This is a genomic window from Streptomyces sp. NRRL F-525 (assembly GCF_000716605.1).
GTDB lineage: Bacteria > Actinomycetota > Actinomycetes > Streptomycetales > Streptomycetaceae > Streptomyces.
On record NZ_JNXE01000010.1, the window covers coordinates 115,009 to 172,304 of the forward strand.

The following is a 57,296-nucleotide window of genomic DNA, read 5'->3' on the forward strand; positions in this document are numbered from 1 at the left end:
CGCCCGGCCGTCTTTCGTGTCATCCACTCCCGCATCCGGTCCGCTGATCGGCCGACCGGAGTGTCCGTCTAGGTGGGCCGTTGCAGCACCGTCATGCTGCGGTCCACCAAGGTCAGCCGGTCACCGGCCTTCACCTTCGCCCCCGTGCCCGCCGGCACCCCCTCCGGGCGGCCCGTGTCCACGATCACCTCCCACTGGCGGCCGTGATTGACCGGCACGACGAATTCCAGCGTCTCCGGAGAGGCGTTGAACATCATCAGGAAGGAGTCGTCGGCGATCCGCTCCCCGCGCTGACCGGGCTCCGAGATGGCGTTGCCGTTCAGGAACACCGACAGCGCGGACGCCTGTGCCGAGTCCCAGTCCCGCTGGGTCATCTCCTTGCCCTCCGGGGTGAACCAGGCGATGTCCGACAGCTCGTCATGGGTGCCCTCCACGGGCCGCCCGTGGAAGAACCGCCGGCGCCGGAACACGGGATGCTCCTTGCGCAGCCACACCAACGCGCGCGTGAAGGCCAGCAGCTCCGGCGAATCGCCGTCGCCCTCGGGCCACTTCACCCAGGCCAGCTCGTTGTCCTGGCAGTACGCGTTGTTGTTGCCCTTCTGGGTGCGCGCGAACTCATCCCCGTGGCTGACCATCGGCACGCCCTGGGACAGCATCAGCGTGGCCACGAAGTTGCGCATCTGCCGCGCGCGCAGCTCCAGGACGGCCGGGTCGTCGGTGTCGCCCTCGGTCCCGCAGTTCCAGGACCGGTTGTGGCTCTCACCGTCCCGGTTGTCCTCGCCGTTGGCCTGGTTGTACTTGTCGTTGTACGACACCAGGTCGTTCAGGGTGAACCCGTCGTGGCAGGTCACGAAGTTGATGGACGCCAGGGGACGGCGGCCGTCGTCCTGGTAGAGGTCGGACGAGCCGGTCAGCCGGGACGCGAACTCCGCGAGCGCGCGCCCCTCGCCCCGCCACATGTCCCGCACGGTGTCGCGGTACTTGCCGTTCCACTCGGTCCACAGGGGCGGGAAGTTGCCCACCTGGTAGCCGCCCTCGCCGACGTCCCAGGGCTCCGCGATCAGCTTCACCTGGGAGACCACCGGGTCCTGCTGGACTAGGTCGAAGAACGACGACAGCCGGTCCACCTCGTGGAACTGCCGTGCCAGGGTGGCCGCGAGGTCGAAGCGGAAGCCGTCGACGTGCATCTCGGTGACCCAGTAGCGCAGCGAGTCCATGATCAGCTGGAGCACGTGCGGGGACCGCATGAGCAGTGAATTGCCCGTCCCCGTGGTGTCCATGTAGTAGCGGGGGTCCTCCGTCAGCCGGTAGTACGAGGGGTTGTCGAGGCCCCTGAAGGACAGCGTCGGCCCCAGGTGGTTGCCCTCGGCGGTGTGGTTGTAGACGACGTCCAGGATGACCTCGATACCGGCCTCGTGCAGCGCCCGGACCGCCGACTTGAACTCCAGGACCTGCTGGCCGCGGTCGCCCCAGGAGGCGTACGCGTTGTGCGGGGCGAAGAAACCGATCGTGTTGTAGCCCCAGTAGTTGTTCAGCCCCATGTCGACCAGCCGGTGGTCGTTCACGAACTGGTGCACCGGCATCAGCTCCAGGGCGGTCACCCCCAGCTCCACCAGGTGCTCGATGACCGCCGGATGCGCGAGCGCCGCGTACGTGCCGCGCAGCTCCTCCGGCAGTCCCGGGTGCCGCATCGTGAGGCCCTTGACGTGGGCCTCGTAGAGCACGGTCTCGTGGTAGCCGTGCCGGGGCAGCCGGTCGTCGCCCCAGTCGAAGTACGGGTTGACCACGACCGACGTCATGGTGTGCGGCGCCGAGTCCAGGTCGTTGCGCTTGTCGGGCGCGTCGAAGTGGTAGCCGTACACCTCCTCGCCCCAGGCGATCGATCCGCTGACCGCCTTCGCGTACGGGTCGAGCAGCAGCTTCGCGGAGTTGCACCGCTGGCCGCGCTCGGGGGCGTACGGGCCGTGCGCGCGGAAGCCGTACCGCTGCCCGGGCATGATGCCGGGCACGTACGCGTGCCGCACGAACGCGTCGCTCTCGCGCAGTTCCACCGCCGTCTCCGAGCCGTCGTCGTGCAGCAGACACAGCTCTACTCGGTCCGCGGCCTCCGTGAAGACCGCGAAGTTGGTGCCGGCGCCGTCGTACGTGGCACCGAGTGGATACGCCTCTCCAGGCCAGACCTGCATGGTCACGACTCTTTCAGCCGGGCCCCGCCACCGGGGCGCCTTGGCCATGAGTCTCCCCGAAAGTGAGGGAACCACCTATGACTTACGTCCCTCTTACCAAATGACCAGTGGATACGACGTATGCCGTATCCCGAACCGAGTGGGACAGACACCGCTCCCGATGGTCCGGGGAGGACCCAGGGGGAGTAGGGGGAAATGTGCGAAGGACAGTGCACCGCCACCTGGGCAAAGTGGTGGCGGGTACGGCCATAGCGGTGGCCGGGACCGCCGTGATGGTCGCCGTCACCCTGCCGGGCACGGCGGGGGCCGACGAGTCGGGCGGCACCGGCAAGGCCGCCGGATCCGCGCAGCAACAGGCGGCGGACGGACAGGGAGCGGCACCCGGAGTGGTGCAACAGGCCCCCGCCGAGGGCGAGAAGGGTACGGGCCGCGACCCGCTCACCGACGACGAGACCAAGCGCGTCGAGCAGATCGCGGTGAACCCGCAGTTCCTCAACTCCAGCGAGAACGTGGACGGCAAGCGCGGCCCGCAGCGCCTCGACGTGCAACTCGCCGACCCCGAGACCAGTGAGCTGGACAACCCGAACGCGCCGCGCCGCGCGGACGTGACGTTCTACGACTACAAGGACGACACGGTCGTCACCAAGACCGTCAACCTCGACACCGGCAAGGTCGAACAGACCGGCACGCAGCACGGGGTGCAGCCCCCGGCGAGCCACGCGGAGGACGTCGAGGCGGCCGAGCTGCTGCTCGCCAGCCCGCTCGGCGCGGGCCTGAAGGCCGACTACAAGGACGCCACCGGCAACGAACTCACCTCGCCCGACCAGCTGTTGCTGACGGCCATGGTCTACAAGGCCACTCCGGGACGGCAGTCCGGAGATCTCGACCAGTGCGGCGAGCACCGCTGCGTGCGGCTGTTCCCGAAGGTGAAGAACGGGCCGTGGATCGACGCCCGTGACTTCGTCATCGACCTGAGCGCCCGCAAGGTCGGCAAGCTCACCGGCTGAACCGGCCGCGCCCACCGCGCGGTTCCTCGTCCACTGTCCCAACTTGCTTCTCCTGTAAGGGAGTCACTTCTTCATGCGCGTCAACAGAATCAGCCGTGCCCGCAGGCGGGGGGCCGTCGGGCTCGCCCTCGCCACCCTGGCCGCCGGTGCCACGGCCGGCGCGGGACCGGCCGTGGCCCAGCCGAAGGCCGCCCCGAGCGCCGCCGCACCCGGCTGCAGCGCCGCCTACACCATCGAGCAGAAGCTCTCCACCGGCACCACCTGGCGGATGTGCTGGCACTACGAGCGCGAGGCCGGCCTCGTCCTGGAGAACATCTCCTACCAGCCGCCCGGCCAGGCCACCCCCATCAAGGTGCTCGCCGACGCCAAGCTCGCCCAGATCCACGTCCCGTACGACGACGGCAAGAACGAGTACAGCGACCTCACCCAGTACGGCTTCGGCACGGGCCTGATGAACATGGCGCCCGGTGAGTGCCCCGGCGGCACCATCAAGACCGTCAAGGTCCCCGACGCCATCGACCCGGCCCACCCGAACGTCAAGGGCCTCTGTACGACGACCCGTTCGCGCGGTCACGCCTTCCGGATGCAGGGCGACAGCGCCAACAAGGTCTTCCAGACCCAGGGCAAGGACTTCCTCGTCTACACGGTCAACCAGGTCGGCTGGTACGAGTACATCACCGAGTGGCGCTTCCAGGACGACGGCACCATCAACATGAACGTCGGTGCCACCGGCAGCCTTTCGCCCTACGACTACGACGCGGGCGACGGCCGCGGATGGCCGCTCGGCAAGGGCGCCACGGCGTACGCGACGAGCCACCAGCACGACGTCTTCTGGAAGTTGGACTTCGCGCTCGACGGCTCCTCCAAGGGCCGCGTCGAGCAGTACGACTCCGCCGTCACCACGCACGGCGCCAACACCCCCACCAACAAGACCACGTTGACCAAGGTCACCAAGGAACTCGCTGGCGACGCGAAGAACATGCGCTGGTGGCGCATCGTCAGCGCGACCGGCAAGAACAAGGACAAGCACGCCCGGTCCTACGAGATAGTCCCCGGCCCCACCACCAAGTACCCGGGCCGCAGCTTCACCCAGCACGACGTGTACTTCACCGAGTACAACAAGTGCGAGCAGTTCGCCAGCGACAACCTGCCCAACTGCGGTGCCGGGCACCCGAAGCAGGTCGACAAGTGGGTCAACGGCCAGACCCTCACCCACCCCGTGGTCTGGGTGAACGTCGGCTTCCACCACATCGCCCGCGACGAGGACCAGCAGCCGATGCCGGTCCACTGGCAGGGATTCTCCATCGCCCCGCGCGACGTGACGGCTATGAATCCGCTCACTCCGCCCGCCCTCGCCAACCAGAACGGCAATGTGAACGGCGGAAGTTGAGAAACGACCCTGTCCATCCGGCTGCACCGCCGACCGGTCCCGGAGTACCCTTCCTTGATCGTTGAGACTGGGGAGAGCTCGGGGGAGCGGAAGGCGGTGCACGGGTGGGCTCGGGAGGGCTGGAGTTGCCCCCTGGTGACGAGGGTCACGAGGGGAACTCCGCAGAAGTCCCGCCCGGCGCGGTGTCCCTGGCACGTCCGATGGACGCGGCTGGTTCCATCGGTCCGGAGCTGGACTGGGACGCCGACGCCTGGCGCGAGGTGCGTACGCGCGCCCAACGAGCCGGCCGCGCCTACATCTGGCTGAACCTCGTCGAACAGCGGCTGCGCGCGGTCGTGGCCGCTGTTCTGCGTCCCATCTACGAACCCGTCCACGGCGACGAGTGGGTGGTCGCCGCGGCCGGACCGGCCGGCCAGGAGTGGGTGCAGCGCGCGGTCGCCGTCCGCGAAGTCAGCCGCCGCAAGGGCTACTTGCTCGACCCGGCCGACGACAACGTCCTCAGCTTCCTGACCCTGCCGCAGCTGCGCGAGCTGATGGTGCAGCACTGGCCGTGCTTCGAGCCGTACTTCGACGAGCGCCGCGACGTCGAACTCGCCCTGGACGAGCTGGAGGTGACCCGCAACGTCGTCTCCCGCAACCGCGCCCTGTCCGAGGCCGTCCTCAACCAGGCCGAGCGGGCCTCCGCGAAACTCCTGGAGACCCTCGGCGCCGGCAGCGACGTACCCTCGGCGCGCAGGCTGCCCGTCGACGCCGTCGAGGAACTCATCGGCGACCGCTTCGCCGACGTGGTCGCCGTGCACGCCGACCGGGTGCGCCTGATGCGGCAGTTCCCGGCCGAGGACATCTTCGGCGGGGCCCGCCGCGTCGACGCCATCGGCATCGGCCTCAACCTTCTCGTGCAGAACTTCTCCGGCCGCCGCCTGGTCCGCCTCGCCGAGTCGGGCTGCCGGGCCCGGCTGCTGTTCCTCAACCCCGCCTCCAGCGCGGTGAAGCGCCGCGAGCGTGAACTCGGCATCAAACGGGGCGAGTTGAGCCGCGCCGTCGAGATGAACATCCTGCACATGCGGCGGGTGCGGTCCCGGCTGCGCGACCCGGCGGCCTTCGAGATCCAGGTCTTCGACGAGACACCCCGCTTCACGGCGTACCTCGTCGACGGCGACGGCTCGGACGGCATAGCCGTCGTGCAGTCCTATCTGCGCCGCAGCCGCGGCATGGAGGCGCCGGTGCTGGTGCTGCGGAACGGCAGCCGACTGGTCAAGTCGGACGAAATGGATGACAGCGCACTTTTCCCCACCTACCGCGACGAGTTCGAGCAGATGTGGGCGGATTCGCGACCGGTGTCCTGACCGTCCCACGACCCCCTCCGGCGGTAAGCGGAACGCGGTCATCGGATTGTCAGTGGCTCATGCGATCGTGGAGACCACTGGGGGAAAGCACCACCGAGAAGGGGGGCCGTCATGGCCTGGCACCAGGAGCTGCTCATCGGCTTCGACCTGGAGACGACGGGGACCGAGCCGCGCGAGGCACGCATCGTCACGGGCGCGGTCATCGAGGTCAGGGGCGGACGCCCGATAGGCCGCAAGGAGTGGCTGGCCGATCCGGGCGTCGAGATCCCGGCGGACGCCGTCGCGGTGCACGGCATTACGAACGAGCGGGCCACCACCGAGGGCCGCCCCGCCGACCAGGTGGCCGAGTCGATCGCCGACGTCCTCGTGACCTACTGGAAGACGGGCGTCCCCGTCGTCGCCTACAACGCGGCCTTCGATCTGACCCTGCTCTCCGCCGAGCTGCGCCGCCACGGACTCCCGTCCCTGCGCGACCGCCTGGGCGGCACCGACCCCGCCCCGGTCATCGACCCGTACACGATCGACCGCTCCGTGGACCGCTACCGCCGCGGCAAGCGCAACCTCGAAGCGGTCTGCCAGGAGTACGGCGTGGTCCTCGACTCCGCCCACGACGCCTCCGCCGACGCCCTCGCCGCCGCCCGCCTGGCCGGCGCGATAGCCGACCGCCACCCCAAGGTCGCCGCCCTCGGCCCCGCCGAACTCCACCGCCGCCAGATCGAGTGGTACGCGGAATGGGCAGCGGACTTCCAGAGCTTCCTACGCCGCAAGGGCGACCAGGACGCGGTCGTCGACGGCACATGGCCGCTCCGCGAGCTGGAGGACGAGACGGTCTGACCCGTCGCACTCCTGGGGCGCCCCGAAGGGAGGCGCCCCAAAGGGGCGCGGGGAACTGCGCGACCAGCCACAACGGACCGGCAGCCGCCCAGATAACCAGCAGCCCCCGTTCAACAGGCGCTCAGAACGGAAACCACCGCACCGTCTCATCCCCGTCCCGCAAAGACCCCACCCGCCGCCGAAACTCAACCAGCGCCTCAGGATTGCTCGGCGCATGCTGAGCAACCCAAGCGCAGCTGGCCGTCTCCCGGGCACCCCGCAGCACCCCACACCCGTCCCACTCCCGCACATCCCACCCGTACGCCTCGACGAACGAGTCATAGGCCCGAGCCGGAAACGCATACCGGTCACGCGAGAGAGCCATCACCACCAGATCATGCTCACGCAGATCAGAGGAGAAGGTCTCCAGATCGACCAGCACCGGCCCGTCCGGCCCGACATGCACATTGCGGGGCAACGCGTCACCGTGAATCGGCCCCGGCGCCAGCCGCGGCGTGAGCGCGGCCGCGGCAGCCGCGAACCCGTCCCGCCGCTCCCGCAGATACGCCGCGTCGGCCGGGTCGATCGCATCCCCCGCAAGCCGCAACCACCGCTCCACACCGCCCAGCAGCTCACGGGGCGGAAGACCGAACGAGGGGGAGGGCAGGGCATGGACGAGGCGTAGCAGTTCAGCCAAATCCCGCGGCTCGGCAGGGCGTACGGAATCGGCCAGCCGGTGCCACACCGTCACCGGATGCCCCTCGACCAGCCGCGCTTCCGACTCCGCGGCCCGCACCGCAGGCACCCCCGACTCGGCAAGCCACAGCGCGACTTCCAGCTCGCGCCGTGCCCGGTCGAGAAGTTCCGCGTCACGACCCACCTTGACGACCAGGTCACCCGCGGCGAACACCGCGTTCTCGCCGAGGGCGAGGAGCCGCGCGTCCCGCGCCGCGCCGGGCAGTACGTCCGCCGCGGCCAGTACGTCCCGGGCCCGTGCCTCGTCCATCGTCCGCCTCCGTGTGCTCCCTGTGCGTGTGCGGACGGCGTCGGGTTCCCGCCATCCGACGGCCAGTGTCCCATTCGCACAGGTGGGACGGCATGCGAGGTGCCTTGACGAGGCACAAGGCGTTCACGACCATGACGGGGCCCGACCGGGCCGCGCAAAGGGGCTGATTCCATGACATCGGTGACGGAGGTGAGGAGGCCGTCGAGCCGCGCGCCGAGCCGGGACCGCCGGCGACGCGCTCCCGACCACGCGGCCTGGTTCCTGGTCTTACCGGCACTCATCCCGATCCTCGTGCTCAGCGTCGGCCCCCTCCTCTACGGCGTCCTGCTGGCCTTCACCGACTCCCAGTCGGGCCGCACCGCGCCCACCCACTGGATCGGCGGTCTCAACTTCCGGGACCTGCTGCACGACACCCTGTTCTGGGAGTCGTTCCGCATCGGGCTGGTGTGGGCGGTAGGGGTGACCGTCCCGCAGTTCCTGCTCGCCCTCGGCCTCGCCCTCCTCCTCAACCAGGACCTACGGCTGCGCTGGCTGGCACGCGCCCTCGCGATCGTCCCGTGGGCGATGCCCGAGGTCGTCGTCGGCATCATGTGGCGCATCGTCTACAACCCCGACGCGGGCATCCTCAACGAGACCCTGCATGACCTCGGCCTCGGCAACGGCCGCGACTGGCTCAGCAGCCTGACGACCGCGCTGCCCGCCGTGATCGTCGTCGGCGTCTGGGCCGGCATGCCCCAGACGACGGTCGCCCTCCTCGCCGGACTGCAGAACACCCCGCGCGAACTCCACGAGGCCGCGGCGGTCGACGGCGCCGGAGCCTGGCGCCGCTTCCGCACGGTCACCTGGCCCGCCCTCAGACCGGTGGCGCTGGCGATCACGGCGCTCAACCTGATCTGGAACTTCAACTCCTTCGCCCTGGTCTACGTCCTGACCAACGGCGGACCCGGCGGCCGCACCCGGCTGCCCATGCTCTTCGCCTACGAAGAGGCCTTCCGCTACGGCCAGTTCGGCTACGCGGCGGCCATGGGATGCGTGATGGTCGCGGTGATCTCGGTGCTCCTGGCCGTCTTCCTCGTAGGCCGTATCAAGGGAGGAGACGAGTCATGAGGACCGGCACCGGCGCCCGTGCCGGACAGTACGCAGCCCTGCTCGCGTATCTCGTCTTCCTCGCCTTCCCCCTCCTCTGGCTGATCTCCACCGCGTTCAAGTCCCCGCAGGAGCTGGGCAGTCTGCACCCCACCTGGATCCCGAAGCACCCCACCCTCGCCAACTTCCGCCAGGCCTTCGACGAACAGCCGCTGCTGCACGCCGCGTTGAACTCCCTGCTCGCCGCGCTCGGGGCCGCGCTGATCGCCGTGGTGATCGCGACACCGATGGCGTGGGTCATGGCCCGGCGCCGCACACTGCTCGCGCGAGCAGCGACCGGTTGGGTCGTGGTCAGCCAGGCGTTCCCCTTCGTGCTGGTGATCATCCCGCTGTTCCTGGTACTGAAGAACCTGCGGCTGATCGACTCCCTGGCCGGGCTGGTGCTCGTCTACGTCGTATGGTCGCTGCCGTTCGCCCTGTGGATGCTGGTCGGCTATGTCCGGGCGGTACCACCGGAGTTGGAGGAAGCGGCGGCGGTCGACGGCGCCGGAAGGCTCCGCACGCTGGTGTCGGTGACGGCACCCCTGCTCGCACCCGGGATCGTGGCGACGGCGCTCTTCGCTTTCGTCACCGCGTGGAACGAGTTCTTCTTCGCGCTGGTCCTCCTCAAGACCCCCGAGAAACAGACCCTCCCGGTCGTCCTCACCCACTTCATCGGCGCGGAGGGCGTAGCGGACCTCGGCCCACTGGCCGCAGCCGCGTTCCTCGCGACCCTCCCCTCCCTGATCGTCTTCGCCCTGATCCAACGCCGCATCACCGGCGGCATGTTGACCGGGGCGGTGAAGAGCTGATGCGAGCGCGCTGGATCCTCACCCTCGTCCTGACCCTGCTCCTCGCCGGCTGCACAGGCAGCGGAAGCGACTCCGCGAACGGCCGGATCACCCTCCGCTTCCAGTCCCTGGCCTGGCAGGACGAGTCCGTCACCGCCAACAAGGAACTGGTGAAGGAGTGGAACGCCACCCATCCCGACGTCAAGGTCGAGTACGTGCAGGGCAGTTGGGACAGCGTCCACGACCAACTCCTCACCTCCTTCGAGGGCGGCGAGGCTCCGGACATCATCCACGACGCCTCCGACGACCTCGCGGACTTCGCCTACGGCGGCTACCTCGCCGACCTCCGCGATCTGCTCCCCGCCCGCCTCAAGTCAGAGATCCCGCAACGGAGTTGGGCTACGACGACCTTCGGGAACGGCATCTACGGCGTCCCGTTCCTCCAGGAGCCCCGGGTGCTCATCGCCAACGCCACCTGGCTGAAGAAGGCGAACGTACGCATCCCGACCCCCGAACACCCTTGGACCTGGCCCGAGTTCAGGGACATCACCCGACGCCTGAGCGGCGACGGCAAGTACGGCGTGGCCTGGCCGCTCAAGGAGCCGGTGTCCGCGACGCTCAACCTGTCGCTGTCGGCGGGCGGCGAGTTGTTCCACCGAGGCACGGACGGCAAGGTGACCGTCCGCTTCGACAAGGCCGACCAGGTCGTCCCCCGCACGATCCACGACCAGGTGAACGTGGACCACAGCGCCTCACCCACGACCCTCGGCAGCGGCGGCTCGGACACGCTCCCCGGCTTCTTCGGCGGCAAGTACGCGATGATCCCGCTCGGCTTCTCCTACCGCCAGCAGATCGTGCAGCAGGCCCCCAAGGGCTTCGACTGGCAGGTCCTGCCCGCCCCGGCAGGCGCCGACGGCCTCACCCAGGGCGTCAGCCCACAGACCCTGTCCATCGCCGAGGACAGCCCCCACAAGAAGCAGGCCGCCGAGTTCATCGCCTTCCTCCTCCAGCCCAAGAACATGGCTCGCCTGGCCCTCGGCGACTGGATGCTCCCCACCGGCACCCAGGCCCTCAAGTCCCCGTCCCTGCACACCACCAAGGACGACTGGTCCACCGGCACGGCACTCGCCACCGACCTCGCCTCGGCCCCCGCCCAGTCGGTACGCGGCTACCCCGAGTGGAAGGACAAGGTGGCAACCCCGGCCTTCCAGGAGTACTACAGCGGAGCAATCACCCTCGCCGAACTACGCCAACGCCTGGAGCGGGACGGCAACTTGGTCCTCGCAAGATACCAACGCTGACGAGGGTCTTTTAGGGGCGCGGGGAACTGCGCGACCAGCCCCCACAGACCTCCACTCGCCGAACAACCGCACCACGCTCCCCGGATGGCGCCCCCACGAAAACCCCGTTGCCCCACCCCACCCAAACCCCCTAGCGTTCCCCACGTTCTTCCGGTCAGGGCCTTCGTCTGCCCGTATGCCCTTCACGGAAGACAAGGACCGCAGGCCATGGCCCGCCCCACCCCCGTTTCCCGCGCGCTCTCGCAGAACTTCCTGGCCGACCGCGCCACCGCCGACTACGTAGCCCGCCTGGCCGTCCCGCAAGGACACCAGATCCTGCTCCTCCTCGAAGTAGGCGCGGGAAAAGGCGCGTTGACCGCGAAACTGGCCCCCCACTGCCACGAACTCCACGCCCACGAGATCGACCCCCGCCTCGTCCCGAAACTCCGCCCCCGCCCTCACCGACGCCACCCTGCTCACCCAACTCGAGTACGCCCGCAAACGCACCGGTGACTACGGCAGTTGGACCCTGCTGACGGTCCGCAGCTGGCCCCGCTACGAGTGGCGGCTGGTCGGCCGGGTCGACCGGCGCCGGTTCAGCCCCGTGCCACGCGCCGACGCCGGGATCGTACGGATCGAACGGCGCCGGACCCCCCTGCTCGAACCGGCCGCGCTGCACGACTGGCGGCACCTGGTCGAGCTGGGCTTCTCAGGGGTGGGCGGCTCCCTGCACGCTTCCCTGCGCCGACTCCACCCGAGGCGCCGCGTGGACGCCGCATTCCGCGCCGCGAGGCTCGACCCACGCGTCCTCGTCGGCGAGGTGTCTCCGGATCACTGGCTGCGCCTGCACAGGGAACTCACGTCGTAGAAGAGCTGTCGTAGGGCACGGGTGAGGGCCTGCTGGTTCCCCCGGGATACCAACAGGCCCTCGATCAGGGGGAGTTACCCGCGCGGACTCACACCCGCAGGGGCTCGCCCTCGCCCGTCACCGTGGGCGTCGGCGCGACCTCCTCCGGGGACTCGTCATGCGTGAGGTCGGGCAGGCGGTGGAGCCACTTCGGGAAGTACCAGTTGCGCTCGCCGAGCAGGGCCATCACCGCGGGGAGCAGGACGCCCCGGATGACCGTGGCGTCGATGAGGACCGCCGCCGCGAGGCCCACGCCCATCTGCTTCATGGACTGCATGGAGAGCGTGCCGAAGATCGCGAAGACGGCGACCATGATGACGGCGGCGCTGGTGACGACACCGGCCGTGGTGACCACGCCGTGCTGGATCGCGTCCTGGGTCGAACGGCCGCGCAGCCGCGCCTCGCGGATGCGGGAGACGACGAACACGTGGTAGTCCATCGACAGGCCGAACAGGATCACGAAGAGGAACAGCGGCAGCCAGGTGACGATCGCGCCGACCCCCTCCGCGCCCACCAGCGAGGCGCCCCAGCCGTGCTGGAAGACGGCGACGAGGATGCCGTAAGCGGCGCCCACGGAAAGGAGGTTGAGGACGATCGAGGTGATCGCGACCGTCAGCGAGCGGAACGAGAGCAGCATCAGCAGGAAGGCGAAGACCACGACGAACGCGAAGACCGGGACGACCGATCCGAGGAGCTGGTCGTTGAAGTCCTTCGATCCCGCGACGTTTCCGGTGATCGGCGCCTGGACGCCGTCGACCTTGCCGAGGGTGGCGGGCCGTACCTCGTCGCGCAGTTTCTCCAGGCTCTTCGCGGCCTTGTCCTGGTCGGAGCCGCCGACGAGCGGGACGTAGACGAAGGCGACGTTCTGCGCGTCGTGCAGCTTGATGTCGACCGGGCCGCGCGAGGCACCCGAACTGACCGCCCGCGCCTTGAAGTCGGCCAACGCCTGCTTGACCTCGGGTGAGTTGATGTCCTTCGCCTTGACGACCACCTCGGCCGGATCGGAGCCGCCGGGGAAGGCGTCGTTGACGCGGTTGTAAGTCCCCACGATCGGGAGGGAGTTGCCGAACTCCTGGTCCAGGGTGAGGTTCTCGGTCTTCATGCCGACCGCGGGAGCGGCGATCGCGAGCAGCGCGCCGGCCGCGACGAGCACGGAGACGAGGGGCTTGGCGAGGACGCCCTTGAGGACGGCGGTCCAGAAGCGGCTCTCGCCGTTGCCCCGGCGGCCGCGCCTGCGCAGGAACGGGATGCGGCCCTTCTCGACCCGCTCGCCCAACAGCGAGAGCAGCGCGGGCAGTACGGTCACCGAGCCGACCATGGCGACCGCGACCACCATCAGCGAGGCCAGGCCCATCGCCTCGAACTCGGCGAGCCCGGTGAACAGCATGCCCGCCATCGCGACGCACACCGTGACACCGGAGACGATGATGGCGCGGCCGCTGGTCGCGGCGGCGATCCGCAGCGCGGCCCCGGCGTCGCGGCCGGCCTCGCGCTCCTCGCGTTCGCGGCGCAGATAGAACAGGCAGTAGTCGACACCGACGGCCAACCCCACCAGCAGCATTACGGAGTTGGCGGTGTCGCTCATCGGCTGGATGTGGCTGACGAGGCCCATCAGGCCCATCGTCGCGATGATCGCGGTGAGGGCCAGCGCCACCGGCAGCAGCGCCGCCACCAGCGCGCCGAAGGCGATCAGCAGGATGCCGAAGGCGACCGGTACGGCGGAGTACTCGGCCTTCTTGAAGTCGTTGCCGAAGGCGTCGGAGTACTGCTTCGCCATGCTCGCGCCGCCGATCTCCTCGATCCGCAGCGAGCCATGGTCCTTCTGCACCCCGGCGACGGCCTTCAGCACCGGCTCCACCCGGTCGCCGGCGGTGTCCGCGTCGCCGCGCATGTCGAACTGGACGAGCGCGCTCCGGCCGTCCTTCGAGATCGTCTTCGTGTCGTACGGCGAGGTCACGTCCGTGACCCGGCCGGTCCCCTCGACGGCCTTGACGACCGCGGTGACCGTGGAGCGGAACTCGCTGTCGGTGGACGTGACCGACGCGTCCTTCGACTGGATCAGGATGGTCTCACCGGCCGGTTCCTTGATCCCGGCGTCGTCGATGATCGTGGCGGCGGTGTGCGTCTCGCCCTTCAGCTGGTCGCTCTCGTCGACGTCGACACGGCCGGCCGCCGAACCGATCCCCATTGCCAGCACCACGAACAGCACCCAGATGCCGACCGCGGCCCAGCGGTGCCGGGCGCTCCAGCCGCCGGCCCGGGCGGCGAGCCCCCGTACCCGCGAATCTCCGTTCCCCATGACGGGCTTGCCCCCTTGTGCACGGTGACAGCCCCCTGCCGCCACCTCATGGTTCGAAGGTATGTGCGGGATAAGAGCGTCTCCTCGTGCTGACCGGTGAGGTATCGGACGACCGGCTCCTCCGCACGGACAGCGGGCCCTCAGCACTGGGGAGGACGGCGGCCCCTTACATCTATCGGAGCGGCTCGGGGGTGGTGATCAGGGTGTCCGATGCGTCGGGCGGGGTCCGCTTTGTTATTACGAAACCTTGTTGAACAAGTCACAGGTGTAGGTAGGTGTGCCTGTAGGTGTTGATCCGGAGCCGTCTCATCCGCCAGAGTTTCCGCACGCCCGCACCTCACAGGGAGCGGACACCCGCACACCACAGGGAGCGGCCGTCGTGCCCACCCCCACGGGGCACGAAGGCCGCTCTATGGTGTGCGGATGACGACGACGTATGCGGCTCTCCTGCGCGGAATCAACGTGGGCGGCAACAAGAAGCTCCCGATGGCCGAGCTGCGCACGCTCCTCGAAGGCCTCGGACACGACGACGTCCGCACCTACTTGCAGAGCGGCCAGGCCGTGTTCACGAGCGGCCACGGCGACGGGGAGTCCCTCGCGGCGGAACTCGCGCGGGCGATCGAGAAGCGGTTCGGCTTCACGGTCGACGTCATCGTCCGCGACCACACCTACCTCAAGGCGATCGCCGACAACTGCCCTTTCCCGGCCGCCGAGTTGGAGGGCAAGCAACTCCACGTCACGTACTACTCGGCGCCGGTCGCCGAGGACCGCTTCGCGGACATCGACCAACCCGCGTACCTCCCCGAGGAGTTCCGCCTCGGCGACCGCGCCCTGTACCTCTACGCCCCCGACGGCCTCGGCCGCTCCAAGCTCGCGGCGGAACTCTCCCGGCCGCGGCTGAACAAGGGCCTGATCGCGACGTCCCGCAACTGGAACACGGTCCTCAAACTCGTGGAGCTGACCGGCAGTTGAGCGCGATCTCGGCGAGGCGCCCGCGATCGGCCCCGTGGAGAGTTCACGAGATTGTCAATGGCGGCTACACGCAGCTGTGCGAGGCTCCTCGGTATGCGCTACATCATCATCGGAGCAGGGGCGGTCGGCGGGGCCATCGGTGGCCGGCTGGCCGGGGCGGGGTGCGAGGTCGTCCTGGTCGCGCGGGGTGCGCAACGGGCGGCGCTGGCCGAGCACGGGCTGCGGCTCAAGGTGCCGGACGGGGAGTCGACGTATCGGCTGCCGGTCGTCGAAGACCCGGCCGAACTGGGCGAGTTGAGGACCGACGACGTACTCGTGCTCGCCGTCAAGACACAGGACAGCGAGGCCGCGCTCGCGCTCTGGGGCCAGGCCCCGGTCACCGGCGGCGGCACGGCCGCCGAACGGCTCCCCGTCGTCTGCGCGCAGAACGGCGTCGAGAGCCAACGGCTCGCGCTGCGCCGCTTCCGGCGGGTCTACGGCGTCTGCGTCTGGCTGCCCGCGACCTTCGTCGAGCCGGGTGTGGTCGCCGCCGAGGGCACCCCGCTCACCGGCATCCTGCATCTCGGCCGCTATCCGCACGGCACCGACGAGACCGCCCGGCTGATCGCCGCGGACCTGGAGAAGTCGCGGTTCGAGGCGCCGGTCGTGCCGGACGTGACGCGCTGGCAGTACGCCAAGCTGCTGAGCAATCTCGGCAACGCGATCGAGGCGGTCGTCGAGGTGCGCGACACCGAGGAGCACCTGGCGTTCTACCGGCGGGTGCGGGCCGAGGGCGCGGCCGTGCTCGACGCGGCCGGTATCGCGTACGCGGGCGCCGAGGAGGAGAAGGAGGCGCGCGGCGACAAGATCCAGCTCGTGGAGATCGACGGCGCCCCGCGCGGCGGCGGCTCCTCCTGGCAGTCGCTGAACCGGGGCACCGGCACCATCGAGGCCGACTACCTCAACGGCGAGATCGCGCTGCTGGGGCGGCTGCACGGCGTACCGACCCCCCTCAACGACCTGCTGCAACGGCTCGCGAACACCTTCGCGCGCGAGCGCAGGACACCCGGTTCGCTGCCGTTCGACGAACTGCTCCGCCTGGCCGACGACGCTGTCGCGTTTGTTCAAGAGTCCTGACGGCGCCCTCCCTAGCGTGGAGGGCATGAGCAACCACGACCTGAGCAACCACGACCTGCACCCGTACATGATCGAATGCGCCGCCGAGGCGGCCCGCGTCGCGCGCGGTGTCCGTGCGACCCAGCTCGACGACCCCACGCACTGCCCCGACTGGGACGTCCGCGCGATGGTCAACCACTGGGTCCTCTACACATCTCACGGCCTGGAACACCGTGCCCTGCGCACACAGCTCCCCGAGGAGCTGACCGCGCGCGACTTCACCGCCGACCCGGACTGGGCGGCCGCGTACGCCGCCCAGCTGGACCGGGCCGTCGCCGCCTGGGCCGACCCGGCGGTGTGGGAGGGCGAGGTTGACCTCGGCATGGCGAAGATGCCGGCCGACGAGATCGCCTCGATGATCATCAAGGAGCTGGCGGTGCACGGCTGGGACGTGGCCACGGCCACCGGCCAGCGGTACACCGTCTCGGACGGCGCGGCCGGCCTCGTCCTCGCCGTGGTCGAGAAGCACGGCGACCTCTACCGCCAGTACGACGGCTTCGCCGACCCGGTCCCCGTACCGGCCGACGCCCCCGTCTTCGACCGCGCCCTCGCGGCCAGCGGACGGAACCCGAGGCAGCGGGTCACGACCGAAGTGGACCAGTGAGAGAGAGCCGTATTGGGCCGAGCGCCCGGCCTAATCGGTGGCTACCGTTGTCCGTATGAGTCACGACAACCCGGTCCGCGTCGACTTCTACTTCGACCCCGCCTGCCCCTTCGCGTGGATCACCTCCCGCTGGCTGCTGGAGGTCGAGCGCGAGCGCCCGCTCGACCTCCACTTCCACGCGATGAGCCTCTACCTCCACAACACCGGCAACGAACTCCCCGACTGGTACCGGGAGTTGGTCGACAAGTCCATCGGCCCGGTCCGCGTCGCCGTGGCCGCCGCCGAACAGCAGGGCGACAAGGTCCTCCGGGACCTCTACACGGCCTTCGGCACCCGCATCCACGAGCGGCGCTACGACGACTTCGACGCCGTCGTCGCCGAATCCCTCGCCGAACTCGGACTCCCCGCCGAACTGGCCGACGCCGCCCACGACTTGTCGTACGACGACGCGGTGCGCCGCAGTCATGAGGCGGGCGTGGAGGTGGAGTCGGGCGGCTATGTGGGGACGCCGACCCTGCACGTCGACGGGACGGTGTGGTTCGGGCCCGTACTGCGGGCGATCCCGCGCGGCGCGAAGGCGGCCGAACTCTTCGACAGTTTCCGGGTGTTGGCGACGTGCCCCGACTTCTTCGAGCTGAAGCGGACGCGCACCGGGGGTCTGTCCTTCGACTGAGCCCGGTGACCGTCGTCAGCGGCGGGTGTCACGGTGGTTGTCGTCGCGCAGTGACATAAACGCGTCGCGCGGCGCAGTACGGAAAGCGACCCCCGCGATCATGTTCATGCCGCCGGGGCCGCACTGCGGACGGGCCGTCCGGGGTCCGACATCACAGGGGAGTGCCGGACTTCGGGCGGCGCGTTCCCATCGACCGCCGGGGCGGTCACGCGCCGGGTTGTTCGGCGCGTCTGCCCCGTCCCGCCAGCTTTCCCGCGAGGCGTCCCAGGGCGCCGGGGCGGTTCCAGGTGCGGAACGCGTCGAGTTTGCCGCGGGCCGTGCGGTCGAGCGCCGCTTCGACCTCGCCCTGGGCCTCGGCGGGCAGTGCCCGTACGGCAGGCCGCAACACCTTGGCCAGCAGGGCCGTACGGGTCTCGTCCCAGGCCGGGGCGGTTCCCGGGAACGCGCTCCAGTCGCAGAACCGGGCGGCGACATACGCGGGTTCGGCCCGCAGGCGCTCGCCCACCCGGTCCGAGCGGCCCGCCCGTTCGTACGCCGCGAGGAGGCGCGGCTCGGCCGAACGGGCCAGCGCGTACAGTTCGTTCGCCGGCGCCGGTCCCTCCAGGAGCCGCCAGGCGAGGGCGTCGAAGGCGCGCTCCACGACCGTCTCCGGGATCGGTTCCGCGGCGGTGGACTTCAGGCTCAGCACCCGGGCGACCCATTCCTCGCCCTCGTTCGCGGTGCCCAACACCCCGGTGAACTCAAGGAGTTGCAGGGCCGTGCGGCGGCCGGGGCGCAGCTCCGTGGTGAAGCAGCGGAGCAGGTCCGTGGCGAGTGCCGGTGCGGCACGGTCGTCCGGGTGGGCGGAGAGGGCCGCCTCGATCAGCAACTCCCTTGTACCGGCGGCCCGGTGGGAGTCGGATCCCAGTTCCTTCAGCAGCAGGCTCGCCTCCTGGCCGGTCGGCAGTTCGGCGCCGGGCCAGGTGAGGCGGAGAGCGGTCCGCAGGACTGTCGGGTCGGCGTGCGGTGAGACTCCAGCTGTCCGGAGCAGCCCGTGGAACCGGTCGAGGCGGTCGTCGGGCTCCGCGGGCGCGGCACACATCCGCAGGTGGGGGAAGCCCGACTGCTGGAGGCTGAGCGGAAGGCCCGAACCCTTCAACACCCGTGCCACAGCTGCCGGGTCGGCCGACGCGAGCGTGTCGAGGGAGCCGAACAGTGCCACCCGCAGCCCGGGGTGGGTGTGCACCGCGTCCAGGAGAGCGGGGGGACAGCCCACGACGGGAGATTCGCCGCCTGGCAAGGATGCGGCCGACGCGCCCACCAGCTCCCGCGCCAACCGCTCGGCCAGCTCCGGCAGTTGGTCCTGGCAGTCGACGTCGAGGAGGTCGGCGGCCCGCAGCAGCGCGAGGGGCCGTCCGGCGGCCGGTTCGGCCGTGTCCGCGATGCCGGCCCGCAGGGAGGGCGCGAGATCGCGGGCCAGGTCGTCATGGGCCCGCGCGGTCAGGGACCCGGCGCGCAGCACGGGCACCGGTCCATGGGCGACGACCGCCGACGCCAGCACACGCGCGGCGAGCGGCGCCGACACCGCGGCCGTCACGCGTCCGTCCAGCCGGGCCAACAGCGCGGCCAGGGCGACCTGTTCGGCCGCGCCGGGCAGGGTCGCCGAGGGGGAGCCCAGGTGTGGCACCGGGCCGCCGCACAGCCCGGCGACCAACGCCGTCAATCGGTCGTCGGGCAGTGCGTCCACCTGCTCGGCCGCCCAACTCGCCGCTGCCGCACGGGCGTCCGTCCGCAGGTCGATTCCCGCGACGAGGGCGGACACCGCCAACAGGCCCAGATCCTCGGGGTCGTTGTGGAACAGGTCGGGGCGCCCCGCACGCCAGACGCGGGCGCACACCTCGGCCCAGGTGTCCGCGACCGGCCCGGACGGTTGCCGGCCGGTGCAGTTGTGCACGCGGTAGCGCTCGTCGTCTGCGACGGGTTCGGAGGACGGCAGCGCGCCGACGAGCTGCTGGCGGGCCTGCCGGGGGTCGCGGGTGTACGTCGTGAAGGTGAGCCGGTGCGCCTGCTCGCGGGGCAGGACCGTGCAGGCGAGCGCGATCCACCGGGCCACGTCGGCACTGTCGTGCTCCACGACCACGATCTGCCCGGCACCCGGGTCCGCCGCCACCGCCCGCAGATCGGCGAAGAACGCGGCGAGCCGTTCGGCCCGGGACACCGCGAACGGGACCAGCGCCTCCTTGCGCAGCAGCCCGGAGGGTTCGACCCGGTCGACGGAACCGGGCCCGCCGTCCGGGGGAGTCGACTCGGCCCAACGCGGGGACTCCCACGTGGAGATGGGCAGGACACCGTCCGGCAACCGGGTCCCGGCCGGCAGCAGGACGGCGTGCGTGTGGAAGGAGACAGGGCCCCCGGCCCAGTCCGTGCCGGTGCACACGGAACGGCTCAACAGCCGTCCGCCGTCGGCGAGTTCACTGAAGCCGAAGACCGTGGGGAATCTCTTGAGCTGCTCGGCGTCGGCCTGTTGCGGGCTGTCGGGCGGCGGCTCGTACCCGAGGAGCCGCTCGGCCTCCCTCAGCACTCCCGGCGGCACCTCCGCGCCGACCGCCGTGAACCGGGGGCCGGGATCCTCGGAGCCGGACGGCGCCGACGCGTAGTGCAGCTGGGCCAGGACAGGCCCTTCGCGATGCCCGAACTCCCTACCCGCCACGTGTACTTGCTCCCCACTAGCCCTCGGAGGAACCATCCCAGCAGATCCAGGGGCCCAGGGAGACCCCTTTCCGGGAAACCGGGCAGGTGGGAACCGTGAAGGCGCTACGCGCCGACGGCCGCCAACGCCGGTGCCAGGGCGGCGTCGTAGCGCTCCAGCAGGACCCGTGCCACCTCGGGTGCCGGACCCAGCACGTCGGCCAGCACGTCCGCCTCCGCCGCGCCCCGCGCGATGCGGTCGGGGAGGAAGCCGGGCGCGAGGACGTACGGCGCGACCGCGACGCGTTCGCAGCCCAGCGCCCGGAGTTCGCGGACCGCGTCCTCGGTGCGGGGGAGCGCCGCCGAGGCGAACGCGGGCCGTACGGCACGCCAGCCGGTGCGCCACCACGCCCGCGCGAGGCCGTCGATCACCGCGATCGCCTCCGGGTCGGTGGACCCCGCCGAGGCCAGCACGACTCCGGTCGTGGACTTGTCGGCGGGCGTCAACCCGGCCTCGTAGAGCCGTCGTTCGAGCGCGCGCACCAACAGCGGGGACGGGCCGAGCACCTCAGCCTGTCTGATCCGCAGCTGCGGCGGCGCGTCCCGCAGGACCGCGGGGATGTCCGCCTTCGCGTGGAACGCGCGGGTGAGGAGCAGGGGGAGGGCCACGATGTCCCGCACGCCCTCCGCCGCCAGCGACTCCAACACCCCTTGTACCGAAGGGATGTTGAAGTCCAGGAAGCCGGTCTCCACGCGCAGCCCGGGCCGTCGCGACCGTATCCGCCGGACGAGGGCGTGGACGGTCGCGGCGTGCCGCGGGTCGCGGCTGCCGTGGGCGATGACGAGGAGGACCGGCTTCTGGTGCATGGGGATCAGCTCAGCTCTTCACCAGCAGACCGCGGCTGCGCAGCACCCACCGCTCCAGCGGGCTGAAGATCAGCAGGTCGATGGCGATACCGACGAACAGGATCAGGATGATGGCCTCGAACACCATGGACATGTCGCTGTTGGTACGGCCGTTCTCGAGCAGCTGGCCCAGGCCCACGCCCAGGTCCGGGAACTGCGCGATGATCTCGGCCGCCATCAGCGAGCGCCACGAGAACGCCCAGCCCTGCTTCAGGCCCGCCACATAGCCGGGGAGCGCCGCCGGGAGTGTGACGTGCCAGACGCCCTTGACGCCCGTCGCGCCCATCGTGCGGCCCGCGCGCAGGAACAGAGGCGGCACCTGATCGACGCCGGAGACAAGGCCGTTGGCGATCGAGGGGACCGCGCCGAGCAGGATCACGGCGTACATCATCGAGTTGTTCAGGCCCAGCCAGATCACGGCCGGCGGCACCCACGCCACCGACGGCAGCGACTGGAGGCCGGACAGGATCGGGCCGATCGCCGCGCGCACGAACTTCACCCGCGCCACCAGCAGCCCCAGCGGGGTGCCGATCAGCAGCGCGAAGAAGAAGCCCAGCAGACCGCGCGAGACGCTGGTCCAGATGTAGCCGAGCAGATCGCCCTTCAGCCAGGCGTCCTTGAACTCGCCGCCCACGGCACTCAGCGAGGGCAGCTTGCTCGGGTCGTCGACGATCGGCGTCAGGATCAGCCACACCACGATGACCACCGCGAGGGCGACGATCGGCGGGAAGATCTTGTTGACGAAGGTCTGCCGCAGGCTCGGCCGGCCGGTGGCCGTGAACTCCAGTGCGTCCAGGCCGGCTTCGACGCTGCCGCCGTCCTTGACCGTCGTCGTCTCAGTGCTGGCCATGACGGCGGATCTCCCCACGCAGTACATCGGTGATCTCAAGGGACAGTTCGGCCACGGGCGCGTCCTCGATGCGGCGCGGCTGCGGGATGTCGACCGTCCACTCGCGGGCGATCCGGCCGGGCCGCGAGGACAGCAGGATCACCCGCTGCGCGAGCCGTACCGCCTCGCGCACGTTGTGCGTGACGAACAGGACGGACAGGCCCGTCTCGCCCCAGATACGGGTCAGTTCGTCGTGCAGGACGTCCCGCGTGATGGCGTCCAGCGCCGCGAACGGCTCGTCCATCAGCAGGATGCGGCTCTCCTGGGCGAGCGCGCGGGCCATGGCGACACGCTGGCGCATACCGCCGGACAGCTCGTGCACCCGCTTGCCGTACGCGCCCTGCAGCCGGACCAGTTCGAGCAGCTCCTCGGTCCTGCCGCGCCGCTCGTCCTTCGGAACTCCCCTGAGTTTCAGGGCGAGTTCGATGTTCTTGCCCGCGGTGAGCCAGGGGAACAGGGCGTGCTCCTGGAACATCAGCGCGGGGCGGCCGTCCGTCGTGATGGACCCGGCGGAGGGCTTGTCGAGGCCCGCCACCAGGTTCAGCAGGGTGGACTTGCCGCAGCCCGAGGCCCCCAGGAGGGTGACGAACTCGCCCGGCGCGACATCGATGCTGATGTCGTCGAGGACGAGCTGCTGCCCGCCCGGCGTCGCGAAGGACTTCGAGACATGCTCAAGGCGTGCCGCGTGCTCGACCGACGCGGTGGTCTCCTTGGCGAGGGTCGTGGCCATGGTCGTCACCTCCTGGGAAGTCATCGGGATCCCTCGGTCAGCTCGTGCCGAGGCCGGCGGCGTCGACGGTGCTGTCGCCGTCCGCCTTGAGGACCTTGTTGAGGAGCGTCAGGTCGTAGATGCCCTTGAGGTCGGGCTTCTCCAGCAGGCCTGCCTTGACCGCGTGGTCCGCCTCGGCGGTGAGGGTGGAGGCCAGCGGGTCGTCGGTGAACTGGATCGAACTCCACGCCGGGTCAAGGACGTTGGCGGGCAGCGCCTTGCCGGAGTCGGCCTCCAGCTGCTTGTTCGCCGCGGCCTTCGCCTCGGTCGGGTTGGCGTTGATCCACTTGTTGGCCGCGACCGAGCCCTTCAGGACCGCCTCGACGACCTTCGGGTGCGCCTTGAGGAACTTCTGCGACACGATGATGTTCGTGATCACGAACTTCTTGTCGGGCCACAGCGACGACTCGTCCAGGAGCGTCTTGCCGCCCTCGGCCACCAGCTTCGACGCGGTCGGCTCCGGCACCCAGGCGCCGTCGATCGAACCGGCCTTGAAGGCGTCCGGGGTGATCTTGTTGTCGGTGCGGACGACGGTCACATCGCCCTTGCCGCTCTGCGCGTCGACCTTCCAGCCCTGGTCGGCGATCCAGTTGAGGAACGCCACGTCCTGCGTGTTGCCCAGCTGAGGCGTCGCGATCTTCTTGCCCTTGACGTCCTTCAGGGACTTGATCTTCTTCGGGTTGACGACCAGCTTCACGCCGCCCGACGCCGAACCGCCGATGATCTTCAGGCTCTTGCCGTCGGACTTGGTGTAGCCGTTGATCGCGGGGGAGGGACCGATCCAACCGATGTCGATGGAGCCCGAGTTGAGCGCCTCGATCTCGGAGGGGCCCGCGTTGAAGGTCGCGTAATCGGCCTTGGTGGCGCCCAATTCCTTCTGGAACAGGCCCTGTTCACGGCCGACCAGCGCGGTCGCGTGCGTCAGGTTGCCGAAGTAGCCGATCTTCACGGAGGCGAGACCCTCGATCTTCGAGGACCCGGCGGCCACCTTCTCCTTGGAGTTGGTGCTCTTGGAGTCCGACCCGTAACCGCAGGCGGCGAGGGTGAGCAGAGGGAGCGCGGCGAACACGGCTATGCCGCGACGCAGATAGGTCGAGCGGTTGGCAGGCACGGGAGGTGTTCCTCTCGTTGGCCCGGCGGTCACGGTCTCAGGTCGTGGCCGGGAGGTCGGCAGGTCTTCGTTTTCGTCGCGTCCGGGACGGCGGGTGGGGGGACTGGGCGCGCAAGCGGTGCGCGTACGTCAGCACGCACATCGCGCCACCCCGCCCTGCCCGCTGCCGAGGGCGCCGCTGCCGACGCGGCCGCCCTCCTTCGCGAACGTGGAGTAGAAGTCCGTGGAGTTCATGGTCAGAAGTCCCAACCGTCTTCGTCCGACGCGTCCTTGACCGGCTCCGGCGCCGCGAACGACTCACCGACCATGCCGGCGGTGAGCGTGGTGCCGTCCGCCGGGTCGATCAGGATGAACGAGCCCGTACGGCGCGAGTCCGCGTACGAGTCGACCGGCAGCGGCTCCGCGGTGCGGATCTTCACCCGGCCGATGTCGTTGGCGACGAGCTGTCCCGGATGCGGGTGCAGGGACAGGTCGTCGAGCGTGAGCCGGGACGGGATGTCCTTGACGATCGCCTTCACCGTGCGGGTGCCGTGCTTGAGGAGCACCCGGTGGCCCACGGTCAGCGGCGCGTCGGCGACATGGCAGACCGTCGCCTCGATGTCCTGCGTGGTCACCGGGGCGTCCTTGCTGGGCACGATGAGATCGCCGCGGGAGACGTCGATGTCGTCCTCCAGCAGGATCGTCACCGACTGCGTGGTCCACGCGGTCCTGACCGGCTTGCCGAGGAGGTCGATGCCGGAGATCTTCGTGGTGCTCCCGGAGGGCAGGACGGTCACGGGGTCGCCGACGCGGAAGCTGCCGGCCGCGATCTGACCCGCGTACCCCCGGTAGTCCGGGAGGTCGGCGCTCTGCGGCCGGATCACGTACTGCACGGGCAGCCGCGCGTGGCAGTGGCTCAGGTCGTGGGCGACCGGCACCGACTCCAGGTGCTCCAGGAAGGTCGGCCCGCCGTACCAGTCCATGTTCGCGGACGGGTCCACCACGTTGTCCCCGGCCAGTGCCGAGATCGGGATCGCGGTGATCTCCGGGACGCCCAACTCACTGGCGTACGCGGTGAATTCCTCGGCGATCGCGGCGAACACGGTCTCCTTGTACTCGACCAGGTCCATCTTGTTGACCGCGAGCACCACGTGCGGGACCCGCAGCAGCGCCGCGATCGCCGCGTGCCGCCGGGTCTGCTCGACGACCCCGTTGCGCGCGTCGACGAGGATCACCGTCAGCTCGGCCGTGGAGGCACCCGTCACCATGTTGCGGGTGTACTGCACGTGACCGGGCGTGTCGGCGAGGATGAACCGGCGCCGGGGGGTGGCGAAGTAGCGGTACGCCACGTCGATGGTGATGCCCTGCTCGCGCTCGGCGCGCAGCCCGTCCGTGAGGAGGGCGAGGTCGGGACCGTCCTGCCCGCGGTCGGCCGACACCCGCTGCACAGCCTCCAGTTGGTCGGTCAGCACCGACTTGGAGTCGTGCAACAGCCGCCCCACGAGCGTGGACTTGCCGTCGTCGACGGAGCCCGCCGTGGCGAACCGCAGCAGCGTGGTGGCCGAGAGCTCCTCGGTCGTGATGGTGCTCATGGTTAGAAGTACCCCTCGCGCTTGCGGTCTTCCATCGCGGCCTCGGACATCTTGTCGTCGGCACGCGTCGCGCCCCGCTCGGTCAGCCGGGACGCGGCGATCTCGGTGATGACCTGCTCCAGCGTCACCGCGTCGGAGTCGACGGCGCCGGTGCACGACATGTCACCCACCGTCCGGTACCGGATGAGCCGCTTCTCCACGGTCTCGCCCGCCTTCGGCCCGCCCCACTCACCGGCGGTCAGCCACATGCCGTCCCGCGCGAACACCTCACGCTCGTGCGCGAAGTAGATCTCGGGCAACTCGATGCCTTCGCGGGCGATGTACTGCCAGACGTCCAGCTCGGTCCAGTTGGAGAGCGGGAACACGCGGACGTGTTCGCCGGGGGCGTGTCGGCCGTTGTAGAGGTTCCACAGCTCGGGCCGCTGCCGTCGCGGGTCCCACTGCGAGAACTCGTCCCGCAGCGAGAACACCCGCTCCTTGGCACGAGCCTTCTCTTCATCCCTACGACCGCCACCGAAGACCGCGTCGAACTTCTCGCTCTGGATCTTCTCCGTCAACGGCACGGTCTGCAGCGGGTTCCGGGTCCCGTCGGGGCGTTCGCGCAGCACACCGCGGTCGATGTAGTCCTGTACGGAGGCCACATGGAGCCGCAGCCCATGCTTCTCGACCGTGCGGTCGCGGTACTCAAGGACCTCGGGGAAGTTGTGTCCGGTGTCCACATGCAGCAGCGAGAACGGCACCGGCGCGGGCGCGAACGCCTTCAGCGCCAGGTGCAGCATGACGATGGAGTCCTTGCCGCCGGAGAAGAGAATCACCGGCCGCTCGAACTCACCCGCCACCTCACGGAAGATGTGCACGGCCTCGGACTCGAGAGCGTCCAGGTGCGAGAGGGCGTACGGCGTGTCCGTACCGTCCTCGGCCTTGGCGACGGTCGCGGTCATGCCAGTCCCCTCTCGGTGAGCAGCGCGTGGAGTGCCGCCGCCGACTCCTGCACGGTCTGGTCCTGCGACTCGATCCGCAGATCCGGCGACTCGGGCTCCTCGTACGGGTCGTCGACCCCGGTGAGCCCGGTCAGTTCACCGGCGGCCTGCTTGGCGTAGAGACCCTTCACATCGCGTACGGAGCACACGTCGACCGGCGTCGCCACATGCACCTCGACGTAGGCGGCGCCGCTCTCCTGGTGCCGCTTGCGGACGGCCTCGCGGCTGTCCGCGTACGGCGCGATGACCGGGACGAGCGCCAACACGCCGTTGCGGGCGAGCAGTTCGGCCAGGAAGCCGATGCGCTGCACGTTGGTGTGCCGGTCCTCGCGGCTGAAGCCGAGGCCCGCCGAGATGAACTCGCGGATCTCGTCGCCGTCGAGCACCTCAACGAGATGGCCCTCCTCGCGCAGCCGGCCGGCCAGCTCGTACGCGATGGTGGTCTTGCCGGCACTCGGCAGTCCGGTGAGCCAGACGGTGGCTCCGGTCGTCACTTGGTTCTCCTGATCCGTAGAAAGCACATGCGTCGGTGTCGAAGGCACCCGCGTCGGAGGCGTGGCCGCGGTCACTCGTGCAGCCCGCACTCGGTCTTCCCGCGCCCCGCCCAGCGGCCGGCGCGCGCGTCCTCGCCCTCCAGGACCCGGCGGGTGCAGGGCGCGCAACCGACGGACGCGTAGCCGTCCATCAGCAACGGGTTGGTCAGCACGCCGTGTTCGGCGACATACGCGTCCACGTCGTCCTGGGTCCAGCGGGCGATGGGGGAGACCTTGACCTTCTGGCGCTTCTCGTCCCAGCCGACGACCGGGGTGTTGGCCCGGGTCGGGGACTCGTCGCGGCGCAGCCCGGTCGCCCAGGCCGCGTACTTGGTCAGGCCCTGCTCCAGCGGCTGGACCTTGCGGAGCTTGCAGCACAAGTCCGGGTCGCGGTCGTGCAGTTGGGGGCCGTACTCGGCGTCCTGCTCGGCGACGGTCTGGCGCGGGGTGAGCGTGATGACGTTGACGTCCATCACGGCCTCGACCGCGTCCCGGGTACCGATGGTCTCGGGGAAGTGGTAGCCGGTGTCGAGGAACACCACGTCGACACCGGGCATCGCGCGGGAGGCGAGGTGGGCCACCACCGCGTCCTCCATCGAGGAGGTCACGCAGAACTGCTTGCCGAACGTCTTCACCGCCCACTGGAGGATCTCCAGCGCGGAGGCGTCCTCCAGGTCGCGGCCCGCCTGTTCGGCCAGGGCTTTCAAGTCGTCGGTGGGGCGCGCTTTCTGAGTCGTCGTCATATCTCGTCTCCCCCTGCGTCGGTCTGCCGGAGCCCCCGGGCGAGGAGCCCGAGGAACTTCAGCTGAAAGGCCCGATTGCATGCCGCGCATTCCCACGCGCCATGGCCCTGCTCGCTGGGACGCAGGTCCTCGTCGCCGCAGTAGGGGCAGTAGAAGGGGGCGGCCCGCTCGCTCATGGCCCCTCCTTTCGCTGTCGTTCGCTGCCGCTCACGACAGTGCCTCCTCGGAGGCGCGGGTCGCCCAGACGGCGAAGCGCTCGCCGTCCTCGCGCTCCTGCTGGAACCGGGTGAGGACCCGCTCGACGTAGTCGGGCAGTTCCTCCGAAGTGACCTTCAGGCCACGGACCTTGCGGCCGAAACCGGCCTCCAGACCGAGGGCGCCGCCGAGGTGCACCTGGAAGCCCTCGACCTGCTCGCCCTCGTCGTTGAGGACCAACTGGCCCTTGAGACCGATGTCCGCGACCTGGATACGGGCGCAGGCGTTCGGGCAGCCGTTGATGTTGATGGTGATCGGCTCGTCGAACTCCGGGATGCGGCGCTCCAGTTCGTCGATGAGCGTGATGCCGCGCTGCTTGGTCTCGACGATCGCGAGCTTGCAGTACTCGATGCCGGTGCAGGCCATGGTGCCGCGCCGGAAGGGGGAGGGCTTGGCGGTGAGGCCGAGCGCTTCGAGACCCTCGACCAGAGAGTCGATCTGCCCTTCCTCGACATCGAGCACGATCATCTTCTGCTCGACGGTGGTGCGCAGCCGGCCCGAGCCGTGCGCCTGGGCCAGTTCGGCGATCTTCGTGAGCGTGGTGCCGTCGACGCGGCCGACGCGCGGGGCGAAACCGACGTAGAACAGGCCGTCCTGCTGGCGGTGGACGCCGACGTGGTCGCGCCAGCGGGCGACCGGCTGGTCGGGGGCGGGGCCGTCGATCAACTTCCGCTTGAGGTAGTCGTCCTCGAGGATCTGGCGGAACTTCTCGATGCCCCAGTCGGCCACCAGGAACTTCAGGCGGGCGCGGGTGCGCAGCCGTCGGTAGCCGTGGTCGCGGAAGATCGAGATGACGCCCTCGTAGACGTCCGGGACCTCGTCCAACGGGACCCAGGCGCCGAGGCGTTGGCCGATCTTCGGGTTGGTGGAGAGGCCGCCGCCGACCCAGACGTCGAAGCCGGGGCCGTGCTCGGGGTGGTGCACGCCGACGAAGGCGATGTCGTTGATCTCGTGCGCCACGTCCAGCAGCGGCGAGCCGGAGATCGCGGACTTGAACTTGCGGGGCAGGTTCGAGAAGTCCTTGTTGCCGATGATCCGGCGGTGGATCTCGTCGATCGCCGGGGTGCCGTCGATGATCTCGTCCTCGGCGATGCCCGCGACGGGCGAGCCGAGGATCACGCGGGGCGTGTCGCCGCAGGCCTCGGTGGTGGAGAGACCGACCCCTTCGAGGCGGTTCCAGATCTCGGGCACGTCCTCGATGCGGATCCAGTGGTACTGCACGTTCTGCCGGTCGGTGAGGTCGGCCGTGCCGCGCGCGAACTCCTGCGAGATCTCGCCGATCACGCGGAGCTGGTCCGTGGTCAGCCGGCCGCCGTCGATGCGGACGCGCAGCATGAAGTACTTGTCGTCCAGCTCCTCCGGCTCCAGGATCGCGGTCTTGCCGCCGTCGATCCCGGGCTTGCGCTGGGTGTACAGCCCCCACCAGCGCATACGGCCGCGGAGGTCGTTCGGGTCGATCGAGTCGAACCCGCGCTTGGAGTAGATCGTCTCAATGCGTGTCCGCACATTGAGACCGTCGTCGTCCTTCTTGAACTGCTCGTTGCCGTTCAGGGGGGTGAAGTGTCCGGCGGCCCACTGACCCTCACCGCGGTGACGGCTCACCTTGCGGCGGGGCGCTGCGGCTGCAGGGTTCTCGGGGGTGGCGGCCATGTTTCTACGTCCTCCGGGACAGGCGGGTGATCGGCTCTGACCTGCGTGTACGGGCGCATGCGGGCATACGCGCGCGTCTTTGCGCAGTATGAGGCAGATACGGGGAAAACCGGCGGTGCTGCGGCTCGGCTAGCCCGCCGGACAGATGGCGCTGGACATGCGGCCGAGGTCGACGTGCCGCCGACTCACCAAGGCAATTCCAGTTCCGGACATGACGGAAGCGTGTCACGGCGTTCTGGACACAGTCCAGCTTCGTCCGCCATGCGGACACCCTGGTCCCGCTATGTGAGACGAGGGTGTCATCGGTCACAAGCCGCGCACGCTGTCTTGTCGGCGCAGGTCAGGCAGGGTAGGCCCCCGGCCAGGGACCCGGCGTGGTCACCAGTGTCACTTCCTCGACCTGCGTGTCGTAGAGCTTGAAGCCCCGGCGCTGGTAGTTGTCCATCGCGTGCACCCCGTCCAGGCTGCAGGTATGCACCCACACGCGGCTGGTCGGCGCCCGCCCCGGCCGGCGGTCCGCGAGGTCCCAGGCACGGGCGGTGCCGTAGGAGAGGAGGTGGCCGCCGAGGCGGCGGCCGCGGAAGGCGGGGATCAGCCCGAAGTAGGCGATCTCGACGACGCCGTCGTCGTGCGCGTCCAGTTCCAGGTACCCGGCGGGCGTACCCCGGTCGTACACGACCCAGGTCTCCGTGCCCGGCCGGTCCAGGTACTCCTGCCACTGCGCGAACGTCCAACCGAGCCGGTCGATCCAGAGGATGTCCCCGCCCACGGACGCGTACAGAAAGCGGCTGAACTCGGGGGAGGGCACTTCGGCGCGGACGACCCGCACGTCTCCGTCCGGCGTGCTGGCCGGGAGGAGGTCGCGAGGGTCGGTCTGCTCCAGGAACCAGGTCGTCACGGGGGTGTTCGTCATGCCCGTCAGGGAATCATCCGGTCAGGGGATCTGTCGATCAGCTGATCAACCGAGCGAACTGTCGATCGAGTTGAGCGGGAGTGCGAACAGCATCCGTCCGGACACCGACCAGACCTCGCCGGTCTCCTGCCAGTAGGAGAGGGAGTCGGTCTGCGGGCCCCAGCACTGGTGCGTCTCGTCGGCCCCGCATTCGGTGGCCTTGGCGCCGTGCTCGTCCTGACGCCACATCGAGCCCCGGCCGCCGTCCGAACCGGCCGCGCCGCCCACATACCAGGCGGACCCGTTCGCGAGGACGCCCCCGGCGCCGTCGACCTTCGTCGCGTACGCCTCGTCGGCCGTCGCGCGCCCCGCCGAGTCGGTGGCGAGCAGCCCCGGACGCGCGGGATCCCCGCTGAAGGAATACCGCCACAGCCGCTTCGCGCCGCTCGCGACCAGGCTGTCCGGCACCGTGCTCCGGTCGAGGGACAGACCCACGGGCCGTACGGCCGCCTCGTCGCCGCTCAGCCGGTACGACCCGACCGCGGGCAGCACATAGCGGTACCCGGCCGCCGACCAGCCGTCACGCACCCGGCCGACCGCGCCGGCCGTCACCGTGGTGCGCTGGATGCGGTTCATGTCGTACACGTACAGCGCGTCACGCGTCCCGGTCGTGGTGGTGACCAGGAGCTTGTCCTCGTACCAGACCATGCCGGAGATCTTGGAGGCGAGCCCGCGGTAGTCACGGCCGCCATCGGTCGGTACGGCGAGGAGGGCCCAGGTGTAGCTGAGGTGCGCGGTGTCGGCGGCGTTCACGAAGGCGACCTTGGCCAGGCCGCGGGTGGTCGCGCTCCAGCCGGAGAGGATCACCCGGTTCGAGCCCCACCAGCCGTCCTCGTCGGCGTCGCCCGAGGTGGTCACCGAGCGGGGCGTCCAGGCCGGGTCGGCCGCGTCGCCGCTGTCCCAGCAGTACGCGCGGGTGGCCGCCGGTTCGACGGGCAGCGCCGACTTCTCGTCGGTCGTGCAGTCGGCGGCGTCACGCAGGGTGTGATCCGCGCTCTTCAGGACGGTGTCGACGCCGACCGGGCGTCCCATCGCCGAGGAGAGCCGGTCCAGGGACCGCTGTGGCTCCAGATGCTCCCGCAGCTGCAACGCGCCGAGGTCGGAGGCCGAGGTGAGAGGCTTCAGCGCCCCGGGATCGGAACCGACCGTCGCCTGCGAGGCGCTGATCATCGTCGCGGCCGCGGTGAGGCCGAGCGCGGCCCCGGTCAGCACGGCGCGCAGCGCCCTGCCCCGCTTGCGCCGGCGGTGTCGCCCACGTGCACTCATAGTGTCCTCCCGAGGCGAGCCAACTGCGCCTGGTGATCCGTGCGTTGACCAGGGAGCAGGTGGGGTGGCCCGTAGAGGGATGCTACGGCAGTCATGGCCGCCCCATGGGTAAGACCCCGCAAATATGCGGAAGATGCAGCCGGACGCGCCTTTTGCGCCACCTGTCCGCCACACCGCCCTGACCCGCGCCTCCGCCCCGGCCGCCCCCTCGCGTGCCCGCCGCGACAGCCAAACCGACTTCTCCGCTACGGCACTTGGGCCGACGTCCGTCCGCTGGTCACCCCGGGTGCCGTCGAGTGCGGCAGCAGCTCGCGCGGGTCGCCCGGCAGCAGCACCTCGACCTCGGCGTCCTCGCGGAAGCGGTACGGCCGGTGCTCCAGGAGCGCCCCGAGATAGCGCCGTACCCGCGACATCTCGGCACGCACCGTGACCGTGCGGCCGGGGTCGCCGAACATGTCCTCGGCCAGGGCGGCGGCGCTGCGGCCGCTGCGGTGCAGGGCCAGGAGGTAGAGCAACTCGGCGTGCCGCGGGCTCAGTTCATGGGTCCAGGAGCCCGCGCTGCCGTAGACCGTCACCGACCAGCGGCGCGGCAGGGCGAGGTCGAGGACGATCCGGGCGGTGCCGGGCACCGGTTCGTCGGCGGCGCGGACCAGCCAGCCCCCGGCCAGCGGCTCCAGGGAGCACAGCCCGAGCGACGGCAGCCAACGGCGGCCCCCGGAGGGCGACTTGGGCAGCGCGATCCGCTTCACGTACGGCATTCCGGTGACGGCGGCCGTCCAGCCGTCCCGGTCCACCACCAGGGCCCGGCCGCCGATGCGGGGCAGGATCGGCGCCGCCACCGCGCGCAGCCGCTCCAGCGAGGTCAGGTGCAGCTCGCGCAGCCGGGCCTCGGCGAGCTTGGCCACCGAGTCGACCCAGGCGAGGGTGGCCGGGTGCATGGTCTCCAGCGGGCCGCTGACATCGACGACACCGATCAGCCGGCCGTCCCTGGGGTCGGTGATCGGGGCCCCCGCGCAGGTGAACGAGGCCAGCGCGCGCGAGAGATGCTCCCCGGCGAAGACCTGCACCGGCCGCCGTACGACCGCCGGGGTGCCCACGCCGTTGGTGCCGATGACGTCCTCGCGCCAGTCGGTGCCGACCTCGATGCCGGCCTCGTCGGCCTTGCGCAGCACGGCGGCGCTGCCCTCCCGCCACAGCGCGCGGCCCTCGTCGTCGGCGACCAGCACGATGTGGTGGGCGGCGTCCGCGACCGACACCAGGCCCTCGCGCAGCACCGGCAGGACGTGCCTCAACGGGCTTGCGCCGCGCCGCCGTTCGACCTCCTCACGGGAGAGCAGCCCGGTGCGCAGATCGTGGTCGGGGCGGGTCCCGCCGCGTAACGCGCGCTCCCAGGACTCCTCGATCACCGGGCGCGGAGCGGTGCGGGCGCGCTGTCCGAAGGGCGTGGCGTACCGGGCGTCGCTCAGCATCCGGGCCGTCCGCGCCGCGTCGACGGTGGTGCGCCGCGGCAGTCCGGCCGGCGGGTTCGCCATGGGTCCTTCTCTCCGGTCCCGTATCGACGGCTGTTCTCGTGCCGGCTGTTCGTCTCGTATCGACTGTTGGTCTCATAGTGCCGCTCCGCGGTGACGGAGGGAGACAGTCCGGACACAGAAGCGGCCAAGTTGCAACCCTCTGCAACCCTGGTGAACAGCCGTACGGTGTCTGAAACTTGTCCCAGCTGCGAGGGTGGTGCCGTGTCGGCGCAGCACCACCCTCGCGTTGTGCCGGTGGCGGCTCAGACCGCCGGCCGGGCCCGTTCCGCGATCGACGTGAGGTCCAGGCTCGGCGGCAGCGTGCCGAACGCGGAGCCCCAGTCGCCGCCCAGCCGCGAGGCGCAGAACGCGTCGGCGACCTCCGGCGGAGCGTGCTGGACGAGCAGTGCCCCCTGCAGCACCAGCGCCATCCGCTCGACCACGCGCCGGGCGCGGCCCTCGATACCGTCCAGGTCGGCGAACTCGGCGAGCAGGTTCTTCATCGCCCCGTCCAGCCGGTGATCGGCGCCGCGCACCCGGCCGACCTCCACGAGGAAGGCGTTCAGCGCCTGCGGCTCGCGCTGCAACGCCCGCAGGACGTCGAGGGCTTGGATGTTTCCGGCGCCCTCCCAGATCGAGTTGAGCGGTGACTCCCGTACCAGTCGCGGCAGTCCGGACTCCTCGACGTATCCGTTGCCGCCCAGGCACTCCGCCGCCTCGACCGCGACCGGTGAACAGCGCTTGGTCACCCAGTACTTGGCGGCCGGGACCGCCAACCGCAGGAACGCCAGCTCCTGTTCGCCTCCGTCGTCGTAGGCCGCCGCGAGCCGCAGCGCGAGCGTGGTGGCCGCCTCCGACTCCAGGGCGAGGTCGGCCAGGACGTTGCGCATCAGCGGCTTGTCCATGAGCTTGCCGCCGAACGCCTCGCGGTGGGCGGCGTGATGGACGGCCTGCGCGACGGCCTGCCGCATCAGACCGGCCGAGCCCAGCACACAGTCGAGCCGGGTCGCCGCGACCATCCCGATGATGGTCCGCACCCCGGCCCCTTCGTCCCCGACCCGGCGCGCCCAGGTGCCGTCGAACTCGACCTCGGCGGAGGCGTTCGACCGGTTGCCGAGCTTGTCCTTGAGGCGCTGCAGGAGGAACACGTTGCGGGTGCCGTCCGCCAGCACGCGGGGGACCAGGAAGCAGGTGAGCCCGCCCGGTGCCTGTGCGAGCACGAGGAAACCGTCGGACATGGGCGCCGAGCAGAACCACTTGTGGCCGGTCAGCTCGTACGTCCCGTCCTCGGCGAGCGGGCGCGCCTCCGTCGTGTTGGCGCGGACGTCGCTGCCGCCCTGCTTCTCCGTCATCCCCATCCCGAAGACCGCTCCGGCCTTGAGATGGGCGGGCCGCAGCTCACGGTCGTAGACCATCGAGGTCAGCCGGGGCTCCCACTCGGCGGCGAGCGCCGGGTCGGCGCGCAGGGCGGGGACCGCCGCGTGAGTCATCGACAGGGGGCAGCAGTTGCCCGCCTCGACCTGGGTCCAGACGAGGAAACCGGCGGCCCGCCGCACATGTCCGGCGGGGCGGTTCCAGGCGGCGGTCAGCCCGGCCGACACACCCTTGCCGAGCAGCCGGTGCCAGGCCGGATGGAACTCGACCTCGTCGATCCGGTGGCCGTAGCGGTCGTGGGTGCGCAGGCCCGGGGGGTTGTCGTTGGCCTGCGCACCCCACTCCTGGAGCTGGGCCGAGCCGGCGGCGCGGCCCAGCGCGGAGAGGTCGTCGTGGACCTCGTCCAGCAGTCCGGGCGGTGTGTGCCGTTCGACCGCCTCCGTCAGGACGCGGTCGGCGGTGAAGACGTCGTATCCGACCAGTGGGGGAGTCTGGTTCGTCACGGTGTGGGTGGTGCGTGCCATGGCTGGAACCTACCCGTGGGGACGGCGGTGGTCGGGATCTCCACTGCGCGGCAGCTGTGGAGATCCACCCTGGCACAAGTGCCCACCGCCGACGTCAGGCCGAGCGGGACATGGCCGCCAGCATCGCGGTCTCGGGCATCTCCTCCTCCAGCCAGCCGGTGCGATACACCGTGTCCAGATAGCGTTCGCCCAGGTCAGGGGCTATCGCCACCGCTGTCGTGCCATGCCGGCCGTTGCGGGCGAGCCACTGCTCGGCCCCGCTGACGACCGTGCCGGTGGACCCGCCGAACAGGAAGCCCCGCGCGGCCAGCCGGCGGCAGGTCGCCACGGTGTCCGGCTCCCCGACATGGATCACGTCGTCGATGTACGACGTGTCGAGGAAGGGCGGTGCCACGCTGGTGCCGAGGCCCGGGATCATCCGGGGCCCGGACTCCCCGCCGAACGTGACCGACCCGGCCGCGTCCACGGCGACGATCCGCACCCGGCGCCGCCACTGCCAGAACCAGCGCGCGCAGCCCATCAGCGTCCCGGTGGTCCCGGCGCCGACGAACAGCACGTCCAGTTGCGGGAACCGGCGGGCGATGGCGGGTGCCGTGGTGCGGTAGTGCGCCCGCCAATTCCCATGGTTCGTGTACTGGTTGAGCCACACGTACCGCTCGTCGGAGGCGCACAGCGCCCGCACGTACGCGATCCTGGCGCCCAGGAAGCCGCCGTGCGCGTCGGGCTGGTCGATGACGTGGACCCGGCTGCCGAGCGCCTCCATCAGCTGCACCGTGGGCACGTTGCAGCGTCTGTCGGTGATGCAGAGGAACCCGTAACCGCGGCTCGCCGCGAGCACGCTGAGCGCCACCCCCAGGTTGCCGGACGACGACTCGACCAGCACCGAGCCGGGCCGCAGGATGCCGGCCCGCTCGGCGGCGTCCACCATCTCGGTGGCGGCCTTGAGTTTGACGGAGCCGGCGAAGTTGAACCCCTCGCACTTCAGATAGAGCGGCAGTTCCAGTGCTGCCCGCAGGTCGACGTAGAGGTCGTCCTCGTTGAACTCCGCGGGATCGGAAATAACAGCCATGTTTTCCCCCTAGTGGTGCGCCACGATCGCCGTCAGCCGTACCGGCGCAGCTCGTGGAAGAACCCGTCGACGACGTGGAGTTCGCCCCGTCGGACCACTTCGTCATGGACGAACCTGCCGACCGCGAGGTCGAGCACCCCGAGCCCGAAGGGCGAGAACACCACCGTCCGGTCGGTCGGTACGCTCACCCGGCCCGTCAGTACGTCGTCCAGCGTGCCGTCGATGAACTCCCGCCCCCCGGTGGCCTGTTCGGCCAGGTGCGGTGACGTGTCGGCCTTCAGGCAGTGCTCGACGTCGTCCACGAAGTTCGCGGACGCGAGCAGGATCGCCGGGTCGAGATCCCGCAACGACACGTGCAGGACCAGCGGATGATGGTCGAACCAGGCCGGATCGTGCACATGCGGCGAGCCGGCGATCGTCGCGAACACCAGCAGGTCGCTGGAGCGGACGAGCCCTTCGGCCTTGTCGTGCACGGTGATCCGCCCCGGCGCCCCCGACCGCTCCAGGTATCCCCGGAACCCCTCCGCGCTTTCCGCGGACAGGTCGTAGACGCCCGTCTCCTCGAACTCCCAGCCGGTGGCCCGGAGATGGGTGTGGATGTAGCGGGCGATCAGGCCCGTCCCCACGAACCCGACGCGCAGCGGCCGTTCACGACCCTGGCTGAGCTTGTCGGCCGCGAGCGCCGCCGAACTCGCCGTACGGGTCGCGCTGATCACCGAACTCTCCAGGCAGGCGTACGGATAGCCGGTGTCGGGGTCGTTGAGGATCAGCACCGCCGAGGCCCTGGGCAGCCCCGACCCGGTGTTCCCCGGGAAGCTGGAGATCCACTTCAGTCCGTCCACCCGCAACGGCCCTCCAAGTGAGGCCGGCAGCGCGATGATCCGGGACGACGGGCGGTCCGGGAAGCGCAGGAAGTACGACGGCGGGTTCACCGAGTCGCCCGCGCCGTGCAGCCGGTAGGTGGCCTCCACGAGGGCGCCGATCTCCGACTCCCGCCCGGCCAGGGCCTGTTGGACCTGCTCGCCGCTGATGACCGAGAAGGAAGGCGTGTCGATGCTCATGCCGCCCTCCCGCCGGCCGTCGGGGCGAGGTCCGTCAGGCGCACCGGATCGCCGAGCCCGGCGAGCACCTCGCGCGGCCCCTCGAACGGCTCCCTGCCGTGCGCGGTACGGATGTTGTCCACCAGCAGCAGATCCCCGGACCGCCACGGCTCGCGCCGCACGTGCCGGTCGTAGGCCTCGTTGACGGCCGTCACGATGCCCGCGTCGATCGGATCGCCGTTCCCGAAGCGGGTGTTGAAGGGGAGCGCGTCGGCGCCGTAGACGTCGACGAGGTACTCGCGGACCTCGGGTTCCATCGTCCACTCGTTCAGGAACGCGATCTGGTTGAACCAGCAGCGGCGGCCCGTGACCGGGTGGCGGAGGACGGCTGCGCGGTGCTGGCGGGTGCGCAGCGAACCGTCGGGCTGCCAGGCGAACTCGATGCCCTGGGTGCGGCAGTAGCGCTCCACGACGGCCCGGTCGTCAGTGCCGAAGGCCTCGGCGACCGACGCCCCGATCTCCTCGTGGTACGTCCGCGTCAGCATCCAGCCCTCCCGCTCGAACCGCTCCACGAGCGGTGCGGGCAGCGACTGGAGGACGGCCTCGGCGTCGGCGACCGGGGTCGCGCCGCCCTCCGTCGGCGCCTCCAGGCAGGCGTAGAGCAGCAGGCCGGGGAACTCCAGGGCGTAGCTCAACTCGTGGTGCTGGCACATCGGTTGGTCGGTCGGCCACTTCGTGGCGGAGTACACGCCCTCCGCGTACGTACGGCGGGGCGCGAACGGCTCCCGGTCCGCCATCAGGGAGTTGGTGAGCCGCCGGAAGACGGTCTCGGCGCCGGCCGGGTCGGCGAGCCCGAGCCCGCGGACCAGGACACAGCCGTGCTCGGCGACGACGGAGCGCAGCGCGTCACGGTGTCCGGCGGCCCAGCCGACCGGGTCGCCGCCGACGTCGGCGTGCAGCAGCGGCGGACTGTTCGGGCTGAGGGCGACGGAGTTGAGCAGAGTCGCGGAAGAGAGCGACATCTCGGTGTTCCTTTCGGTGATGCTGTTGAGCGTTCGACCGGGGGTGCGGCTGGGCTCAGGAGGAGACCGGCGGGTCCAGCAGTCCGGCCAGGTCCGCGAGGACCGGGTGACGGGTGACGTCCTTGAGGCTGATCGCCCGGTCGAGGGCGACCGCCAGCTTCACCGCGGCCAGCGAGGTGCCCCCGCGGTCGAAGAAGTGGTCCTGGCGGCCGATCCGGTCGGCCGGGATGCCGAGGACCACCGCCCAGGCCGCCGCCAGCCGCCGCTCGGCGGGCGTGTCCGGCCCGTCTCCCACGGCGTCCAGGTCACCCGCGAGCGCGGTGAGCGTCCTGCGGTCGGTCTTGCCGTTGGCGGTCAGCGGCAGCGACGCCCGCCAGTGCACGACCGACGGCACCATGTACGCGGGCAGCGACTCGGCCAGCGTGGACCGCACCGCGCCGGCCTCGACGGGCCGCGGGCCGGTGCAGAACGCCACCAGCGCCGTCCCGCGCACGACGACCACCGCGCCGTCGCGCACCCCGTCCACCCGCAGCAGCGCGTTCTCGATCTCGCCGATCTCGACGCGGAAGCCGCGGATCTTCACCTGGCTGTCCCGGCGCCCCAGGAACTCCAGCTTGCCGTCGGGACGCCAGCGTCCGTGGTCCCCGCTGCGGTACAGCCGCTCACCGGGCCGGTACGGGTCCTCGGTGAACGCGGCCTTCGTCCGCTCGGGATCGTTGACGTACCCCCGGCCCACGCACACACCGGAGAACACGATCTCGCCGGGCGCCCCCAGCGGCACGGGCACCAGATCCTCGTCCACCACGTACACGCGGACATTGGAGACGGGCCGACCGAGCGGGACGCGGTCGCCGTCCGGTGACCGGTCCATGACCTCGTGGTTGGTGTCGTCCGAAGTCTCCGTCAGGCCATAGGCGTTGACGAGCCGCACCCCGGGCCGAGCGGTGAACCAGCGGTCCACCAGCTCCTTCTTCACGGCCTCCCCGGTGACCGACACACAGCGCAGATCGGGGAGTTGGCGCGGCTGCCGCTCCAACTCGGCGAGCACGGCCTCCAGATACGACGGCACGACCTGGAGCACATTGACGCGCCCCGCCTCGATCGTGTCGGCGAATCGCGCCACGTCCAGGATCACGTCCTGCTCCACCAGCAGCGTCCGCCCGCCCACGAGCGGCGCGCAGACCAACTGCCACAGCGAGATGTCGAAGCACTGCGGCGCGGTCTGCGCCACCACCTGCCCGGCCCCGATCCCCAGATCGTCCAGCTTGGCGAACACGTGGTTGAGGAAACCCGCGTGCTCGCACATGGCGCCCTTGGGCTCACCCGTGGAGCCCGACGTGAAGTAGATGTAGGCGAGTTGACCCGGCGAGACCTCGATACCGAGATCGCCGTCCGAGTGGCCCTCGGCGTACGCCTCGTCGACGTAGAGCGTGCGGTCGGTCGGGTCGCCCAGCGCTCCGTCGCTGCCGTGCTCGGTCAACACCAGCTCGCACCCGGCGCGTTCGAGCACTCTGGCGACCCGGTCGGCCGGGAAGTGCGGCTCGACGGGCAGATACACCCCGCCCGCCTTGAACACGGCGAGCACGGCGGCCATCCAGTCCAGGTTCCGCTCCAGCACCACGGCGACGACACCCTCGCGGGTCAGTCCCCGGGAGAGCAGCGCCCGACTGAGCTGGTTCGCCCGGGAGTTGAGCTCCCGGTACGTCCACTGCCTCTCGCCCTGGACGGCGGCGACCGCGTCCGGGCACACCGCCACCATGTCCTCGAACAGCTCGTGCACCCGCCGGTCCGGCAGCTCGCGGTGCGGGCCCGCCAACTCGTCGAGCTGGAAGCGGAGTTCGGCGTCCGACAGCAGCACCGGGCGGTCCGGCTCGGTGAGCGCCGTGACGTGATAGCCCGCGACGCGGGCGGCGGCCTCGGCGTCCAGGACGTCGGTGCGGTACCGCAGCCGCAGTGTGCGGCCGGTGACGCGCACCTCCACCGCCGGGTCCTCCTCGGCGGGTTCACCCGACAGGGCCCCGAGGACCTTGGCATGGGCGACCTTCAGTGCGGCGGGCTCGACCGACAGCCCGTCGGGCAGGGACACTTCGTGCTCCGCCACACCGGGCACCGGAGCGAGCGTCCACCGCGGAATGATCTCCATCGTTCTCTTTCCCCCCTGTTTCCTTCCCCCTGCGGCACGAGCCGTCAGGGAGTCCTGTGCTGTCCGGCGCGCCGTGGCGCCACCGCCGGATTCCCGCCCCACCGGGACCGCGCCGGCATCTCCTCGCCCTTCATCAGGAAGGAGTCGGCGGTCAGTTCGGCCCCGTCACCCATCGAGACGCCGTAGTGGACGAGCGCACCCACCCCGAGGGTGCAGCCGGCGCCGATGGTGATCATTTCGGACTTGAAGGTGCCGTCCTCCTGCGAGTGCGACTGCACCTTCGTGTGCGCCGACAGCGTGCAGTCGTCGCCGATCGCGGTCAGCGTGCGCTCGGTGATGTACGCGCCGTCGTCGAAGACCCGGCGTCCCATCCGCACGCCCAGCAGCCGCCAGATCAGGTTCTTGAACGGCGTGCCGTTGAACACCTGGATGTAGGTGTCCGGCACCTTCCACAGCCGCTCGTGCCACCAGAAGTACGGGTCGTAGATCGAGCACAACTTCGGCTCCAGCGGCCGGAATCCACCGACCAGCCGCTCCACCAGCACGTAGTACCCGGCGGTGAAACCGAGCCCGAGCATCAGGGACGCGCCGATCAGCAGCCCGCCGCCGATGCCCTCACCCCCGTACAGGTCGACGGCGGCGAAGCCGAGCACCGTGAGCACGAACCAGTGCAGCCAGCGCACGAACAGATACAGGCCCATCGAGCGCAGGTTGGACCGGTTCTTCGCGGCCAGTCGGCGCTTCAGCTCGTCGCCCTCGCGCAGATGGTCGAAGCGGCTGTCGCGCTCCACCGAGCGCGGGATCTCGAAGCACGGCGAGCCCAACAGGCCGACGCCCTCGCGGAGTTCACCGTCGATCGGCACCATCACCTTGGTGGCGAGCAGACAGTTGTCGCCGGTACGGCCCCCCGAGGGGTAGGCGATGTTGTTGCCCAGGAAGTTGCGCGGCCCGATCGAGGCGCGCGACAGCCGGAACGACGTACTGGAGAAGTCCGCGTTCACGATCGACAGCCCGTCCGCGACCATCGTGCCGCTGCCCACCGTGGCCAGATACGGCGTCTCGTGCTGCACCTCCGTACCGAAGTTGGAGCCGGTCTGCTCCACCACGCCGAGGTCGTAGCCGATCGCCTTCAGATAGCCGACGATGAACGAGCTGTCCCCGCACAGCCACTTGAAGAACTTCAGGTTGGTCATCCGTGCCACCGCGCGCTGCACCGAGTAGTGGAAGCCGTACAGCGGATACACCTTGTCGGGGCGCAGCAGCGGACGCAGCAGCCTCGGCAGCAGGGACACCGCGGCGAAGCCGAGGACGACGAACCCGACGAACGCCACGAGCGACAGACCCAGCGCCTCGCCGTAGAACCGGGCGGAGTTGAGGTCCTTGGTGTTCGGATCCAGCAGGTGGTCGAGGGCCGGGACGACGGTCAGCAGCATGTAGGTGCCGCCGATCGCGAGCGGGACGTAGACCAGCAGCATCTGCAGGAACGCGCCGAGGCCGTAGCCGAAGCGGCGCAGGGCCGAGCAGTCCGCGTGCGGGACACGGACGTAGTCGACGTCCGTGGGCTGGGCCGGGGAGCCGTGCACGCGCTGCCCCGCCGGGACGGCCGCGTCGTCGTACAGGGCGGAGGAGTGGCCGAGTTGGGACCCGTCGCCCATGACCGTGCCGATGTCGAGGACGGTCTTCTCACCGACGTACACCTCGCTGCCGAGGGTGACCCGGCCGGTGCGGATGCGGCCGGCCCGCGCCTGGTAGCAGAGGAAGAAGGTGTCCTTGCGGATGACCGTTCCGTCTCCGATGGTCAGCAGGTCGGTGCAGACCGGTACGGAGTGGGACAGGATCGTGACGCCCTTGCCGATCCGGGCGCCGAGGGCGCGCAGATACAGGACGTAGAGCGGGTTGCCGGCGAACAGGATCATCGGGTTGGCGTGCAGCAGCGCCTTGACCGTCCAGAACCGGACGTAGGCGAGGCCCCAGACCGGGAACTCGGTCTCCTTCCAGCGGCCCACGAGAATCCACTTGGCCACCACCGGAACCGTGCACACACCGACGAACACCGCGCCGCCGAATATCGCGGACCGCAGATATACCTGGACCACTCCGGCACCGGAGGAAACCCATTCGTAGCCCTGTCCCGTGACCGTCCCGGCGAGCACGCAATACACGGCGAAAATGATGAACTGAAGCGCCCCGCACAGCAGATAGCGGGCCGTGCTCCCGGCTGGTGGCGCCTCCGCCTCGACCGGTGCGGCGGGCTCCGGTGTGTCGGCGAGCGCCGCCGCCAGACTGCGGATCGTCGGATATCCGTAGACGTCCCGCATCGACACCGACGGCAGATCCTCGCGTTTCCTGACCCGGGCACAGAAATGTGCCATCACCAACGAGTTGGCGCCCAGGTCGTCGAAGAAGTGACTGTCGAGGGGTATGTCTTCCTTGCGTACGACACCGGCCAGGACCTCCGCGAGGACGGTCTCGGTGACGGTGCCGGGTTTTCCACCCACGTGGCTCCTTGGTGCTGATCGTCGTCTTTGAATTGCCAAAGACGAATACGGTGGAGTCGCGCCCGTTGTTCACGGCAGGGGCAAATTGAATAACACGCGAAACGGGTGGGGTAAATGGGAATTCGTGAGATTCGAGTTCCCTGTTGTGTGCTGAGTTTCCACATGGACTGGGCCCTGGTCCTGGGCCAATTGATTCCCCCGAGTCGTGTGCGCTGACGTCGTCCCAACGCGCGCAACGAATGCAGTCCGGATTATTTCTGGACATTCCGGAACAGGTCAAGGCTGTTTCGGTCAATGGCGCTTTTTCGTCTTCGCCGGCCGGGGGGCGGGTCAACATGAATTGACGCCTGAAGTCCTCACCGGGACACTCTCCGAAACGGCCGCCGAAGTATCGAATGCGGCTTCGATTGGCGGGGCGATTATTTTCGGCCACCGCGAGCATGACACGACCGTCCCCGAGGGCGTGCATCCCGGCCGACGCCCCCGCGGGACGAGTGCATCCCGGCGCGCCGGATACCTTTAGGGCGTGCAGTCAGCAAGTGAACCCCCCGAGCGGCCCACCAGCCGGTTCCACCGGGCGCGTGCCCTCTACCGGAACGTCTCCAAGCGCAGGACCGCCTGGCTGTTGGTCAAGGACACCGTCAACTCCTGCATGGAGTACCGCATCCTGGGCCTCGCGGCCGAGGCCGCGTTCTTCACGCTGCTGTCCGTGCCGCCGCTCCTGCTGAGCCTCATCGGCCTGCTCGGCTACGTCGACAGCTGGACCGGCGCCCACAGCATCGCCGGCCTGGAGAACAACATCCTGGAGGCGTCGCGCACGGTCCTGTCCGACAAGGGCGTGCACGAGATCGCCCAGCCGATCCTGCACGACGTGATGAAGGGCGGCCGGCCCGACGTCATCTCCATCGGCTTCCTGTTCGCCCTGTGGTCGGGCTCCCGCGCGGTCAACGTCTTCATCGACACCATCACCGTCATGTACGGCCTCGACGGCGTGCGCGGCATCGTCAAGACCCGGATCGTGTCCTTCGCCCTGTTCATCGCGGCCCTGCTGATCGGCTCGATCGCGCTGCCGCTGATGGTGGCGGGCCCGGACGCCGTGGTGAACGTGGTGCCGTGGTCGGAGACGGTCGTACAGGTCCTCTACTGGCCGGTTGTCATCGTCCTGTCCGTCGTCTTCCTGACGACGCTGTACCACGTGTCGGTCCCCGTCCGCTCCCCGTGGATCGAGGACGTCCCCGGCGCCCTGGTCGCCCTCGCGATGTGGGTCCTGGGCAGCTACCTGCTGCGCATCTACCTCACCAGCACGGTCGAGGGCCCCACCATCTACGGCTCCCTCGCCGCCCCCGTCGCCGTCCTCCTCTGGATCGGCGTCTCCGCGTTCGCCGTCCTCGTGGGAGCCGCCGTCAACGCGGCCATCGACCGCGTCTGGCCCGCCGCCGCGACCGCCGCCGCCCGCGCCGCCAACGAACGCCGCCAGGACGAGCAGGTCGCCGAGTACGTCGCCCGCATGGCCGCGGTCCGCGCCCGGGACGGCGAGGACGACGACGACCCCGACGACTCCTACATGCCCTCGGAGTTCCCGGAGCGCTGGTCCCGCTTCCTCCCCCCGGAGGACGTGACCTCCCGCCTCCGCACCCACGCGAAGAGCACCCACACCCACAAGGGCACCGGCGACAACTCTCAATCACCGGACAAGTAAGGCGCCCCCAAGGGGATGGGGCGGGCCCTCTCGATCACCGGCCGGCTGAAGCGCGCCCCACAGGGGCGCGGGGAACGGCGCGACCAGCCACAACGAGCCCGCAGCCTACGAACCGACCTTCCACGCACCCGCCGCGGCCGCCTCCCGCACGAACTCCGAGAAGTCCCGCGGCTCCCGCCCCAACACCTCCTGAACCCCCTCGGAGAGATACGAGTTCCGCCCGTCCAGCAGCGACTCGAACAACTCCACCAGGAACTCGACCTCCTCACCCGGCACCCCGAACCCCGCGAGAACGTCCCCGTACTGACGAGCGGACACCGCCCGGTACGAAAGCTCACGCCCCGTCACCGCAGCGATCTCCGCCACCGCCTCCCCGAACGTCAGCAACCGAGGCCCGGACACGGTGACCGCCTGTCCCACATACCGCTCCCCACCCGTCACCACAGCCACAACCACATCCGCGATGTCCCGCACATCGACGAACGGCTCCCGCACCGAACCCCCGGGGAACACCAGTTCCCCACTCTCCCGGAACCCCTCCACCAACGGCCCCTCACTGAAGTTCTGCGCGAACCACGCCGCCCGCACGACCGTCCAGTCCGCCCCCGACCCCCGCAACGCCTCCTCGGTGGGCCGAGCCCGCTCCTCCCCCCGGGACGACAGCAGCACGAGCCGCCGTACCCCCAGCCCCACCGCCTCCTGCGCCAACAACCCCACCGCACGCCCCGCCTCCGGCGCCCCCACGTCCGACGGATACACGAGATACGCCGCATCGGCACCCCGCAACGTCTCCGCCCACGTGGACCGATCCGCCCAGTCGAACCCCCGCGCCCGAGAGGCCTCCCGCACGGTCAGCCCCGCCGCCCGCGCCGCCTCCGCCACCCGCCGCCCGGTACGCCCCGAAGCGCCGGTCACCACAATCGTCATGTTCCGCGCATTCTGTGCCATGCCCTCCAGTCAACGCCCGCGCGCCCGCATCGACCATCGCTGAACGGCTCATTCCCATAACCGCGCGTCTACGCTGGCCACATGGACGCCCTGGCAGGCCTTCTGGAGGGTCCACGCGCGCGTGGCGCCTTCATGATCCGCGCGTGCTTCGATCCGCCGTGGGCGGTACGCATCGAGGACCGCGCCCCGCTCACGGTCATGCTCATGGTCCGCGGCGACGCCTGGATCACCCCGGACACGGGGGAGCGGATCCGCCTGCGGGCCGGTGACCTCGCCATCGCCCGCGGCCCCGACCCGTACACCTGCGGCGACACCCCAGACACCGCCCCGCAGGCCGTGATCCTCCCCGGCGCCGAGTGCCACTACCCCGACGGCACCCCGCTCAACGGCTCCATGGACCTCGGCGTCCGCACCTGGGGCGACCGCCCCGACGGCTCCACGGTCATGCTCATCGGTACGTACCTCATGCGCGGCGAGATCAACGGCCGCCTCCTGGACGCCCTCCCACCGCTGCTGACCCTCCCCGCCGAGGTCTGGGAGTGCCCGCTCACCCCGCTCCTCATGGACGAGATCGTCCGCGACGAACCCGCCCAGGAGGTCGTCCTGGACCGCCTCCTCGACCTCCTGGTCATCGCCGCCCTGAGGGCCTGGTTCTCCCGCCCGGAGGCCGAGGCCCCGGCCTGGTACCGCGCACTGGCGGACCCCGTCGTCGGCAGGGTCCTGCGCCTCCTCCAGGACGACCCGGCCCACCCCTGGACGGTCGCCTCCCTCGCCGCCAAGGCGGGCGTCTCCCGCGCGGCCCTGGCCCGCCGCTTCACCGACCTCGTCGGCGAACCCCCGATGTCCTACCTCACCGCCTGGCGCCTCGCCCTCACCGCGGACCGCCTCCGCGACACCGAGGACACCATCGGCGCGATCGCCAGGCAGGTCGGCTACGGCAGCGCGTTCGCCCTGTCCAGCGCCTTCAAACGGGTCTACGGCGTGAGCCCGCAGGAGCACCGGACGCGGGCGGGGTAGCAGCGCCGGTGGGCGTAGCCTTTCGACCGTGTACGCGGAGAGGGCGTCCCGGCTGCCGGGCGCGGTGGTCTGGAGCCGCACGATCGAGGCCTCCACCGCCGGCCCGGTCCACCCCGTCCTGCCCGACGGCTGCATGGACCTCCTCTGGAACGAGGGCCGCCTCCTGGTCGCGGGCCCCGACACCCGCGCGTACGTCCCCGGGACCGCCCCCGCCCATTGGGCGGGCATCCGCTTCAGCCCCGGCACCGCCCCCACCTACCTGGGCGTCCCCGCACACGAACTCCGCGACCGCCGGGTCGACCTCACCGACCTCTGGCCCGCCGCGACGGTACGCCGCCTCACCGCCCGCGTCTCCACGGCCCCCGACCCCGTGACGGCACTGGAAGAAACGGCACTGGAACGCGCCGCGGACGTGCCCCCACCCGATCCCCTCCTACGACACCTCGTGGCGGCCCTCGACACCGGCCGCCCCGTCGCCGCCACCGCCGACGAACTCGGCCTCGGCGCCCGCCAGTTGCACCGCCGCTCCCTCACCGCGTTCGGCTACGGCCCCAAGACACTCGCCCGGGTGCTTCGCCTGCAACGGGCCCTCGCGCTGGCCCGCGCCGGAGTCCCGTTCGCGGAGACCGCGGCCCGGTCCGGTTACGCGGACCAGGCCCATCTCGCCCGGGACGTCAAGGAGTTGGCCGGGATTCCGCTGGGGCAGCTGCTCGGCCGAGCCGGTTAGGCAGGACCCGGCGCGGGACTCGGCGCGGGACTCAGCGGGGCGAAGAGATCCACGCCGTTGCCGTCGGGGTCGTGCACGACGGCGTACCGCTGGCCCCAGAAGGCGTCCCACGGCTTGAGTTCGCCGTGCTGCCCCGCGCCGGTCAACTCGTCGTAGACCCGGTCGACTTCGGCGGGGTCGTCACAGAGCAGGGCGAGCGCGGCCCGCCCGCTGCCGCTGGGTGCCTGCCAACCCGGGTGGAACGAACGGACGGTGTCCTCGGTATCAAGCAACAGCCGCAGCCCACCGGGCAGTTGGGCCTCGGCGTGCGGCTGGCTCTCGGCATCCTCGGGGAACCCGAACCCGAGCCGACGGTAGAAGGCGACAGAGGCGGCCATGTCGGAGACGACCAGGCCGATCGCGTCGAATCGTGGAGTCATGCGGCAACGGTAGGCGGGGCCGGGTCGGCCGGTCTTGAAGGAATCGGACACCGCGCTCGGCGGATCGTTCAGCCGAAGGCCACCGGTCAGCTCAGCCGAAGGTCACCGGTCCGCGGGGCGTGTCCACCGTGAAGGAGAGACCCACCGGGCCCTCGGCCACCACCAGTTCCGCCCCCACAGCCGACAGCAACGGGCGGATCTCGTCCGGGACCGGTGCCGTCGCGGACAGCTCCAGCAGAGGCGCGACGGGCAGGCCCGAGGCGGACGTCGGGTGGGGCGAGGAACTCCAGTCGATGAGGAACGGCACCAGGCCGGAGGGATGCGCCGTGTCCCCGTCGGTGAGCCGCCACTCCAGCAGCGTCCCGTCGGGCCGGCGACGGCTCATCGCCCGCACGGGCCCGGGGTCGTACCCCTGGGCCCGGGCCGCCGCGACCGCCGCGTCCAGGTCGGGCGGGGACACCGCCCAGGTCACCGTCCGGGCAGCGGTCAGCCCGTCGACCCCGAAGGGGCGCGGACCCGACGGCTCGGCCTGCTCCGGGTCCGGGCCGATGATCTCCAGGTAGCGCGAACCACCCAGCGAGACAAGGAAGTTGCGGGTACCGAGCCCGACATGGGCACCGCCCGCGACCGGCGTGATGCCCGTGCGCTCGGTGAACTCGGCGACCGTGGCCGCCAGTTCGGGGGTCGCGAGGACGAGATGGTCGAGGCGTGCGGGAAGTGCGTTCATCCCCACCGAGGCTACGCGGCGGGGCCGCACCGGAGGAGGGAAAAAGTCCCTCAACTGTGGAACACCTGTACGGCAGGATGGGCACATGATCCGTGCCGTGCGCGCCCTGCCGATGCTGTTGCTCCCCGCGCTGTCCCTGCTGCTCGCAGGCTGCGGCACCGAGAAGGCGGACGCGGGTGCCGGCACCCCCAGTGCCTCGACCGCCCCCGCCACGACCGCCGAAATCGCCTCCCGCGCAAGGTCGTTGGGCTTCGACCCCGACCTCGTGTACGTCATCGACCCGCCCGGATTCACCCTCGCCGAGCAGTCGGTCGGGGTGTCGGACGTCGGTCTCTCCATCGCGTACACGGACCTGAAGACCGGCGTGGTGATCACCCTGCGCGTCGAGCCGGGCACGATGACCGACGCGAACTGCACGACGCAGGTGGCGTTCAGCGAGCACATGACCTGCGTACGCGACGGGGACGCCTGGTACCGCACCGGCGACGGAACGACCGAGTACGTCCTGGCGCAGAAGGGCCACCTCGTGTTCGTCGACGCAGAACAGGGCAAGGTGACCCGCGCCGTCCTGCGCAAGTCGGCCCAGTCGCTCCGCCGCCCGTACAAGAGCGAACTCCCGGTCGTCCTCCCTTCCGCCCCCGCGAAATAGGCTGCGCCGCATGGCTGCCGCGCCCCGCCTCCTCGTCTGCACCCGCACCACCGACTACCGCCACGACTCCATCCCGGCCGCGGTGACCGCCGTACGCACCCTCGGCCCCTTCGAGGTGGACGCCACCGAGGACCCGGCCGCCTTCGAACGCCCCCTGGACGACTACGCGGCCGTCGTCTTCCTCTCCACCAGCGGCGAGATACTGACACCGGCGGGCCGCCAACACCTCGCCTCCTACGTCGATTTGGGCGGCGGCTTCGTCGGAGTCCACGCGGCGGCCTGCACCGAGTACGACTGGCCGTACTACGGCGACCTCCTCGGCGCCCGCTTCGACCGGCACCCCGCCTACCAGCCCGGGAACGCGCTGATCGAGGACCGCACCCACCCGGCCACGCAACACCTGCCCGCCGTATGGCAGTTCACGGACGAGTGGTACGACTTCCGCACCAGCCCACGGAGTTCGGTCCACGTCCTCGTCTCGGCCGACGAATCCTCGTACGAGGGCGGCCGGATGGGCACCGACCATCCCCTCGCGTGGTGCCACGAGAAGGGCGCGGGCCGGGTCTTCTACACGGCCCTCGGCCACGCCTCCGAGGCCTACGAGGACCCGGACTTCCGCGCGCATCTGCTGGGCGGGATCACCTGGGCGACAGGGCTGAACTAGCGGCCCGGTCCGCGCTGTTCGCAGGAGGGAACCGGGCTCGTCCCACGGCCCGGGCGCCCGGGTCTCCCCTGCCCGGAAATCCGAGTGAACCTCTCCCGGGTGGCGGCCGTAGACGACCACAGCGGGCGGCCCGATGAGCCCCCTTCTGGAGGCCGGACAGCGGCCAGGCACGGGAATGGGAATGGACTGGATGCAGATGTTCGACGGCGCTTCGAGCGCCCGCAAAATGAGGCTGCTTCGGCTTTGTCGACGCAATCCGCGACGCATGCTGGTCGTTCCCCTCGACCATCCTCTGACGGACGGGCCGATCGCCGGGGGCGGTTCGGGACTCAATCGACTGGTCGGCCAGTTGGCGACGAACGGCGCGGACGCCGTGGTCCTGCACAAGGGAAGCATCCGCCGTGTGGATCCGGCCTGGTTCACCCAGATGTCGCTCATCGTGCATTTGAGCGCGAGTACCGCGCATGCTCCGGACCCTGACGCCAAATGTCTGGTCGCGACCGTCGAAGAGGCGCTGCGGCTCGGCGCCGACGCGGTGAGTGTGCACGTGAACGTCGGTTCTCGGGAAGAGGCGCGGCAGATAGCGGATATGGCGGTGGTGGCGGAAGCCTGCGACCGCTGGAACATTCCGCTGATGGCGATGATGTATCCGAGAGGGCCGGGAATCGCCGACCCTCGTGATCCGGAACTGGTCTCCGCCGCCGTGACGGTCGCGGCCGAGATCGGGGCCGATCTGGTCAAGACGTACGCCCTCGATTCGGATGGGGACATGCTGCGTCTGACGGCGTCCTGTCCGGTGCCGATTCTGGTGGCCGGCGGCCCGCGCGTCGGCAATGGGAAAGCGCTGCTGGAATTCGTCGATTCCGCGCTTCGGGGCGGGGCGGCCGGTGTCGCCATGGGCCGGAACATCTTCGAGTCCGACAATCCGGCCGCCACGACACGTGAACTCGCCCGCCTCGTGCACGGCGACGTGCCTCCGCCCGCTCCGATCGAGTTCTACACGAAAGAGACAAGGAACCATGAAACTCACGTGGCTTGACATCCGCGGTGCCGCCCATAAGCAGGCGGTACTTGAAGAAGCGCTGCATCAGCGGTTGGACGGAATTGTCTCGGACTCCCTGGTGGACCTGGCCGACCTGCCGCCCACGGTGAAGAAGGTCTTCTTCCCGCACGGCACGGAGATCGAGGAGCTGCCCGACGATCTCGGCGCGGCCGACGTGGTGATCGTCGATCCGCGCGTGCACGGGACGCCCGCGGAACTCTCTGTGGTGTACCCGGGAGTCGAGTTCGGACGGTTCGTGGAGATCGTCGACGCGGCGACTCTGGAGGACGCCTGTCGGTCGGCCCGTACGGAGGAGTGGAGCCTGCTGCTGTTCCGCGATCCCACGAAGATCCCGCTGGAGATCGTCATCGCGGCCGCCGCCGGTGCCGAGGGCAGTCTGATCACGGTCGCCGGGGACGTGGCGGAGGCGGAGATCATCTTCGGGGTGCTCGAACACGGCTCCGACGGCGTGATGTTGGCGCCGAGCGCCGTGGGTGACGCCACCGCACTCAAGCAGGCGTCCGCCGTCGTGACCGAGCCGCTCGATCTCGTCGAGCTCACGATCGTCGCCACCGAGCATGTGGGCATGGGGGAGCGGGCCTGCGTCGACACGTGCAGCCATTTCCGTGAGGACGAGGGAATCCTGGTCGGCTCGCACTCCAAGGGAATGATTCTCTGCGTGAGCGAGACGCATCCCCTTCCCTATATGCCCACCCGGCCGTTCCGGGTGAACGCGGGGGCCATTCACTCCTACACGCTCTCCCGTGACGGGCGTACCCATTACCTCAGCGAGCTGAAATCCGGCAGCAAGGTCATGGCCGTCGACGTCAAGGGGCAGACCCGAATCGTCACCGTCGGGCGGGTCAAGATCGAGAGCCGTCCTCTCATCTCCATCGACGCGAAGTCGGAGGACGGTCGCGCCGTCAATCTGATTCTTCAGGACGACTGGCATGTGCGCGTGCTCGGCCCGGGCGGTGCCGTGATGAACAGCACCGAACTCAAGCCCGGCGACCGCGTGTTGGGTTATCTGCCCGCCGAAGACCGCCATGTCGGCTATCCCATCAACGAGTTCTGCCTGGAGAAGTGAGAGCGCCATGGACGACGAACTCATCGACGCCTATCTGGAACGCATAGGCGCCAAGCGTCCGGAGCGGGTGGACGCGGACGCCCTGCGCCATCTTCACGAGCGCCATGTACTGTCCGTTCCGTTCGAGAACCTGTTCTTCCTCCTCGGGGAGCCGATCCCGTACTCCCTGGACGCGGTCAAGAAGATCGTGGAGGAACGGCGCGGCGGCGGGTGTTTCGAGCTGAACTCGGCTTTCGCGATGCTGCTGGAGGCTCTCGGATTCCATGTCACCCTGCTGGCCGGGTGCATCTATCGCGGTGAGGTACTGGACAGCCCCATCGGTCATCTGGCGCTTCGGGTGGAGACGGATGAACCGGACGGGCATTCCTGGCTGGTGGATGTCGGCCAGGGAAGTCACAGCCGTTGGCCCTTGCGGCTGGATCTGCGCACACCGCAGAACGACCCGCACGGTGTGTACCTTGTCGCCGAGGCATCCGAAGGCGACATCGACGTGTTCCGTGACGGTTCGCCGCTGTACCGGATGGAGTTGAGGCCCCGGAAAATCGAATTCGGCCTTCCCTCCATGTGGTGGTACCAGACCGCCCCCGAATCGCCTTTCAGGAACCGGCTGATCTGTGTCCAGCCCCGCGAGGACGGAAGGGTCACTCTCGCGAACAGGGTCCTCATCAGGGAACAGGGCGGGGAGCGGACCAGGGAGCGGATCGTGACCGAGGAGGGGCTGAAGGAGGCGCTCGGGACCTGGTTCGGGATTCATCTCGACGAGGTGCCCAAGATCCCGGGCAGAACCGCGGCGCCGTCCGCAACCGGAGAGGGGCGTCCGTAGCCATGCCCGGGAACGTAACCCAGGATCTGGCCCAACTCGCCCGAGTCAGAGGGTGGTTGGAGCGGATCGCCTTCCTCGCCGACGGCCGCGCCTGGACGTACGCCGAGGTCTTCGACGGCGCGGCGCGGGCCGCGAGCGGGTACCGGTCGGCGGGACTGAGCCGCGGCGACCGCGTCCTGCTGGCGCTCCCCGACAGCGTGGAGCTGGTCTGGTCCGTGCTCGGCGCCTGGCAGGCCGGACTCGTCGCCGTCCCGGTCAACGTCCAGATGAGCGGGGCGGATCTGACCCGGGCCGTGGAGACGGTGGAGCCCGCGCTCGCCGTCATCGACCCTGACACCGCGGGGCAGTTGGAGCTGGCGGGCTTCGCCCCCGCCATGAAGGTCGCGACACTGGTCGCGGGCGAACCGGACCCGGACTTCGCCGAGGGCGGGGACGCCCCGGCGCTGGCGGTCTTCACGTCCGGCACGACGGGCGCCCCGAAGCTCTGCTTCTTCCTGCACAGCAACTTCGCCGCCCCTCCCGGCTCAAACGACGGTGACCGTACGGCAGTTGGGCTGTCGGTCTCCCGTATGTACTTCCTGGGCGGACTGCACTTCTCCGTGCTCACCACCCTCGTCACGGGCCGGACCGCCGTCCTCTCGCGCACCCGGGCGACCCCGGCCGCCGCGATCGAACTGATCCACCGCCACCAGGTCACGGACCTCTTCGCACAGCCGAGCTTCCTGGCCCGCATGCTCCTTGAGCCCGGCCACGCGGAGACGTTCGGCCGACTCCGGGAGGTGGCGAGCGCGGGCGAGGTCCTCTCGCTCCGGCTGCGCGAGCAACTCGTACCGATCCTGGGGAACCGGCTGGTCAACAACTACGGCGCCACCGAGATCGGCGTGATCTCCATGGGCCGGACCGCCGCGTACCGGGCCCCTTCGGCGGTCGGCCCCGCCGTCCCCGGCCGACCGGTGCGCATCGTCGACGCGGACGGCCGCCCGATGCCCGCGGGCCGACAGGGCGAGCTGCACGTCTACGCCGACTTCGCGTCCCGGGGCGTCGCGCGGGGGAGCCTGGGCCCAGATCAGGTGACGGACGTCTGGTGGCCGACCGGGGACCTGGCGTCGCTCGACGACGACGGCGTCCTCCATGTGCACGGCCGACTGGACGACGTGGAGGTGATCGGCGGGCAGAACGTGGTGCCGGGCGAGGTCGAACGGCTCCTCGAGCGGCATCCGCGCGTGCTCGAAGCGGCGGTCAGCTCGGTCCGCCGCCCGGCCGGGGACACGAGTCTGCGCGCCTACGTGGTGACGGTCCCCGGCGACGACGAGGCGGCCGGCGGAGCCCAAGACGCCGCCCTGGACGCCGAGTTGATCGCCCTGGCCCGGTCCCGGCTGTCCTGGTACAAGGTCCCGCAGGACGTCGTCCGGCTGGACGCGCTGCCCCGCAACGCGAACGGCAAGATCCTCCGCAGGCAACTCCGCGCGGCGGGCGGCCAGTTCGTCTGACACCGCGACGGCACACCGTGACGGGGCAGCGGACGACCGGTCCGCCGCCCCTCACGTCTGGACGGCGGCCCGCTTCACTTGACCGGGCGCCACCGGAACCAGTGGTCGACCCCGTCGAACCGGTAGCGGTCTTCCCCGTCGTCGAACCGCACCTCACCCACGAGCCGACGAGCACCCTCGGGCTCCTGACGGTGCGGCTCCAGGAGCAACTGCAGTTCGTCGTAACGGGCGTTGACCCCTCCGTGCCCCGGATGCTCCTCCAGCCCGGCATCGGAGATCTCGTACCTGACGTAGATCGCCCACTGCTCGCGCTCCATCGCCACCGCCGCCTCGCTCGCGGGCCACACGGCGTACTCGTCGGGCTCGGCGGAGTGGTCGTACTCCCAACCCTCGTAGTAGTGCGGCACTCCATCGACGAGCGCGAGTCCCTTGCGCGGCCCGTCGTACCACTCCAGGTCCACGTACGTGGGCTCGAAGCCGTCCGCGATCAACCGCTGCTTGTCCGATGACATGGCCATACCGGCAGGCTACCGACCGGCGGTCACCGCAGCCACGGTCACGATCTGCGGTCGGCGTACCGGCCGCCCGGCGCCCCCGTGCTCGCCCGCTCCACCAACCGCGTCGACAACTCCGTCCGCGTCCCCTCCGGCCGGTCCCCGTCCATCAGCCGTACCAGCAACCGCAGCGCCGTCGCCGCCATCTCCGACAGCGGCTGCCGGATCGTGGTCAGCGCCGGAGTCACCCAGCGGGCCTCGGGAAGGTCGTCGAAACCGACCACGCTGATGTCGCCCGGGACGCTCAACTCCCGTTCCGCCAAAGCCTCGTAGACCCCGAGCGCCATCCGGTCGGAGCAGACGAAGACCGCCGTGGGCGGCTCGGGCAGGTCGAGGAGCTCGCGCATACGGCTGCGGGCCATGGCCTGGTCGAAGCCGCCGTGGCGGATGTACTCGGGGCGCACGGGTACGCCGGCGGCGGCGAGCGCGGAGCGGTAGCCGGCGACGCGGGCGCTGCTGCACATCTTGTGGCGGTGACCGGCGATGACGGCGACGCGTTCGTGGCCCAGGGCGAGCAGATGCTCGGTCGCGGTCACCCCGCCCTGCCAGTTGGCCGCGCCGACCGACACCACGCCCGGCGGCGGCTCGTGCACGGGGTCGATCATCACGAACGGGATGCGGTGCTGGTCGAGCCAGGAGTACTGGGACGGCGTCAACTCCGCCAGATTGAACAGGGCTCCGGCCGAACCCCGGCCAACCAGCTTGTCCAGCCAGCCCCGTTCGGGCCGGTCCGCCCGCGTCCGAGTCAGCCCCGCCGAAACCACCACCTCGAGCCCGGCCTGGTACGCCGCCTCCTCCACCCCGTGCAGCACCGCCCCCGACCACGAACTCTCCAGCGAGTGCACCACCAGGTCGACCATCCCCGGCGCCTTGCCCGCGTCGAACCGCGGCCTGCGCACATACCCGAGCCGCTCCAGCGCCTCCGTCACCCGCCGCCGCGTCTCCGGCGCCACGTCCTCCCGGCCGTTGACCACCTTGGACGCCGTCGGCACGGACACCCCCGCCTCCCGGGCCACGACCGCCAGCGTCGGCCCTGCCGTCACGCTCGCGCTCCCCGTACGGACCATCGGGTACCACCTCTCCAGCCCGCCCGAGGGCATCGAAAGTTTCGGCCAGCGCTGCTTCCCCGACTGGACCACCAGCCGTACAGAAAGCGCTTCCTACGATAGGTGCGCGTCAACGCGGCGGGAAGACCAGGGAGTTCACCCGATGGCGCCGACCGGACCTTTCGAAACCCCGAACAGGTCAGCCGGGCAGACAGTCGAGGCGGAAGCCGGTGAAATCGGCGGTGAACCGCGCGTCGACCGGATCCCACGCATGGATCCCCGCCATCGCCCCGGTGAACCGCAGCCGCGACCCGTAGTCGTCGGACAACCGACTGAAGTCCAACTCCGGCCCGATCGGCGTCCGTTGATGTTCACGCACCCACCAGAACCGCGCCTCGGCCCCCTCGACCGTCACCCCCAGCGTCAGGGGCGCACCGCCATCCACGCCTACGACGGCCACCTGCCGGGTGCCGTCCTCGTCCCGCTCCACCAGGCTCAGGACCGTACGACCACCGCCCCGCCACTGCTGTCCCCGCTGCCCCTCACCCTCGGGTTCCGCCCAGGTCAGATGCAGGCTCAGATACGCCTCGGCGCCGTACCAGAGCACCAGCCCCGCCGCCTGCGTGAACGTCAACGGCCGCGCTTCTACGGTGACTTCGGCCTCCGCCCGGTGCTCCGTGATCCGCTGGGCGAGCAGACTGTGCGCCCACCGCGACTCCGGCCCGTGCCGCCCGCGCAGCCGGATCCAGCCGGGGCGGGTGGAGGCGTCGGCCCAGGAGGGGTCGGGGTACGCGCGCGGACTGCTCCACGGCCAGCCCAACGGCCCGTCGGAATCGGGGACTTGGTCCAGCAGGGCGGGACTTGTCCGTACGTCCACCTCCACCGCCGGATGCCAGCCGCCCTGCCGTAGCCTCGGCCAGCCGTCCTCGTCCCACGTCACGGCCTGGATCGCCGTCTCCCGGCCCAGCGTGCAGCGCGGCCCGTCCGGTGTCTGTACCGGCCGTGCCGCCAGATGGCTCAACACCCACTCCCCGCCCGGCAGTTCGACCAGTTCACCGTGGCCGGCCTTCTGCAACGGCACCGACGGATCGTCCCGGGAGGTCAGCAAGGGGTGGTCGTCGAGCTCGTACGGACCCGTGATCGTACGGCTGCGCGCCACCCGTACCCCGTGCTCGAACCCCGTGCCGCCCTCCGCGAGGATCAGGTAGTACCAGCCACCCCGCCGCACCAACTTCGGCCCCTCGACGAGCCGTTCGTGTTGGAGCAGCAGGTGCGTAGCGCCGGTCGGGGCGAGTGTGTCGCGGTCCAGTTCGGTCGCGACGATGCCCGCGAAGCGGCGGCCGCCGGGGCGGCAGTCGTTCTGGAGGTTGAGCAGCC

General features: G+C 70.3%; 50 protein-coding genes and 1 pseudogene (1 of these 51 running past the window's edge). 21 read left to right on the top strand and 30 right to left on the bottom strand.

The features are described 5' to 3' along the window. Window positions 1-68: 68 nt before the first annotated feature. Window positions 69-2,186: a glycogen debranching protein GlgX gene (glgX, locus tag OO69_RS17005; RefSeq protein ID WP_033281499.1), complete on the bottom strand. Its 2,118-nt coding sequence runs from the start codon at window positions 2,184-2,186 to the stop codon at window positions 69-71. A 197-nt stretch (window positions 2,187-2,383) separates the two neighbouring features. Here glgX and OO69_RS17010 point away from each other — a divergent pair, with 197 nt between their 5' ends. The 4 genes from OO69_RS17010 (at window position 2,384) to OO69_RS17025 (ending at window position 6,763) form a co-directional block, all read left to right on the top strand. After that, window positions 2,384-3,193 (top strand): hypothetical protein, encoded by an 810-nt coding sequence (locus OO69_RS17010; protein WP_033281500.1) that lies wholly within the window; start codon window positions 2,384-2,386, stop codon window positions 3,191-3,193. 73 nt (window positions 3,194-3,266) lie between these two features. Next, on the top strand, window positions 3,267-4,583 hold the full coding sequence (locus tag OO69_RS17015; protein ID WP_033281501.1) for a copper amine oxidase: 1,317 nt from the start codon (window positions 3,267-3,269) through the stop codon (window positions 4,581-4,583). 104 nt (window positions 4,584-4,687) lie between these two features. Beyond that, on the top strand, window positions 4,688-5,929 hold the full coding sequence (locus OO69_RS17020; protein WP_033281502.1) for an SAV2148 family HEPN domain-containing protein: 1,242 nt from the start codon (window positions 4,688-4,690) through the stop codon (window positions 5,927-5,929). A 111-nt stretch (window positions 5,930-6,040) separates the two neighbouring features. Then, the gene (locus OO69_RS17025; protein ID WP_033281503.1) at window positions 6,041-6,763 is read left to right on the top strand and encodes a 3'-5' exonuclease; all 723 of its coding nucleotides are present in this window, start codon (window positions 6,041-6,043) and stop codon (window positions 6,761-6,763) included. 121 nt (window positions 6,764-6,884) lie between these two features. Here the strand turns inward: OO69_RS17025 and OO69_RS17030 are convergent, their stop codons facing one another. Beyond that, window positions 6,885-7,748 carry a phosphotransferase enzyme family protein gene (locus OO69_RS17030; RefSeq protein ID WP_033281504.1) on the bottom strand — a complete coding sequence of 288 codons (864 nt, stop codon included), beginning with the start codon at window positions 7,746-7,748 and terminating at the stop codon, window positions 6,885-6,887. Between the two features lie 171 nt (window positions 7,749-7,919). Here OO69_RS17030 and OO69_RS17035 point away from each other — a divergent pair, with 171 nt between their 5' ends. From OO69_RS17035 to OO69_RS48855, 4 genes and pseudogenes are all read left to right on the top strand, one after another. After that, on the top strand, window positions 7,920-8,855 hold the full coding sequence (locus OO69_RS17035; RefSeq protein WP_033281505.1) for a carbohydrate ABC transporter permease: 936 nt from the start codon (window positions 7,920-7,922) through the stop codon (window positions 8,853-8,855). Next, window positions 8,852-9,685: a carbohydrate ABC transporter permease gene (locus OO69_RS17040; protein ID WP_033281506.1), complete on the top strand. Its 834-nt coding sequence runs from the start codon at window positions 8,852-8,854 to the stop codon at window positions 9,683-9,685. Before OO69_RS17035 ends, OO69_RS17040 begins: the two co-directional genes overlap by 4 nt. Further along, on the top strand, window positions 9,685-10,965 hold the full coding sequence (locus OO69_RS17045) for an ABC transporter substrate-binding protein (protein ID WP_033281507.1): 1,281 nt from the start codon (window positions 9,685-9,687) through the stop codon (window positions 10,963-10,965). The genes OO69_RS17040 and OO69_RS17045 overlap by 1 nt, the downstream gene beginning before the upstream one ends. A gap of 207 nt (window positions 10,966-11,172) precedes the next feature. Further along, window positions 11,173-11,812, top strand: a pseudogene (locus OO69_RS48855) (ribosomal RNA small subunit methyltransferase A). 88 nt (window positions 11,813-11,900) lie between these two features. Here OO69_RS48855 and OO69_RS17055 read toward each other — a convergent pair. Continuing rightward, on the bottom strand, window positions 11,901-14,150 hold the full coding sequence (locus OO69_RS17055) for an MMPL family transporter (protein WP_033281508.1): 2,250 nt from the start codon (window positions 14,148-14,150) through the stop codon (window positions 11,901-11,903). 423 nt (window positions 14,151-14,573) lie between these two features. Here OO69_RS17055 and OO69_RS17060 point away from each other — a divergent pair, with 423 nt between their 5' ends. The 4 genes from OO69_RS17060 to OO69_RS17075 all read left to right on the top strand — a co-directional run bounded on the left by OO69_RS17060 (window position 14,574) and on the right by OO69_RS17075 (window position 17,554). Continuing rightward, window positions 14,574-15,122, top strand: a complete 549-nt coding sequence (locus tag OO69_RS17060) for a DUF1697 domain-containing protein (RefSeq protein ID WP_033281509.1) — start codon at window positions 14,574-14,576, stop codon at window positions 15,120-15,122. A 93-nt stretch (window positions 15,123-15,215) separates the two neighbouring features. Then, window positions 15,216-16,238 (top strand): ketopantoate reductase family protein, encoded by a 1,023-nt coding sequence (locus tag OO69_RS17065; RefSeq protein ID WP_033281510.1) that lies wholly within the window; start codon window positions 15,216-15,218, stop codon window positions 16,236-16,238. A gap of 25 nt (window positions 16,239-16,263) precedes the next feature. Continuing rightward, entirely contained in the window at window positions 16,264-16,881 is a 618-nt protein-coding gene (locus OO69_RS17070; protein ID WP_033281511.1) for a TIGR03086 family metal-binding protein, read from the top strand. A gap of 55 nt (window positions 16,882-16,936) precedes the next feature. Beyond that, window positions 16,937-17,554 (top strand): DsbA family protein, encoded by a 618-nt coding sequence (locus tag OO69_RS17075; protein ID WP_051801071.1) that lies wholly within the window; start codon window positions 16,937-16,939, stop codon window positions 17,552-17,554. A 205-nt stretch (window positions 17,555-17,759) separates the two neighbouring features. Here OO69_RS17075 and OO69_RS17080 read toward each other — a convergent pair whose 3' ends face one another. From OO69_RS17080 to OO69_RS17180, 21 genes are all read right to left on the bottom strand, one after another. Next, window positions 17,760-20,243: a GTPase-associated protein 1-related protein gene (locus OO69_RS17080; protein ID WP_234444458.1), complete on the bottom strand. Its 2,484-nt coding sequence runs from the start codon at window positions 20,241-20,243 to the stop codon at window positions 17,760-17,762. A gap of 104 nt (window positions 20,244-20,347) precedes the next feature. Next, window positions 20,348-21,088, bottom strand: coding sequence for a sirohydrochlorin chelatase (locus tag OO69_RS17085; RefSeq protein ID WP_033281513.1), 741 nt, complete (start codon window positions 21,086-21,088; stop codon window positions 20,348-20,350). Between the two features lie 10 nt (window positions 21,089-21,098). Then, window positions 21,099-21,977 (bottom strand): ABC transporter permease, encoded by an 879-nt coding sequence (locus OO69_RS17090; RefSeq protein ID WP_033281514.1) that lies wholly within the window; start codon window positions 21,975-21,977, stop codon window positions 21,099-21,101. Further along, window positions 21,964-22,746 carry an ABC transporter ATP-binding protein gene (locus tag OO69_RS17095; protein WP_033281515.1) on the bottom strand — a complete coding sequence of 261 codons (783 nt, stop codon included), beginning with the start codon at window positions 22,744-22,746 and terminating at the stop codon, window positions 21,964-21,966. Before OO69_RS17095 ends, OO69_RS17090 begins: the two co-directional genes overlap by 14 nt. Before the next feature lie 37 nt (window positions 22,747-22,783). Next, entirely contained in the window at window positions 22,784-23,896 is a 1,113-nt protein-coding gene (locus OO69_RS17100; protein ID WP_033281516.1) for an aliphatic sulfonate ABC transporter substrate-binding protein, read from the bottom strand. Window positions 23,897-24,132: 236 nt separating this feature from the next. Further along, entirely contained in the window at window positions 24,133-25,467 is a 1,335-nt protein-coding gene (locus OO69_RS17110) for a sulfate adenylyltransferase subunit 1 (RefSeq protein WP_033281518.1), read from the bottom strand. A 2-nt stretch (window positions 25,468-25,469) separates the two neighbouring features. Further along, window positions 25,470-26,408, bottom strand: coding sequence for a sulfate adenylyltransferase subunit CysD (gene cysD / locus OO69_RS17115; RefSeq protein WP_033281519.1), 939 nt, complete (start codon window positions 26,406-26,408; stop codon window positions 25,470-25,472). Beyond that, window positions 26,405-26,941 carry an adenylyl-sulfate kinase gene (cysC, locus tag OO69_RS17120; RefSeq protein WP_033281520.1) on the bottom strand — a complete coding sequence of 179 codons (537 nt, stop codon included), beginning with the start codon at window positions 26,939-26,941 and terminating at the stop codon, window positions 26,405-26,407. The genes cysD and cysC overlap by 4 nt, the downstream gene beginning before the upstream one ends. A gap of 71 nt (window positions 26,942-27,012) precedes the next feature. Beyond that, entirely contained in the window at window positions 27,013-27,723 is a 711-nt protein-coding gene (locus tag OO69_RS17125) for a phosphoadenylyl-sulfate reductase (RefSeq protein WP_033281521.1), read from the bottom strand. Beyond that, window positions 27,720-27,899 (bottom strand): hypothetical protein, encoded by a 180-nt coding sequence (locus OO69_RS17130; protein WP_033281522.1) that lies wholly within the window; start codon window positions 27,897-27,899, stop codon window positions 27,720-27,722. Before OO69_RS17130 ends, OO69_RS17125 begins: the two co-directional genes overlap by 4 nt. A gap of 31 nt (window positions 27,900-27,930) precedes the next feature. Continuing rightward, window positions 27,931-29,628, bottom strand: coding sequence for a nitrite/sulfite reductase (locus OO69_RS17135; protein ID WP_033281523.1), 1,698 nt, complete (start codon window positions 29,626-29,628; stop codon window positions 27,931-27,933). Window positions 29,629-29,757: 129 nt separating this feature from the next. Continuing rightward, entirely contained in the window at window positions 29,758-29,841 is an 84-nt protein-coding gene (locus OO69_RS53720; protein ID WP_309500612.1) for a putative leader peptide, read from the bottom strand. Between the two features lie 127 nt (window positions 29,842-29,968). Next, window positions 29,969-30,541, bottom strand: coding sequence for a GNAT family N-acetyltransferase (locus OO69_RS17140; protein ID WP_033281524.1), 573 nt, complete (start codon window positions 30,539-30,541; stop codon window positions 29,969-29,971). 45 nt (window positions 30,542-30,586) lie between these two features. Beyond that, window positions 30,587-31,846, bottom strand: a complete 1,260-nt coding sequence (locus OO69_RS17145; RefSeq protein ID WP_033281525.1) for a hypothetical protein — start codon at window positions 31,844-31,846, stop codon at window positions 30,587-30,589. Between the two features lie 245 nt (window positions 31,847-32,091). Next, window positions 32,092-33,378 (bottom strand): helix-turn-helix domain-containing protein, encoded by a 1,287-nt coding sequence (locus tag OO69_RS17150; protein ID WP_033281526.1) that lies wholly within the window; start codon window positions 33,376-33,378, stop codon window positions 32,092-32,094. A 242-nt stretch (window positions 33,379-33,620) separates the two neighbouring features. Beyond that, the gene (locus OO69_RS17155; protein WP_033281527.1) at window positions 33,621-35,255 is read right to left on the bottom strand and encodes an acyl-CoA dehydrogenase family protein; all 1,635 of its coding nucleotides are present in this window, start codon (window positions 35,253-35,255) and stop codon (window positions 33,621-33,623) included. 94 nt (window positions 35,256-35,349) lie between these two features. Further along, window positions 35,350-36,324, bottom strand: a complete 975-nt coding sequence (gene sbnA, locus OO69_RS17160; RefSeq protein WP_033281528.1) for a 2,3-diaminopropionate biosynthesis protein SbnA — start codon at window positions 36,322-36,324, stop codon at window positions 35,350-35,352. 32 nt (window positions 36,325-36,356) lie between these two features. Further along, entirely contained in the window at window positions 36,357-37,385 is a 1,029-nt protein-coding gene (gene sbnB / locus OO69_RS17165) for a 2,3-diaminopropionate biosynthesis protein SbnB (RefSeq protein WP_033281529.1), read from the bottom strand. Next, a complete protein-coding gene (locus tag OO69_RS17170; protein WP_033281530.1) occupies window positions 37,382-38,386 on the bottom strand; it encodes a TauD/TfdA family dioxygenase in 1,005 nt (334 codons plus the stop codon). Before OO69_RS17170 ends, sbnB begins: the two co-directional genes overlap by 4 nt. 55 nt (window positions 38,387-38,441) lie before the next feature. Next, a complete protein-coding gene (locus tag OO69_RS17175; RefSeq protein WP_033281531.1) occupies window positions 38,442-40,529 on the bottom strand; it encodes a non-ribosomal peptide synthetase in 2,088 nt (695 codons plus the stop codon). 44 nt (window positions 40,530-40,573) lie between these two features. Further along, entirely contained in the window at window positions 40,574-43,027 is a 2,454-nt protein-coding gene (locus OO69_RS17180) for a Pls/PosA family non-ribosomal peptide synthetase (protein ID WP_033281532.1), read from the bottom strand. A gap of 526 nt (window positions 43,028-43,553) precedes the next feature. Here OO69_RS17180 and OO69_RS17185 point away from each other — a divergent pair. After that, complete coding sequence (locus OO69_RS17185) at window positions 43,554-44,726, top strand: YihY/virulence factor BrkB family protein (RefSeq protein WP_033281533.1); 1,173 nt, start codon at window positions 43,554-43,556, stop codon at window positions 44,724-44,726. A 105-nt stretch (window positions 44,727-44,831) separates the two neighbouring features. Here the strand turns inward: OO69_RS17185 and OO69_RS17190 are convergent, their stop codons facing one another. Further along, window positions 44,832-45,674: an NAD(P)H-binding protein gene (locus tag OO69_RS17190; RefSeq protein ID WP_033281534.1), complete on the bottom strand. Its 843-nt coding sequence runs from the start codon at window positions 45,672-45,674 to the stop codon at window positions 44,832-44,834. A gap of 81 nt (window positions 45,675-45,755) precedes the next feature. Between OO69_RS17190 and OO69_RS17195 the strand changes: the two genes are divergently transcribed. Then, window positions 45,756-46,691, top strand: a complete 936-nt coding sequence (locus OO69_RS17195; protein WP_033281535.1) for an AraC family transcriptional regulator — start codon at window positions 45,756-45,758, stop codon at window positions 46,689-46,691. 28 nt (window positions 46,692-46,719) lie between these two features. Next, complete coding sequence (locus OO69_RS17200; RefSeq protein ID WP_033281536.1) at window positions 46,720-47,418, top strand: helix-turn-helix domain-containing protein; 699 nt, start codon at window positions 46,720-46,722, stop codon at window positions 47,416-47,418. Here the strand turns inward: OO69_RS17200 and OO69_RS17205 are convergent. Beyond that, entirely contained in the window at window positions 47,415-47,837 is a 423-nt protein-coding gene (locus OO69_RS17205; RefSeq protein ID WP_199810962.1) for a VOC family protein, read from the bottom strand. The two genes, OO69_RS17200 and OO69_RS17205, sit on opposite strands and share 4 nt — an antisense overlap. Window positions 47,838-47,928: 91 nt before the next feature. After that, window positions 47,929-48,564: a VOC family protein gene (locus tag OO69_RS17210; RefSeq protein ID WP_033281538.1), complete on the bottom strand. Its 636-nt coding sequence runs from the start codon at window positions 48,562-48,564 to the stop codon at window positions 47,929-47,931. A gap of 85 nt (window positions 48,565-48,649) precedes the next feature. On the opposite strand from OO69_RS17210, the gene OO69_RS17215 reads away from it, so the two are divergent. The 6 genes from OO69_RS17215 (at window position 48,650) to OO69_RS17240 (ending at window position 54,319) form a co-directional block, all read left to right on the top strand. Next, on the top strand, window positions 48,650-49,213 hold the full coding sequence (locus OO69_RS17215; protein WP_033281600.1) for a hypothetical protein: 564 nt from the start codon (window positions 48,650-48,652) through the stop codon (window positions 49,211-49,213). A 10-nt stretch (window positions 49,214-49,223) separates the two neighbouring features. Then, the gene (locus OO69_RS17220; RefSeq protein WP_033281539.1) at window positions 49,224-49,877 is read left to right on the top strand and encodes a ThuA domain-containing protein; all 654 of its coding nucleotides are present in this window, start codon (window positions 49,224-49,226) and stop codon (window positions 49,875-49,877) included. A 181-nt stretch (window positions 49,878-50,058) separates the two neighbouring features. Further along, window positions 50,059-50,916, top strand: a complete 858-nt coding sequence (locus OO69_RS17225) for a 2-amino-3,7-dideoxy-D-threo-hept-6-ulosonate synthase (protein ID WP_063744446.1) — start codon at window positions 50,059-50,061, stop codon at window positions 50,914-50,916. Continuing rightward, window positions 50,897-52,006, top strand: a complete 1,110-nt coding sequence (locus OO69_RS17230) for a 3-dehydroquinate synthase II (protein WP_033281540.1) — start codon at window positions 50,897-50,899, stop codon at window positions 52,004-52,006. The genes OO69_RS17225 and OO69_RS17230 overlap by 20 nt, the downstream gene beginning before the upstream one ends. A gap of 7 nt (window positions 52,007-52,013) precedes the next feature. After that, the gene (locus OO69_RS17235; protein WP_033281541.1) at window positions 52,014-52,829 is read left to right on the top strand and encodes an arylamine N-acetyltransferase family protein; all 816 of its coding nucleotides are present in this window, start codon (window positions 52,014-52,016) and stop codon (window positions 52,827-52,829) included. Between the two features lie 2 nt (window positions 52,830-52,831). Beyond that, entirely contained in the window at window positions 52,832-54,319 is a 1,488-nt protein-coding gene (locus OO69_RS17240) for a class I adenylate-forming enzyme family protein (protein ID WP_033281542.1), read from the top strand. A gap of 74 nt (window positions 54,320-54,393) precedes the next feature. On the opposite strand, the gene OO69_RS17245 is transcribed toward OO69_RS17240, so the two are convergent. From OO69_RS17245 to OO69_RS17255, 3 genes are all read right to left on the bottom strand, one after another. Beyond that, a complete protein-coding gene (locus OO69_RS17245; protein WP_033281543.1) occupies window positions 54,394-54,837 on the bottom strand; it encodes a hypothetical protein in 444 nt (147 codons plus the stop codon). Window positions 54,838-54,875: 38 nt separating this feature from the next. After that, window positions 54,876-55,940, bottom strand: a complete 1,065-nt coding sequence (locus tag OO69_RS17250; protein WP_033281544.1) for a LacI family DNA-binding transcriptional regulator — start codon at window positions 55,938-55,940, stop codon at window positions 54,876-54,878. A gap of 178 nt (window positions 55,941-56,118) precedes the next feature. After that, on the bottom strand, window positions 56,119-57,296 hold the 3' portion of the coding sequence (locus OO69_RS17255) for a family 43 glycosylhydrolase (RefSeq protein ID WP_033281545.1). 415 nt of this gene lie beyond the right edge of the window; only the last 1,178 of its 1,593 coding nucleotides appear in the window; the start codon falls outside the window, past its right edge — the gene reads right to left on this strand; its stop codon occupies window positions 56,119-56,121.

What these genes read in the sequence shown, in the direction of transcription:
- glgX (WP_033281499.1), bottom strand. Translation starts at nt 2,186, where the DNA reads ATGCAGGTCTGGCCTGGAGAGGCGTATCCACTCGGTGCCACGTACGAC.
- OO69_RS17015 (WP_033281501.1), top strand. Translation starts at nt 3,267, where the DNA reads ATGCGCGTCAACAGAATCAGCCGTGCCCGCAGGCGGGGGGCCGTCGGG.
- OO69_RS17025 (WP_033281503.1), top strand. Translation starts at nt 6,041, where the DNA reads ATGGCCTGGCACCAGGAGCTGCTCATCGGCTTCGACCTGGAGACGACG.
- OO69_RS17030 (WP_033281504.1), bottom strand. Translation starts at nt 7,748, where the DNA reads ATGGACGAGGCACGGGCCCGGGACGTACTGGCCGCGGCGGACGTACTG.
- OO69_RS17035 (WP_033281505.1), top strand. Translation starts at nt 7,920, where the DNA reads ATGACATCGGTGACGGAGGTGAGGAGGCCGTCGAGCCGCGCGCCGAGC.
- OO69_RS17040 (WP_033281506.1), top strand. Translation starts at nt 8,852, where the DNA reads ATGAGGACCGGCACCGGCGCCCGTGCCGGACAGTACGCAGCCCTGCTC.
- OO69_RS17045 (WP_033281507.1), top strand. Translation starts at nt 9,685, where the DNA reads ATGCGAGCGCGCTGGATCCTCACCCTCGTCCTGACCCTGCTCCTCGCC.
- OO69_RS17055 (WP_033281508.1), bottom strand. Translation starts at nt 14,150, where the DNA reads ATGGGGAACGGAGATTCGCGGGTACGGGGGCTCGCCGCCCGGGCCGGC.
- OO69_RS17060 (WP_033281509.1), top strand. Translation starts at nt 14,574, where the DNA reads ATGACGACGACGTATGCGGCTCTCCTGCGCGGAATCAACGTGGGCGGC.
- OO69_RS17065 (WP_033281510.1), top strand. Translation starts at nt 15,216, where the DNA reads ATGCGCTACATCATCATCGGAGCAGGGGCGGTCGGCGGGGCCATCGGT.
- OO69_RS17070 (WP_033281511.1), top strand. Translation starts at nt 16,264, where the DNA reads ATGAGCAACCACGACCTGAGCAACCACGACCTGCACCCGTACATGATC.
- OO69_RS17075 (WP_051801071.1), top strand. Translation starts at nt 16,937, where the DNA reads ATGAGTCACGACAACCCGGTCCGCGTCGACTTCTACTTCGACCCCGCC.
- OO69_RS17085 (WP_033281513.1), bottom strand. Translation starts at nt 21,088, where the DNA reads ATGCACCAGAAGCCGGTCCTCCTCGTCATCGCCCACGGCAGCCGCGAC.
- OO69_RS17090 (WP_033281514.1), bottom strand. Translation starts at nt 21,977, where the DNA reads ATGGCCAGCACTGAGACGACGACGGTCAAGGACGGCGGCAGCGTCGAA.
- OO69_RS17095 (WP_033281515.1), bottom strand. Translation starts at nt 22,746, where the DNA reads ATGGCCACGACCCTCGCCAAGGAGACCACCGCGTCGGTCGAGCACGCG.
- OO69_RS17110 (WP_033281518.1), bottom strand. Translation starts at nt 25,467, where the DNA reads ATGAGCACCATCACGACCGAGGAGCTCTCGGCCACCACGCTGCTGCGG.
- cysD (WP_033281519.1), bottom strand. Translation starts at nt 26,408, where the DNA reads ATGACCGCGACCGTCGCCAAGGCCGAGGACGGTACGGACACGCCGTAC.
- OO69_RS17125 (WP_033281521.1), bottom strand. Translation starts at nt 27,723, where the DNA reads ATGACGACGACTCAGAAAGCGCGCCCCACCGACGACTTGAAAGCCCTG.
- OO69_RS17130 (WP_033281522.1), bottom strand. Translation starts at nt 27,899, where the DNA reads ATGAGCGAGCGGGCCGCCCCCTTCTACTGCCCCTACTGCGGCGACGAG.
- OO69_RS17135 (WP_033281523.1), bottom strand. Translation starts at nt 29,628, where the DNA reads ATGGCCGCCACCCCCGAGAACCCTGCAGCCGCAGCGCCCCGCCGCAAG.
- OO69_RS53720 (WP_309500612.1), bottom strand. Translation starts at nt 29,841, where the DNA reads ATGTCCGGAACTGGAATTGCCTTGGTGAGTCGGCGGCACGTCGACCTC.
- OO69_RS17140 (WP_033281524.1), bottom strand. Translation starts at nt 30,541, where the DNA reads ATGACGAACACCCCCGTGACGACCTGGTTCCTGGAGCAGACCGACCCT.
- OO69_RS17145 (WP_033281525.1), bottom strand. Translation starts at nt 31,846, where the DNA reads ATGAGTGCACGTGGGCGACACCGCCGGCGCAAGCGGGGCAGGGCGCTG.
- OO69_RS17150 (WP_033281526.1), bottom strand. Translation starts at nt 33,378, where the DNA reads ATGGCGAACCCGCCGGCCGGACTGCCGCGGCGCACCACCGTCGACGCG.
- OO69_RS17155 (WP_033281527.1), bottom strand. Translation starts at nt 35,255, where the DNA reads ATGGCACGCACCACCCACACCGTGACGAACCAGACTCCCCCACTGGTC.
- sbnA (WP_033281528.1), bottom strand. Translation starts at nt 36,324, where the DNA reads ATGGCTGTTATTTCCGATCCCGCGGAGTTCAACGAGGACGACCTCTAC.
- sbnB (WP_033281529.1), bottom strand. Translation starts at nt 37,385, where the DNA reads ATGAGCATCGACACGCCTTCCTTCTCGGTCATCAGCGGCGAGCAGGTC.
- OO69_RS17170 (WP_033281530.1), bottom strand. Translation starts at nt 38,386, where the DNA reads ATGTCGCTCTCTTCCGCGACTCTGCTCAACTCCGTCGCCCTCAGCCCG.
- OO69_RS17175 (WP_033281531.1), bottom strand. Translation starts at nt 40,529, where the DNA reads ATGGAGATCATTCCGCGGTGGACGCTCGCTCCGGTGCCCGGTGTGGCG.
- OO69_RS17190 (WP_033281534.1), bottom strand. Translation starts at nt 45,674, where the DNA reads ATGGCACAGAATGCGCGGAACATGACGATTGTGGTGACCGGCGCTTCG.
- OO69_RS17195 (WP_033281535.1), top strand. Translation starts at nt 45,756, where the DNA reads ATGGACGCCCTGGCAGGCCTTCTGGAGGGTCCACGCGCGCGTGGCGCC.
- OO69_RS17205 (WP_199810962.1), bottom strand. Translation starts at nt 47,837, where the DNA reads ATGACTCCACGATTCGACGCGATCGGCCTGGTCGTCTCCGACATGGCC.
- OO69_RS17210 (WP_033281538.1), bottom strand. Translation starts at nt 48,564, where the DNA reads ATGAACGCACTTCCCGCACGCCTCGACCATCTCGTCCTCGCGACCCCC.
- OO69_RS17215 (WP_033281600.1), top strand. Translation starts at nt 48,650, where the DNA reads ATGATCCGTGCCGTGCGCGCCCTGCCGATGCTGTTGCTCCCCGCGCTG.
- OO69_RS17220 (WP_033281539.1), top strand. Translation starts at nt 49,224, where the DNA reads ATGGCTGCCGCGCCCCGCCTCCTCGTCTGCACCCGCACCACCGACTAC.
- OO69_RS17225 (WP_063744446.1), top strand. Translation starts at nt 50,059, where the DNA reads ATGGACTGGATGCAGATGTTCGACGGCGCTTCGAGCGCCCGCAAAATG.
- OO69_RS17230 (WP_033281540.1), top strand. Translation starts at nt 50,897, where the DNA reads ATGAAACTCACGTGGCTTGACATCCGCGGTGCCGCCCATAAGCAGGCG.
- OO69_RS17235 (WP_033281541.1), top strand. Translation starts at nt 52,014, where the DNA reads ATGGACGACGAACTCATCGACGCCTATCTGGAACGCATAGGCGCCAAG.
- OO69_RS17240 (WP_033281542.1), top strand. Translation starts at nt 52,832, where the DNA reads ATGCCCGGGAACGTAACCCAGGATCTGGCCCAACTCGCCCGAGTCAGA.
- OO69_RS17245 (WP_033281543.1), bottom strand. Translation starts at nt 54,837, where the DNA reads ATGGCCATGTCATCGGACAAGCAGCGGTTGATCGCGGACGGCTTCGAG.
- OO69_RS17250 (WP_033281544.1), bottom strand. Translation starts at nt 55,940, where the DNA reads ATGGTCCGTACGGGGAGCGCGAGCGTGACGGCAGGGCCGACGCTGGCG.